Below are 57,671 nucleotides of genomic sequence, written 5' to 3' on the forward strand. Positions count from 1 at the left end.
ACATTCTACTTGAGTTGGATTTTTTTCATGTGTTCCAACTTGAATCATTGATAATGTACAATATTTTTCATTTGTATTGTTATACTTGCATTGTTCAACTGTACATTTTATGCTTGGGTTCTTATCCATTAAAATCACCACCTTACAAAGTTATTATTAGCTTTATAAGTTATACTATTCATTAAATAAAACAATTTTAAGGTGATGAGTTTAATTTATTTTAGCAATTCTTAAAATTTCTTCTTAAATCTCTAAATTAAAAATTCTTTGCTATTTCTTTTGCTTCAGAAATTTCATCTGTAACAATCTTTTCTACATCAATTCCAATTACATCTAAGTTTTCAGCGGCAACACTCTTAATATCCTTAACACCAAAGAATGTTAAAATAGCTCTTAAATATCTTTCTCCCATTTCAAGTTCCTTAGTTATTGGATTTGAATAATCTCCACCTCTACCTGAAACTATTAAAGCCTTACTTGCTTTACATAATCCTACTGGACCTTGAGCTGTATATTTAAAAGTTATTCCTGTTACACTTACATAGTCAAAGTAAGCTTTAACTATTGCTGGTGTTCCTAAGTTCCACATAGGTGTTGCAATAACGATCTTATCTGTTTCAGCTATTTGATAAGCATATTTTAAAATTGGATGTTTCTTGCTTTCTTCTGTTTTTTCTCCAAATACAGCTTGTAAATCTTCTGGTCTTAAGAAATCAATTCCTTCTTTATATAAATCCAAAACTGTTACTTCATCATTTGGATTATTTTTCTTATATTCTTCTATAAAATTGTCTGATATTCTAAATGTTCTTGATTGCCCTTCTGGTTTAATGTTTGCTTTTATATATAATACTTTATTCATTTTATCCTCCCATTAGTAATTACCATTGGTAATATACTTGTTTTTTGCTATAATATAAATAGTAATTTATATATAATTTTTTTTCAAGTAGACACTTTTTTTATACATAGTATCTAAATTGATACTGCTTCTCAATTTAATAGTATAACTTATATATTTATTATGATTGATTTTTGTTAAATTTATGTTATAGATAAGGAGAAGTTATATGGAGAAATTTTCAATAAACCATAATGATTGTTATATAAACGAATCAAATAATTCTCATGAGATATGTCCAATGATTTTAGTACATAAGTTAATCTCTGGCAAATGGAAAATACTAATACTATGGTATTTATGCAAAGAACCACTTAGATTTAGTGATTTAAAAAGAAAGCTTCCTAATGTTACTCAAAAAATGCTTACAAATCAACTTAGAAGCCTAGAGGAAGATAATTTAATTTATAGAAAAGTTTATCCTGTAGTTCCACCCAAAGTTGAATACGGATTGACTGAAGTTGGAGAAAAAATAATACCTGTACTTCAGGCTATGCATAATTATGGAGAAGAATATCTTGATAAAATGGACGGAGAAATTAAAATATGAAAAAATGAAGGATCGAAAGAATGAAAAAATTGTGAAAATAATTCATGAAAACTAAATTAAAGTGAAATAGTGAAATAATGAAAAGTGAAATAATTATGGGAAAAACCCTTAAAGAATTTTGGAAGTTATATTGTGCTTTGCACAAATTAATTTTCTAGTTTTTCGCAGAAAAACATCCTTACCTTTTCACTATTAACTTTTCACCTCCTAATCTTTTTATTAATAAATATTAGTGTATAAAGATAAATAGAGCATGTGAATAAGCATATAGCTTATGGATCATACTCTATTTATCTTTTCCCTATATTTAATTGTCTCCAAAGACTTTTTTCTTTAACATTAATCCAGCTTTAGTAACTGCTACACCACCTTGAGCAGTTTCTCTTAAGGCAGCTGGTAAACTTCTCCCTACTTTATACATAGCAGATAATGCATCATCAAAAGGTATTTTTGACTCTACACCTGCCATAACTAAATCTGCTGTGCATAAAGCACTTATAGCTCCAGAAGAATTTCTTTTAGCACATGGAATTTCTACTAATCCAGCAACTGGATCGCAAACTAATCCTAATATATTTTTAAATACTATAGCTGCTGCATCTAGTGACATTTTAGGAGTTCCACCCATCATTTCTACAACTGCTGCTGATGCCATTGCTGCTGCTGATCCACATTCAGCTTGACACCCACCTTCTGCACCTGCAAAAGTTGCATTTCTACCAATAATCATTCCAACTGCTGCTGATGCAAATAAGGCTCTCATTAATTCTTCATCATTTTTTCCTAGCTTTTCCCCTGCTGTTAAAATAACAGCAGGTAGAATTCCGCAAGACCCAGCTGTAGGGCATGCAACTATTTTTCCCATTGATGCATTTACTTCTGATGATGATAATGCCATAGCCATTGCTAAAACCATAGTATCCCCTGTTAAAGAGTTTTCTTTTTTTAAATATTGTTGCATTTTATATGCATCTCCACCAATTAAACCACTAACTGAAAATACTTCTTTTTCTCTTGCTTCAGTCGCACCGTTTCTCATTGCATCTAAAGTCTTTTTCATTTTTAGAAATACCTCTTCTCTTGAGATATCTTTATCTTCCATTTCTCTTATAATTGCATATTCACTTAATGAAATTGAATTTTCTTCGCATATATGTACAAGTTCTTCTCCAGATTTTGCTATATCCAAACTATTCACCCTCCTCAACTTTATTAATAAGGATTACCTTTTCTATTCCTTCAACCTTTTTAATTTTCTCTATTAATTCATTTGAAATTTTACTATCAACTTCAAATGTCATAGTTGCATTTTTACCTCTTTGACTTCTACCTAAGTTTAAAAATGCAATGTTGACTTTATTATCATATAAAATATTTGTAACCTTTGCTACGGTTCCCGGTATATCTCTATGAGAAGTTATTATAGTTGCATAGGCACCTGTAAACTTAACTTTATTCCCGTTTATCTCAACTATTTCTATATTTCCGCCACCTACTGAACTGCCTATAACATCACTCTCTTTACCATTTTTACATTTCATTAAGAATCTAACAGTATTAGGATGATAATCACCTAAATCTTCATCCTTAAATGTTATTTTTATTCCCTTTTCCTTTGCAATTTCAAGCGAATCTCTAAGTCTTTCATCTGACGGATCCATCCCCATTATTCCTGCAACTAAAGCTCTATCAGTCCCATGCCCTTTATAGGTTTTTCCAAAAGATCCATGTAATAAAAATGTGACTTCTATAACATCATCACCTGCAATTGCACGAGCAACTTTACCTAATCTTGCTGCTCCTGCAGTATGTGAGGAAGATGGTCCTACCATAATAGGCCCTAATATATCAAAAACACCCATGCCACTCATGCTTATTTCTCCTTTAGTATTAAATTAAATTTTGCTATACATATTATATAGTGGAATTAAGTAAAAATCTATATAAGATACAATAAGATTTAATACTCAAATAAAATATCTAAATAAATTATAGTATATGAAGAAATTTAGTATTTTACTAATTTATATAAAACTTAAATATAAATATCTTACTTTTTAATTAAATAAGTATATTATATGTTTAATATACTTATTTAATCATATAAATTACTAGATTAAAATATATTAACCAAAAAGTTTAACTAAACTTAAATCATATATTTTTATTAAATATGGAGTATCTTTAAAAGAAATGCTATGCTTATTTTCATTTTTCTTAAACTCAATAGTAGTTATACCATCATAATATCTTTTTAATTCAATTTTATCTATTTCATGTCTTTTATACTTTAATGAATTCCTTCTATTTATAATTTCTAATTCATCCTTATCAATATTGAATACAGTATTACTAAATATAGAAATTCTTTTAATATATATTACTCCTATAATATATATCGATAATATTATTATACTAATTCTAATATCTTTTATCATATTTGACATAGGTATAAAAATAATATAATAAGGAAAAATTTCTCTCGTAGCTCTAGTAATAGTATAATCAAATAATATATTTTCCTTATTTAACTCTTTTCTTAAATCTTCAAGCTTATTTCTTTCACTCCATAAAAGAGAACCCAAACTTAATGAATAAATTCTTCCGCTATAAGCCAATATTCCTAAATATCCGTCATCATAAAAAACACTTCTAATATCTGATTTTTTTATTTTTACCCGTCTAAAAAAACTTTTATAAATAAACTCATCATTAGTTAATTGTATAATAACTTTGTTATAGTCATTTTTTAATACCATAAAAACCCCATATAATAATTAAAGAATGAAAAAATTAAGATTGTTTTGCTTTGCAAAATAATCTTAAAATTCTGCGCTGCACTTTATCTTTCAAAATCCTTTAAGGATTTTTTCTTCAATTCTTTCATTTTTTCATTCTTCTTCTTTTCTAGTATTTATAAAATACACTACCACCTATGAATTCTCTTAATATACTATTCATTGGTACATAATCTTTATCTATTTCTTTAAAGAAACCTAAAAATGATTTTAATCTGCTTGCTTCTAAGTAAACTGAACTATCTGGACTAATTTTATCTAATTCTTCTAGTGCATATCTTTTCAATACACATAATTCATATACTAAAGTTGAATTAAACATTACATCAGCTTCTTCTTGGAAAACAAAAATATTTCTTTCTTCTCCTCTTCTAATAGATGGCCACATTTTTAAAGTTTCTTCTGCTCCATAACCCCTTGATAAATAATCCCTAACTATTCTTCTTACTCGTCTTATATCAGTAGTTGCTATTCTGTTATGATTATCTAAATTTAATTGAGTTAGTGCAGATATATATATTTTAAATTTTTGTTTATCTAAAATTGATGATGTAAGAATTGGATTTAATCCATGAATTCCTTCAATTAATAATATCCCATTACTTGGGAGAGTTAGTTTATGCCCAACCCATTCTCTTTCACCTTTTTTAAAATTAAAGCTTGGAATTTCTACTTCTTCTCCTTTTAATAAACCGCTTAAATTAGAATTAAATAATTCCAAGTCTAAAGAATAAACACTTTCAAAATCATATTCTCCATTTTCATCCTTTGGTGTGTGTTCCCTATCTACAAAATAATCATCTAATGAAATGGGAATTGGTACATGACCATTTACCCTAAGCTGAACTGATAATCTATTGGCAAAAGTAGTTTTACCCGAAGAGCTAGGCCCTGCTATTAATACAACTTTAGTTTCTTTTCTTTCATTTATCATATCAGCTATTTGAGCTATCTTCTTTTCGTGAAGAGCTTCTGAAACCATAACCAGATCTCTAAATTCCTTATTCTTAACTTTATCATTTAATGATCCAACTTCGCCAACTCCTAGAATATTAAGCCATCTTTCTGTTTCCATAAAAATTTGAGACAACTTCCTATTTTCCTTAAAATTAGATACAACATTTAAATCATCTTTTTTTGGATATCTTAATACAAATCCAGGATCATAATATATTAAATCAAAAGCCTTAATTACACCTGTTGAATATGCCATTTGCCCATAAAAATAATCATATCTTCCATCTAATTCATATAGATTTACATTTTTAAAAGATACCTGATTTAATAAAGAAACCTTATCATCCATTCCATACTCTTTAAATATTTCAATAGCTTTTTCTATTTTTACTTTTATCTTATTTATAGGTAAGTCCTTTTCAATAATCTCCTTCATTCTTAACTTTATCTTATCTATATCTTCAGCACTTAAAGCTTCTTCCTTATGAAGCTCACCAAATACTCCTTCTCCAATACTATGTTCAATTGTTATAACTGAATTATCAAAAAGGTCTAAAGTAGCCTTTATAAAAATGAATTGTAATGTTCTAGTATAAATTTTATATCCTATTGGACTATCAAACATTATTAGTTCAATTTCCCCATTGCTATCTATATCTTTAAATAATTCATGATACTTTCTATTTAATCTGCATAATGCTACATCAGTTGAATTTATATTTAGTGAAGTGTCTATAAATTCCTTGTAAGTAATACCCTCTTGCACATCATATTCTTTGCCCTGGTATTTTATTTTAAAAACGCTCATATTTACATCCTCCAGCTAAGTTTTGTCAATATTTCCTAAATATCCTTATTTAATATTATATACTGAATATTCAAAAAATCTATAAAAATATCTCTTATACTATTTTCTTTATTTATTCTAATTTAATACTCCCTTTGACTAATATAAGAATAAATTTATCCATCTATACAAATAATATCTCATACGAGGTGGTTTTATGTTTATTGTACTAATAAGAACAATTTTTCTTTATGCTTTAGTTATATTTGTAATTAGATTAATGGGAAAAAGACAAATTGGAGAATTACAACCTTATGAATTTGTAATTACTATAATGATTTCAGATTTAGCTGCATTACCAATGCAAGATACAAGATTACCGTTAATATTAGGTGTCATACCTATTCTAACTTTATTATTTATTAAAACAGTACTATCATTAATTCAACTAAAAAGTCAAAAGGCAAGAAAAATTTTAGAAGGTGAACCTTGTATATTAATAAATAGAGGAAAAATAAATTTTAAAACTCTAAAAAGACAGCAAATTAATTTAGATGAGCTTATGGAAGAAATAAGGCTTGCTGGATATTTTGACTTAAGTGAAATTGAATTTGGTATATTAGAAAATAATGGACAAATGTCATTTTTAACTTCTACTAAATCTAGTGATGGAAGCTCAGATTCTCAAAATACTAGTTCATCAAAACCAAGGCTACCTATTATTTATGTTTTAGATGGCAGAATAAATAGAAATGCATTAACTTCTGGTAATAAAACTGATGAATGGGTTCAAAATGAATTAAAGAAACATAAAGTTAATTCAATTAAAGATGTATTAATTGCAATGACAGACACTAAAGGTAAATTTATTTACCAACTTCATAATGATAAGGAGGATAATTAATGAAAAACAGCATTATTTCTGTACTCCTTTTTATAGCTTTAATTACAGGACTATTTTTTCTTGATAATAAATTTGTATCCCTTTGTGACGATATAATGATAAAATGTGAAGAAATAGAAGAGCTTTTAGATGAAAATGAAGAATATTTAGCATATGAAAGTTCAGTGGAACTATTAGGATTGATAAAAGAAAAAGCTGATATTCCTGCAATATATCTAAATCATGTTGATTATGATTCATTAATGAATGAATCATTAAAGTTAACTCTTTATATAAAAGGTGATGATAGAGCTGAATCATTAGCAACTCTTCATGTCGTTAGATATGCTGCTGAACATCTAAAAGATTTGCAAAAACCTAATCTTAGAAATTTATTTTAAATTTAATTTTATTTTGGTTTAATCTTAATTATAAATATTATAAAGCTTATTAGAAATATGGAAAACTTGACCATAGCGAAAATAATTTTGCTATGGTCTTTTTAATTTTAATAAAAACTTTCATGATTTCTTTTATAAAAATGCATAATTAGCTCATAACAACTAATATTATTCAATATTTATACAGAATTTATGAATAAATATTGAAATTTATCCTTGCATAATTATACCAATAACCGTATAATTATAAACATAGTTTTTATGAATCAAATAAATATACTATTGCTCGATATAAATAAATTTTATCTATATCAATAAATAAGGGGGCTTTTAATATATGAAAAAAATCAATAAAGTTGTACTAGCCTATTCAGGAGGATTAGATACTTCAATAATTATTTCTTGGCTTAAAGAAACTTATAACTGCGAAGTTATTGCTGTTGTTGGTAATGTTGGACAAAAAGATGAGCTTGTAGGATTAGAAGAAAAAGCACTTAAAACTGGGGCATCAAAGTGCTATATAGAAGATTTAACTAATGAATTTGTTAATGACTATATCTTCCCTACTATTCAAGCTAATGCTGTTTATGAAGGAAAATATCTTCTTGGTACATCTTTTGCAAGACCAATAATAGGTAAAAGATTAGTTGAAATAGCTTTAGCTGAAGGAGCTGATGCTATTTGTCATGGATGTACTGGTAAAGGAAATGATCAAGTAAGATTTGAGCTTGCTGTTAAAGCTTTTGCACCAGATATGGAAATAATAGCTCCATGGAGAATTTGGAATATCAAATCTAGAGAAGAAGAAATTAAATACGCTTCAGATAAAGAAATACCAATATCAATAAGTTATGAAACTAATTATAGTAAAGATAAAAACTTATGGCATCTAAGTCATGAAGGGCTTGATTTAGAAGATCCAAATAATGAGCCAAACTATGATAAAATTTTAGAGCTTTCAAATACATTAGAAAAATCACCTGACAAGGCAACTTATATAACTTTAAAATTTGAAAAAGGTATTCCAGTTGAATTAAATGGTGAAAAGCTAGATGGAGTCAATTTAATAGAAAAGCTTAATAAGCTAGGTGGAGAAAATGCAATTGGAATAATTGATATGATTGAAAATAGATTAGTTGGAATGAAATCTAGAGGAGTCTATGAAACTCCTGCTGGGACTATTCTTTATAAAGCTCATAAAGATTTAGAAGAACTTTGTCTTGATAAAGAAACCTCTCACTATAAAGAAATAATAGCTTTAAAATTTGCAGAAATTGTATATAATGGCCAATGGTTCACTCCCCTTAGAGAAGCCTTATCATCATTTATAGAAAAAACTCAAGAAACTGTTACTGGTGAAGTAAAACTTAAATTATATAAAGGTAATATTGTAAATGCTGGAATGACTTCTCCTTATTCTTTATACAGCCAGGAATATGCAACCTTTGGAGAAGATGCTGTATATGATCAAAAGGATTCTGCTGGATTTATAAATTTATTTGGCTTGCCTATAACAGTTAAAGCAAAAATGAATGAAGCATTAAAGAAAGCTGGTAAATAAATATGAAACTTTGGGGCGGACGATTTGAAAATGGAGTTAATTCATTAGTTAATGATTTTAACTCATCAATACGAGTAGATTCAAGAATGTATAAAGAAGATATTTTAGGTAGCTTAGCTCATGTAAAAATGTTAGGACAGCAAAATATAATTCCTAAAGAAGATAGTATAAAAATAGTTTCTGGCCTAGAAACAATATTAAAAAGAATAGAAAATGGAGTTATAAAAATAGATGAATCTTCTGAAGATATTCATAGCTTTATAGAAGGAACTTTAACATACTATATTGGTGATGAAGGGAAAAAACTTCATACTGGAAGAAGCCGAAATGACCAGGTAACTCTTGATACAAAGCTATATTTAAAAAGTGTGTTAAAAGATTTAGGAAATGATATTGTATCTCTTCAAGAAGTTATATACAAAAAAGCTAATGATAATATAAATACCATAATGCCAGGCTATACTCATATGCAAAAGGCACAACCTATAACCTTTGCTCATCATTTATTAGCTTATTCTGAAATGTTTAAAAGAGATTTAGGTAGAATATTTGATTGCTATAAAAGATTGGATCAAATGCCTCTAGGGAGTGGTGCTCTTGCTACTTCAACTTATAAACTTGATAGGCATATGATAGCAAAAGACTTGGGGTTTGCTTCTCTTACTTCAAATAGCTTAGATTCAGTTTCAGATAGAGATTATGCAATAGAAGCGCTATCAACCTTATCTATGATAATGATGCATTTATCAAGATTTTCTGAAGAAATAATTCTTTGGGCAACAAATGAATTTAGCTTTATAGAATTATCTGATGGATATAGCACTGGTAGCAGCATAATGCCTCAAAAGAAAAATCCTGATGTTGCAGAATTAGTTAGAGGTAAAACAGGAAGAGTTTATGGCGATTTAATAACACTTCTTACAGTTATGAAGGGACTTCCCCTTGCTTATAACAAAGATATGCAAGAAGATAAAGAAGCATTATTTGATGCTTTAGATACAACAAGTATCTCACTAAAAACCTTCACTGGAATGTTAGATACTATGAAAATAAATAAAGATACCATGAAAAAAGGAGCTTCTCATGGATTTACAAATGCTACCGATGTTGCTGATTATCTAGTAAAAAAAGGATTGGCTTTTAGATCCGCTCATGAAATAGTTGGTGAAATAGTTCTTTATTGCATAAAGAAAAATATTGCTATAGACGATCTTTCATTAGATGAATTTAATAGCTTTTCGCCTATTTTTGAAGAAGATATATATTCTACAATAGATTTAGTAAATTGTGTTGAAGAAAGAAAAGTATTTGGTGGTCCAAGTTCCTCTTCAGTAAAAATTCAATTAGATTTGCTTTTAGAATCAATAAAAAATACTAAGGAGGATTTAAAATGCTTAAAGTAGGAATAATTGGGGCAACTGGATATGTTGGAGCTGAATTACTTAGACTTTTATTAAATCATCCTAAGGTTACTATTGAATCTATAAGTTCAGTTTCTTATGAAGGTGAAGAAATATCTTCTATATATAAAAACCTATATGGCGTAACAAATTTAATTTGTGAAAACCAAAATGAAGTTATAAATAAATGCGATGTTATATTTGCTGCACTTCCTCATGGTCTTAGTGAGGAAATTGCAGATTTAGTTTATAAGCAAGGTAAAGTTCTTATAGACCTTGGAGCAGACTTTAGATTAAACAGTGCAGAAGATTATAAAGATTGGTATGGAAAGGATTTTTTATACCAATATCTTCACAAAAAAAGTATTTATGCCCTTCCTGAGCATAATAGAGAAAAAATTAAAGAGCATAAAATAATAGCTAATCCTGGCTGCTACCCTACTTCAATTGAACTTGGCCTAATGCCACTACTAAAAAAGTCATTAATTAAATTAGATAATATAATATGCGATTCAAAATCAGGGGCAACAGGTGCTGGCAGAGGTCTTACACTAAAATCCCACTATCCAGAATTAAACGAAAACTTCTCTGCATATGGAATAGGAGCTCATAGACATACTCCAGAAATAGAACAATGTCTATCAGATATAGCTAAAGATACTGTAAATGTTACCTTTACCCCTCACCTAATTCCAATAAATAGAGGAATTTTATCTACTATATACTGTTATCCAAAAGAAAAAATAAATATTGAAGATATTCATAATTTATACTCTACCTTTTATAAAGAAGAACCTTTTATAAATATACTTTCACTTGGCGATACAGCATCTATAAAAGATGTTAAATACACAAACAACTGCAATATTTCACTACATTTAAACCATAGAGGTGATGGATTAATAATAGTCAGTACAATAGACAACATGATAAAAGGAGCTGCTGGACAAGCAATACAAAACATGAATATAGTTATGGGATTTGAAGAAACAGAAGGGCTTAGATTAATTGCTACAAACAATTAATTTTAAAGTGAAAAAGTGAAAGAGTTAAAAGTGAAAAAGTTTTAGGAAATAATTCATCTTCGGTGAATTAATGAGTCTTTTGATGATTTTACTATACTTATTAAAATCATTTTTATTTCTAGACACTCTTTAATATAATTTTCATATTCTATTTCTTCTATAATATCTGATTTTGACAATAATTTGAGCCAATATTCTGTTTCATTAGCTTCTTTTAGTGCAATACTCATTTTATTAATGAAGTCTTTTCTGCTTTGTGCATATTGAGCTTCTGTAATATTAGCACCAATGGATGTAGCTGATCTTACTAATTGATTAGATAAAGTAAATTCATTTTTGCTTCTTAATTTCATATATAACTTTATTATCTTTAATCCAAAATTAAAACTTTTATCCAATACTACACTTTTACTCAACCTAATCACCTCACTATAATTATTGTCATAAATTTCAGCAATATAATCATCTATCGCTTTATTTTTAGATTTTTTAGTGCTTATACAAGATTTTCAAGAAAATAGTCCTATAATTCAGCTTTGCTGGATTATTCCATTAACTCTTTCACTTTTTAACTCTTAAATTTTCCAATTACAAAAAGGGGGTTTTAAAATTGCAATTAATTACTACTAAAGGCATCACTGCTCCTCAAGGTTTCCTTGCATCTGGAATTCATTGTGGCCTTAAGAAAAATAATTTAAAACTAGATTTAGCACTTATTTATTCAACTGTCCCAGCTACAGCTGCTGGAGTATATACAAAAAATAAAGTTAAAGGAGCTCCTATTTATATAACTAAGGATCATTTATCTAATAAAAAAGCTCAAGCAATAATAATAAATAGTGGAAATGCTAATACATGCAATGGAGATGATGGATTAGTAAAAGCTAAAAGAATGACTGAAATTCAAGCAAGGGCTCTTAAACTTAAAACAGGTGATGTTCTAGTTGCATCAACAGGTGTTATAGGAATTCCATTAAATATAGATGCTATAAAAAATGGAATTCCTATGCTTACAGATAGATTATCAAAGGATGGCTTTAATGATGCTGCTACTGCAATAATGACAACTGATACTTATAAAAAACAGCTATCATTAGAATTTACGATTGATAACAAAAAAATAACTATTGGAGCTATGGCAAAAGGTTCTGGAATGATAGAACCTAATATGGGAACTATGCTATCTTTTTTGACCACAGATTTAAATATTTCTGGAGAGCTACTTCATGAAGCTTTAAAGGAAAGTACAAAAATAAGCTATAACAGAGTAAGTGTAGATGGGGATACAAGTACCAATGATATGATGTTGATACTAGCTAATGGATTAGCTAACAACAAGACAATTAAAGAAAAAGATTCTAATTATTATTTATTTCTCAAAGCACTAAACAAAGTTAATATAGCTCTTGCTAAAATGATTGCCAAAGATGGTGAAGGTGCAAGTAAGCTTATTGAATGTATAGTTCATAATTGTAAATCAGCAAAAGATGCAGAAATCTTATCTAAAGGAGTTATAAACTCTCCTCTTGTAAAAACAGCAATGTTTTGTAGTGATGCTAATTGGGGAAGAATCTTATGCTCTCTTGGTTATTCAGGGGTTAATATAGATCCAAACAAAATAGATTTAACATTTGAAAGCTCTGTAGATAAAATTGATGTTTGCAAAAGTGGTATGGGACTTTCCTTTGATGAAGTCAAAGCAAAAGAAATACTATTGCAAGATGAAATTACTATCCATATTAACATGAATGATGGCAACTTCTCCTCTACTGCTTGGGGATGCGATTTAAGCTATGATTATGTAAAAATTAATGGCGACTATAGAAGTTAACTGGAGGTATAAAAGTTTTGAATTATTTTGAACATGCAAAAGTATTAACTCAAGCACTTCCATATATACAATCATTATCAGGTAAAATAGTATTAATAAAATATGGTGGAAACGCTATGACTAGTGCTGAGCTAAGGAAAAGCGTTGCAACTGACATAGTCTTATTACAATGTGTAGGAATAAAACCTGTTATAGTTCATGGAGGTGGACCTCATATATCAGAGTTTATAAATAAAATAGGTGAAGAAAGTAGATTTATAGATGGTCTCCGTTATACGGATGAGAAAACTATAGAAATAGTTCAAATGGTTCTAGGCGGTAAAGTAAATAAAGACATAGTAAGCTTAATAGAAAGTGCTGGTGGAAAAGCCCTTGGCTTATGTGGCATAGATGCTTCTTTTATAAAAGCAAAAAAATTAGAAAGCTCAATTGATCTCGGGTTTGTAGGTGAAATAACATCTATAGATACAACTTTATTAACTACTTTATTATCATCAGGATACATTCCTGTTATAGGATCAGTTGCAACAAATGAAGATTGTACTCAAACTTACAATATTAATGCAGATATCTGTTCATCTAAATTAGCTTCAGCACTAAAAGCTGAAAAATTAATGCTACTTACAAACGTTCCTGGATTAATGATAAATCCAAATGATGAAGCTACATTAATCTCTTCACTAAGACTACATGAAATAAAAAAAATACAAATGGATGGAATAATAAAAAGTGGTATGATTCCTAAAATTGATTGTTGTGTAGAAGCCATAAGAATGGGAGTAAAAGAAGCACATATAATAGATGGCACTCTCCCCCACTCAATACTTCTAGAACTACTTTCAAAAGAAGGAATAGGAACGATGATATATTAAAAGTGAAAGAATTTATGAAATAACTTGACTATGTAAAATTATAAAATTAAATATGTTATAAAAATACTAGTATTTTTATCTCCTCTAATTTCTTCATTATTAATTCTTTAATTTTTCTCATTACTATTAAGGGGGTTTTTATATGTCTAATAATTTATCTTTAATGTCAACTTACTCTTACTTGCCTGTGAATTTAATTAAGGGCAATGGCTGTATTCTTTATGATGATAACGACAATGAATATATAGATTTTACAAGTGGCATTGGTGTTAACAGCCTTGGTTATTGTAATCCAGAATGGACTACTGCTATTTCTAATACTGCATGTAATTTGCAACATATATCTAACATTTTTCTTAATGAAAATACTTTGAAATTAGCTGATAAAATAACTAATCTTTCAGGTATGAGTAAAGTTTTCTTTTGTAACTCTGGTGCTGAGGCTAATGAAGGTGCTATAAAACTAGCTAGAAAATATAGTTTTGATAAGTATGGAGCTAATAGAAATAAAATTCTTACATTAAGGCAATCTTTTCACGGCAGAACTTTAGCAACTTTAACAGCAACTGGACAAGATAAATTTCACAACTACTTTTTCCCTTTTCCTGATGGATTTGATTATTTTAAGGCAAATGATATAGATGATTTCATTGATAAATTATCTAATGATGTTTGTGCTGTTATGATGGAAGCAATTCAAGGTGAAGGTGGAGTTTATCCTTTAAACTCTGAATTTGTAAAAGAAGTTTATAAAACATGTAAAGAAAGAGATATTCTTTTAATATTTGATGAAGTTCAATGTGGAATAGGAAGAACTGGGAAACTATTTGGTTATCAACACTTTGATATAAATCCAGATATAGTTACTATGGCTAAGGGGTTAGGTGCTGGTTTACCTATAGGAGGCTTTTTATGCAATGAAAATTTATCAAATGTTTTTAAACCTGGTGATCATGGTACAACATTTGGTGGAAATCCAGTATCTTGCTCTGGAGCATTAGTTGTTTTGGATACCATTTGTACCAACTCTAAATTAAATGAAATCACAGAAAATGGAAAATATCTAATATCTTTACTTAAAAATATAAATTCAAATTTAATTAAAGAAGTTAGAGGTAAAGGACTAATGGTAGGATTAGAACTAAAAATACCATCTTCAGAAATACAACAAAAAGCATTGGAAAAAGGACTTTTAGTCTTGACAGCTGGACAAAATGTAGTTAGATTACTACCACCATTGATAATATCCAAAGAAGAAATAAAAAAAGGAATAGATATAATTAATGAAATAATAAGTAATGCATAATATCAATTGATAATTTAGGTATAAACTCTTCGAGTTTAGAAAATATATAATTAATTCAGCTTTGCTGAATTATTTCAATAATTATCCATTATTAATTGTAAATTATCCATTGTATAAATAGGGGGTTTTTATGAATAAAGATTTATTGAAAATGGATGACTTATCTAAAGATGAAATTCTTGATATTTTAAATCTTGGGGATCAATTGAAATATGAATTAAAGCATGGTATTAAGCATCATCATCTTGAAGGAAAAACTCTTGGTATGATATTTGAAAAATCATCTACCAGAACAAGGGTTTCTTTTGAAGCTGGTATGTATCAACTTGGCGGATACCCATTATTTTTAAGCTCAAGTGATTTACAAATAGGCCGTGGTGAGCCTATTCAAGATACATCTAGAGTATTGTCTAGATATCTAAATGGCATAATGATAAGAACATTTGCTCAAGATGAAGTAAATAGCCTTGCTGAATCTTCTAGTATTCCAATAATAAACGGCCTTACTGATGACGAACATCCTTGCCAAGTTTTAGCTGACTTAATGACTATTAGAGAAAAGAAAAATACTTTTGATGGCTTAAAAGTAACTTATATAGGTGATGGTAATAATATGGCCCAATCACTTATAGTTGGTTGCTTAACCGTTGGAATGAATATTTCTTTAGCCATTCCTCAAAATTATATGGTTAAAGACTATTATATAAAAAAAGGACAAGAACTTTCTAAAAATAATAATTTAAATTTTATTATAGTTAATAATCTTGAAGATGCTATTAAAGATGCTGATGTAGTTATAACTGATGTATGGGCTAGTATGGGAAAAGAAATTGAAGTTAATGAAAGACTAGCTGACTTTTCTACTTATCAAGTAAACTCTAAAATTATGTCTCTTGCTAAAGATGATGCTATAGTTCTTCACTGCTTACCTGCTCATAGAGAAGAAGAAATAACTGAAGAAATACTAGAAAAGCATGCAGATACAATTTTTGAAGAAGCTGAAAATAGACTGCATGTCCAAAAAGCTATTTTAGTTAAATTAATGAAATAAACTATAAATTTAAAAGTCTAAGTAACCTTTTACATGGCCTTAGACTTTTACTTTTCTAATCTCATTCTAAATTAACTTTTATTCAATTAGAATTTAATAGTAATTATTTTTTGTAAAATGTATTATTAATTAAAATGTATTATTAATTAAAATATATTATAATAAATTCTCACTATATACCATTTATTCCATGATATCTCCATAAAACTTGCCAATATTCAATATTTATTGTAGGATATACACTATCATAAGAATATTATATGAGCAATACCATATAATTTAATGTAGCCTTTGCTTAGTTTTAATTGGAGGTGTATATTTTTGACAAAAAAAGCTTTATTATCTGTTGGTATGATTTTGTTATTACTTTTCAATAATAGCAATATAGTATTTGCAGAACCAAACTCTTCGGACACCCAAGCTATCCAGGAGAATAAAGTTAAATATGAACAACTAGATGATGAAACTATGGAATTAGATGCTGAAATTGGTAAGTTAAATATAGAAATAGAAAATTTAAATAATCAATTGGCTAAAAATAATTCTGAAATAGAAGATACTGAAAATGAAATAATTACTATTAACCACAAAATTGAAGAAGCAAAGCTAGAAATTGAAGAAACACAAAAAACCATAAATGGACGTGTTCGTTCCATGTATAAAAGTAATATGGCTACAGATATGATTGTTTACTTAGTAACTTCTGAAAATATTTTTGATATGCTTGATAGAGTACAAGCTATGGGTAGAATAATTTCAGTTGATAAACAAATGATTATTGAAATAAATGAAAAGAAAGAAACTCTTGATAAAAATGCAAAAGAAATTGAAAAAAAACAATCTGACCTAAAAAAGCTTAAAAAATCAATTGAAAGTAGCTTAGGTGAAGTAAACAATAAAAAAGAAGAACAACAAAAACTTTTAGATAATTTAAATTCTAGAAAAGATGAAATAATGAGTATAATTGAAGCTAATGAAGAGAAGTTAATTTCTCATCCATTATCAATTATAAACTCAGATTCTGCATCAATTTCTGAAGTTCAGGACGCAGTTAACACATTACAATATATGTTACCTCAACTTAATAGTGATTATGTTATAGGATTAGCAAATGATGCAATTGCTTTAGGTAATGAAAAAATTGCTTTAAGTGAAACTCCACCGCCAACTTCCAATTCTCTGGGGGATGTCAGCAATAGTAATAGTAATAATTTAGCAACTTACTCTATGACTGCTACAGCTTATACTGGAAATGGATTTACTGCAACAGGTCTTAAACCAGTGCGTGACCCTAATGGACTAAGTACAATTGCAGTTGATCCAAGTGTAATACCTCTAGGATCAAAGGTCCATATTGAAGGCTATGGATATGCAATAGCTTCTGATACAGGTGGTGCTATTAAAGGTAACAAAATAGACTTATATATGAATTCTGAAGCAGAGTGCCTTTCATTTGGAAGAAGAACAGTTACTGTTACTATTATTGCTTACCCTGGACAGTGGTAATTAAAATTTATAAAAATATTTACACATAAATATTAAAAGGATATATATTTCTTAAAGTTACTCAATTTAATAAGCAAAGATATTTTTAATAGCTTTGTTTATTAAATAGTACTTTTTTAAATATATATCCTTTATTTTATATATAAGTTGATTTAATTAAAAGCAACTAATATTTGAAACTTCCAATGTCTCCTTAGCAATCATTAACTCTTCATTTGTTGGAATAACATATACTTTTACCTTAGAATTATAACTTGAAATTTCTGATATTTTTCCTCTTATATTGTTTCTATTATTATCAATTTCTACTCCTAAGAACTCTAATCCTTCTAAACACGCCTTCCTAGTTTTTATAGAATTTTCTCCAATTCCTGCTGTAAAAATTATTGCATCTACTCCACCCATTTGAGCAGCATATGCAGCTATTTGCCCTCGTATTCTATAATGGAAGATATCTAATGCAAGTTGTGCTCTTTTATTTCCTTCTGAAGCTGCTTTTTCTATATCTCTAAAATCAGAACTTACTCCAGATATACCTAGAACTCCAGATTTTTTATTTAATGACTCATTTGCCTCCTCTACTGTATATCCACACTCCTCTATCAAAAAAGTAGATATAGATGGATCAATATTTCCTGATCTTGTTCCCATAGCTATACCTGCAAGAGGAGTGAAACCCATGGAAGTATCTATTGATTTTCCATTTTTAATAGCGGTTATACTTGCTCCATTTCCTAAATGGCAGCTTACTATTTTTAATTCTTTTATATCTCTACATAATATTTCACTCAATTTCTGTGATACATACTTATGTGATGTTCCATGAAATCCATATTTTCTAATTTTATATTTTTCATAGAGATCATATTCTATTGGATAAATATATGCAACTTCAGGCATTGTTTGATGAAACGCTGTATCAAAAACAGCTACCATAGGAGTATCCTTCATCAAAACCCTGCATGCTCTTATTCCAATTATATTGGGAGGATTATGAATAGGAGCTAATTTTATATATTCCTCTAAATGGTTTAAAACTTCTTCATCTATAACTACTGATTCCGAATATTTTTCTCCTCCATGAACCACTCTATGCCCTACCGCAAATATTTCATTTAAATTCTTAATTACTCCAATATCATCATCTACTAAAGTATTTAATACTATATTTATAGCGTCCTTATGATTTTCAATTTTAGCTTTTATATTTTGTTTATAGCCTCTGCTATCTTCGTGTGCTAATGTTGAAGCATCTAACCCAATTCTTTCAACTAATCCTTTGCATATTACTTTTATATAATCCATTTCAATTAATTGATATTTTAATGATGAGCTTCCACAATTAATAATGAGTATTTTCATATTTTCACTTCACCTCTATTATGATGCAGCCTATGACTGTACAGCCGTTAAAACTACTACATTAACTATATCTTCTACTGAACATCCTCTTGATAAATCATTTATAGGTTTATCAAAGCCTTGGCAAATTGGACCTATAGCTTCAGCATTAGCAAACCTTTGTACAAGTTTATATCCAATATTTCCTGATTGCAAATCTGGAAATATTAGAACATTTGCTTTCCCAGCAACATTACTATTTGGAGCTTTTTGATTTGCAACGCTCTCTACTATTGCAGCATCTAATTGCAATTCTCCATCTATTAATATATCTGGTCTTAATTCCTTAACTAATTCTGTTGCTTTCCTTACCTTTTCTACAGTTTCATGATCTGCTGAACCCATAGTTGAGAAACTTAGCATTGCAACCCTAGGCTCAATCTTACAAACATTTTTAGCAGTATCGGCTGTTGCTATTGCTATTGCCGCTAATTGCTTATAATCAGGATTTGGGTTTACTGCACAATCAGAAAATAATAACATTCCACTTTCTCCGTAAATTGAATTCGGAACTCCCATTATAAAAGAACTTGATACTACAGATACATCTTTAGCTGTCTTAATTATTTGAAGGCCTGGTCTTAGCAAATCTCCTGTTGTATGTATAGCTCCTGATACCATTCCATCTGCATCATTGCACTTTACCATCATAGTTCCAAAATATAATGGATCTTTTACTATTCTTTTTGCTTTTTCTATAGTTACACCCTTATTCTTTCTTAAGTCATAAAATTTATTTATATACCCTTCAAGCTTATCTGAGATTTCAGGATCAACTATATCTACCCCGCTTATATTAACATTTAAGTCTTTTGCTTTATTTAAAATGACCTCAGCATTACCAACTAATATAGGATAGGCTAAACTTAATTCCTTAATTTTACTAGCTGCTGCTATAGTTCTCTCCTCTTCCCCCTCTGGTAGCACAATTTTTTTAATATCTTTTTTTGCTATCTCAAATAATTTATCTAATAGTTCCATTTTCCTTCCCCCCGATAACAAATAATCACATTATTTAGGTGGCATTACTAATGCTTTTCCTTTTATTACGACCTCTCCTCTTTGATTAGTACAAATAGTCTCCAATGTAATTCTATTTTTTTCTTCTAATCTTTCTATTACTTCTACAACTGCTGTTATAGTATCACCAAATCTAACTGGTGCAGTAAACTTTAATTCTTGTGATAAATATATTGTACCTGGTCCAGGTAAGCTCATTCCTAAAACAGTAGATATATAACCAGCAGATAGCATACCATGAGCTATTCTTCCTTTAAACATAGTATCCTTACAATATTCTTCATTAAAATGTGCTGGATTTAAATCTCCACTCACTCCACCAAATAAGACAACATCAGCCTCACTTACTGTCCTACTATAACTTGCCTTCTCTCCTAATCTTATCTCTTTTATATTTTTACCCTTCATAACCCTATATATCTCCTTATTATTCTCTTTCAACTAATATAGCAATTCCCATTCCTCCACCTATACAAAGAGTTGCTAGCCCTTTCTTTGAATCTCTTTTTTTCATCTCATGCAGTAATGTAACAACTATTCTAGCTCCTGAGCATCCAATAGGATGTCCTAAAGCAATTGCTCCACCATTTACATTTACCTTATTTATATCTAATCCTAAATCTCTAACAACTGAAATAGCTTGTGCTGCAAAAGCTTCATTAGCTTCTATTAATTCTAAGTCTTCTACAGTCCAATTTGCTTTCTTCAATGCATTTCTAGTAGCTGGTACAGGTCCATATCCCATTATTGATGGATCAACTCCTGTTGAACCATATCCTTTTATAGTTGCTAGCGGCTTTACTCCTAATTCATCTGCCTTTTCTTTGCTCATCACTACAATCATGGCAGCTCCATCATTAATTCCAGATGCATTTCCTGCAGTTACTGTTCCATCTTTTTTAAATGCTGCTTTTAAGCTACTTAATTTCTCTAAATTAACACCTGATTTTATATACTCATCTCTAGAAAATATAATTGACTCCCCTTTTCTTTGAGGAATCTCAACCTTAACTATCTCCTCATCGAACTTCCCTAACCTTTGAGCATCTTCTGCTTTATTCTGACTACTAACGGCAAATTTATCTTGTTCATCCCTTGATATATTCCATTTCTCTGCTATATTTTCTGCTGTAATTCCCATATGGTATTTATTAAAAGCATCTGTTAATCCATCTTCTATCATTGTATCTATAAACCTTCCATCGCCCATTCTTTGTCCAAATCTAGCTGATGGAACTATATAAGGAGCATTACTCATGCTTTCAGTTCCTCCACATAAAATAACATCAGCATCGCCTAACATTATTTCTTGAGTTGCTAGAGTAATTGCTCTTAGCCCTGATCCACAAAGCTTATTTAATGTCATACTTGGTACTTCTACTGGAATTCCTGACTTTACTGATATCTGCCTAGAAATATTTTGACCAAGTCCACTTCCTAGAACATTTCCTATTAATACTTCATTTATTTCTTCTGGTTTTATTCCTGCTCTCTTAATAGCTTCTTTTGCAGCTATTACACCTAAATCCACAGCAGTTAACTTAGATAAACTCCCTCCAAAACTTCCAATAGGAGTTCTAACTGCTGATACTATAACTACATCTCTCATTACTTATCCTCCTACTATAATCTAATTCCACCATTAACTGATAAATTGTGTCCTGTTACATATGAAGACTCATCACTAGCTAAGAATAAAACAGCATTAGCTATTTCTTCTGGTTCACCTAATCTTCCAAGCATTGTTTTAGACTTGATATTTTCTAATACCTTCTCTGGTACTGTCTTCATCATATCTGTATTTATATATCCTGGAGCCACTGAATTTACTCTAACATTAGCACCTTTTCTTGCAAATTCCTTAGCCCATGTTTTTGTCATACCTATCACTCCAGCTTTAGTTGCTGCATAATTAGTTTGTCCGACATTTCCATACTCTCCTACAACTGAAGCTATATTAATAATTGATCCTTTTCCATTTTCCATCATGTGTGGTCCTACAAGCTGTGCGATATTAAATAATCCTTTTAAATTAACATCTATAACTAAATCCCACATTTCTTCAGTCATCTTTTGTATTAATGCATCTCTTGTTATTCCTGCATTATTTACTAAGATATCTATTCTTTCAAATTCCTTAATTATAATATCAAAGAATAACTTTATACCACTTCTATCAGTAACATTTACCTCATATCCATAAATATTTTTATTCTCATAAGGTAACTTATTCATATCTACAGCAATCACTTTAGCTCCCTCTCTAGCTAAACTTTCAGCAATAGATCTTCCTATTCCTTGTGATGCTCCAGTAACTATAGCAACTTTATTTTCTAATCTTAACATTTTAACTCCTCCCAGTTTTATTGTAAGTACTTACTTACAAACAGTGTTTAAAAAAATTAATCTCTCCTCCAGGAATAAGATTAATTTATTTTTAATTTTAAATTTTATATAATGAAATGAATTGTTTAGTATGCTCTTTAACTAAATCTTCCCATGATATTTCTGTAACTGTATTATCACTAAGTAATTCCACTGTAAATAATCCTAAAAGACTATTTATAAGTGTAACAGACATCATTTCTGGATTACCCTTTACTATTTTTTCATCGTTCAATCTTATAAAGTATTCTTTTAGAATACTTATTAACTTTCTTGAAAGCTTAAGTTTAATAAAGTCCTTCTCATTATCTGCAAGCTTCATTTGAACTTTATAAAGTTTTGTATTTTGAATAAATAAATTATAAATTCTATTTGAAATTAACATCATACTATCTTCAAAATTTAATCCATCGGTATCATTTAATATATAATCCACATGAGAATCAATTACATAATGCTCTGTAGTCACTTGAAATAAATTACTCTTAGACCCAAAATGCCTAAATATAGTCAGCTCATTGACTCCAGCTTCTTCCGCAATCTGCTTTGTCGTAGTAGGATAATATCCTTGTTCAGAAAATAATTTTAGTGCTACTTTCATTATCTTTTCACTTGTTTCATTATTGTATCTCATTATTGCTTCTCCTTTTTAGCAGTTTTAGAGTAAGTGGTTTCTTACATTTATTACTATTAATATTTTATACTACTTTTATTTCTTTCTCAATAGTTAAAAAGCCTTTTAATATAGCAATAAATTCAACTGGTTTCTCATACATAGATGCATGCCCACATTCTTTAATTAGTATATATTTAGAGTTAGATATATTTTTATGAATATATTCTTGATTCACAGTTGGCGTTATAAAATCATATTCACTACTTACAACTATTGTGTTGATATCTATTTTATCTAGAGTCTCTCTAACATCATATCCTTCAGCACTTTCTATAAGCCTTATCATTCCATTTAGAAAATCTTCTTTAAATACCCCATATAATAACTCTCTCCTCTTATTCATCCAATCTATATTTTTTGTATAAAATCCTGGAGAATATATTATTGGTATTGTTACATTGTAAAATGATTCTGCATCATTTGTTTCAGCTGCATTAATCCATCCTCTTCCTATATCTTTTAGCCATTGATTAGTATAACTTGTAGTATTAAATAATATTAGTTTATTTAATAAACTCTTATATTTTAATGCAAACTGTATCGCAACTTCTCCTCCATATGATATTCCAAACAAATTTATATTTTTTAATCCTAGTTCATCTATTACAGCTTTAACTACTTCAACTTGTATATCTTGTTTGTAACTTGTACTCATTTTTTCTGATTTTCCTTGATCAAGAAAATCTAAAAGTACAACTTTATTGCTTTTACTAAGCTCCGGTAAGAATGCTTTCCAGCTTGCATGTGACATCATTATCCCATTAAGAATTACAAGAGCCTCCCCTTCACCATGAATCTCATAATATATATTTTTATCATTATATTTTGCATATGGCATCTTTACATCCCACCTCAAACTTCGTAAATTAGTCCCATTTCTCGAGCTTTATTTAATAACTCTTCTTTAAACTTTGGATGAGCAATACTAATTAGCTTCTCAACCCTTTCACTAATGGTTGTCCCTCTAAGTTCTGCTACCCCATATTCAGTTACAACAATGTCAACATCATTTCTAGATAAACTTACAGCTGCACCTGGTTTCAAAAAAGGAACAATTTTAGATATCTCTTCTCTTTCACCAGTTTCCTTATTCTTTGCCATTGTTGTTGAATATAATGCAATAAAAGAGCGTCCATTTTTAGATCTTTGTGCCCCTATTGCTGTATCAGCCTGCCCACCAGTTCCACTAAATTGAATTGCACCTATTGACTCTGATGCACATTGTCCAGTTAAATCTATTTCAATTGTTGTATTTATAGATACTTGATTATCATTTAATCCTATTGTATATGGATCATTTGTCCAATATCCATCCATTATCATAACTGATGGATTATCATTTATGAAATCATATAATTCTTTAGTTCCTAATGCAAATGCTGCTATATGTTTACCTTTATAAATATTTTTATTTTTCCCATTTACAACACCTGCTTTTATTAGCTTCATCATGCCCGTAGTAAGCATTTCGGTATGAATTCCTAAGTCCTTTTTATACATTAATGATGCTGCTACAGCATTAGGTATTCCACCAATTCCCAATTGCAGACAGTCTCCATCATTAATTCTATCTGCTATAAACTTTCCTATTTTCAAGTCCTTCTCATTTGGTTCAACATCTAAAAGTTCTGGAACTTCATAATCTGTTTCTATCATATAGTCTATATCATTTACATTAATTTCTACATCCCCGAAAGTTCTTGGGTAATTCTTGTTTACCTCTAAAATTACTATATCAGCTTCTTCTATCATCCTTTTTTCATATACATTACTTAATGATAAAGAAACATAACCATGATTATCCGGCATTGTTGCAGTTCCTATAAAGACATTAGGCTTTTTATGAGATAATCTTTTTATTGCAGCTAAATGCAAGTGATTTGGTATAAATGATATATTACCATTTTTTTGAGCTTTCCTCATTGCATCTGTATAAAACCATCCATCCATTTTAAAGGATTTTTTATATTCTGGATTTATAAAATATTCTGCCATTTCTATAGGTAAACATGTTGTTATTGTAACATCTTTTACTTTATCACTTATTTTGTGTAAATTTCTTAAAATTTCTCTTGGCTCTGCTGCTGCAAGAGCTGAAACAATTATATCTCCAGTCTTTATCTTATTTAAAGCTTCTTCAACTGTTATATATCTATCTTTAATTACGTCTTTTGATTTAATTGCTTGTAACATATTAAACCCTCCTATAAGTTTTGCAAACTATCAGCCAGCTATCTTTGGCTGATAGTTTTAAAATTCTTATTATTTTCCTAATATATCATTTATGCTCTTAAATCCAATATATGAAGACCATCCTGTTGGGCTTTTTAAATCCATCTTTGCTAGAGACATTTCTTGTGTACCAAGTCTCTTACCCTCTGCGAAATCTATACTTCCTCCAAAAGGATTCTTTATAGGTTCCTTTTCCATAGCTTTTATATAGTTTTCCCAAGTTATTTCACCATCTACTCTTTCTAATCCTCTTACAAAGAAGTCTGCTGCTATCCATCCAGTCATTGCATATGCATTTGCTGAAAAATCTTCGCTTGAAGCTTGTTTAACCCATTTTTGGAAATCAGTCATAGCTGGAGATGTTACATCAACCCAAGCATTTCCATAAATCTCAAACTTATCAGCTACATCTGCTTTTATTGCATCAACCATAGTTTTATCAACGTTTACATAAGTAGTTATAGCAGGCTTAGTATTCCCTTGTTTTGCTAGTTCCTTAGCTATTTGTGGGAATGTTCCTTGAATACCAGCAATTATTATTGTATCTACATCTGCATTTTTAATTTTTGTTACTGCTGCTGAAACATCTTCTGCTCCTGGAGCAACTTGTTCACTTATAACTTCAACTCCACCTATATTTTTAGCTTCTGTTTCAACTCCTTTAACTAAATCCTTACCAGCATCATCATTAGTGTAAACTACTCCTATTTTATCTGCTTTAAATTCTCCCTTTGCCCAAGCTGTCATTATACGACCTTCCATTGGATATACAGGTTGTACTGGGAATATATTATCACCTTCACCCTTTACTGCATTTTCGTTATATAATATCCCTGTACCTGTTGCAAAGTAAACAGAAGGAATCCCGATTTCTTTAAGGTCATCTAAAGTTGCTCCTACAACCGGTGTTCCAAAATGTCCAACTATAGCAAATACTTTTTCATCATTTACTAACTTATCTAAAATAGCCTTACCTTTTTCTGGATTGAATTCATCATCTTGATGAACATACTCTATTTTTCTTCCCTTAACTCCGCCACCTTCATTTACCATTTTAAAGTAAGCTTCAATACCTGCTTTAAATGGGACTCCTACTGGAGCAAATGCACCTGAAGTCGCTATACTATTTCCTACCTTTATTGATGTTTCTGTAACACCTTGTGCTGCCTCTTCTTTTTTGCCACACCCAGTAAAAGCCATTGTTAATGTAAGTGAAGCTAAAAGTAATGCAATTTTTTTTCTCATAAAAATTCCCTCCACATATTTATTTGATTTTTGACTTATATTAAGGATTTCTCCCTAAAAACTTTATTCTCCTCCAAGATATGCTTCTAATAATCTCTTATCTTGAATTAATTCACTAGCCTTTCCGCACATACTTATCTCTCCAATTTCTAAGACATAAGCATAGTCTGCTAACTTTAAAGTTTGAAGTGCATTTTGCTCTATGATCAATACTGTTGTTCCTTCTGAGTTTATTTCTTTTACTATTTCAAATATATTTTTCACTATAAGAGGTGCTAAACCTAAAGATGGTTCATCCAAAAGCAATACCTTAGGACTTGCCATTAAAGCTCTCGCAATTGCAAGCATTTGCTGCTCTCCTCCACTTAATGTTCCTGCTAATTGTTTTTTTCTCTCTTGTAATATAGGAAAATATCTATACACTCTATCAAAATTTTTCGTTATTTCTTTCTTGCTTTTTATAGTAAAAGCTCCTATTCTCAAGTTTTCTTCAACTGTTATATCCGGAAAAATCTGTCTTCCCTCTGGAGATTGCACCATTCCTAGAGCTGTTATTTTTTCTGGCGATAAGTTAGTTGTATTTTTCCCATAAAACTCTATACTTCCATTTTCAGCACTTACAAGTCCTGATAAAGTCTTTAAAGTTGTAGTTTTACCTGCTCCATTTGCCCCAAGTAAAGCTACTATTTGCCCTTCTATTACTTCTATCTCTATACCCTTAAGTGCTTTTATACTTCCATAAGAAACAGTAAGATTATTTATTTTTAATGCTAAATTTTCCATCTTACTCATCCTTTCCTAAATAAGCTTCTTGTACATCTTTATTAGATTGTATTTCCTTTGGAGTTCCCTCTGCTAATTTTCTTCCGAAAGAAATTGCACATATACGATCACAAATATCCATAACTAGCCTCATATCATGCTCAACTAATAAAATATTACATTTATACTTATCTCTTATATCTCTAATTAATTTTGCTAATTCTAATGTCTCTGTATCATTTAATCCTGCTGCTGGTTCATCTAAAATTATTAATTTAGGGTTACTCATAAGGGTTCTACCAAGTTCTATCTTTTTTAATATCCCATAAGGCTGTCCACCAGCAAGTTCATATTCCTTGTTTTCTATCCCCAAAAATTCTAGAATTTTTTCTGCTTTTTTTATATTTTCTTTTTCTTCTGCTTTAGCTTTTCTAGTTCTAAATGAATTAGAAAACAATCCAGATTTATAGGAAATATGTGCACCTATAAGCAAATTTTCTAATAAACTTAAGTCTTGAATTAACTCAACATTTTGGAAGGTTCTAACTAATCCCAGCCTAATAATGTCATGAGTATTTTTCTCTACTAAATTTATATCTTCGTTACCTACTGACTTAAATATAACTTTCCCAGTATTAGGCTTATAAAATTGCGTTATGCAGTTAAATACTGTTGTTTTACCAGCTCCATTTGGACCAATTAATCCATATATCTCTCCTTCATTTATATGAAAGCTTAAATCATCTACTGCCTTTAATCCCCCGAAAGCTATGGACAAGTTTTCAACTTTAAGTGTTTGTGCCAAGCTCATTTACTTTCACCTTCTTCTTATTTATATATTTTTTTATATCCTCTCCTATATGGATTAATCCATTTGGATAGAACAGTATTACAAGGATTATTAGTATTCCAGTAAATATGTAGGCCAATCCATCTATAGAGCCTATTATAGGTAATTGCTTTAATATTAATTCAGGTACTCCAAATACTATTATTGAACCTATTATAGGCCCACTAATAGTTCTTACTCCTCCAATAACTATTACTGCTAATATTTGCAGTGATAATAGTAAGTTCCATGTAGCTGGGTATGAAAATCTTATAAAATGTACATATAATACCCCACCTAGAGATGCATATACTGTCGCTATTGCAAATGCTGTAAGCTTATATTTTAAAAGATTGATTCCCATTGCTTGTGCTGCTGCTTCACTAACTCTCATAGTTAAAAGAGCTCTACCTGTTGCTGAGTGTATAAAATTATCTGTTAGTATCATAACTATAACTAACAACACTACAATAAATATAAAGGTTGTGTCTCTATTTAAACTAAATCCAAATATTTCTGGATATCCAGCTGTTTTTCCTGAAAATCCCCCAGTTATATTATCAAACTCAATAAATATTTTCTTAAATATCTCTGAAACTGCTAAAGTTGCTATAGCTAGGTACATTCCCGATATCCTTAAAGATACAAGTCCTATTAAAAGCCCTATTACAACTGGTACTATTATTGATATTACTAGAGATATTATAAATGGAAAACCTAAATCATCAGTTAAATATGCTGATAGATATGCGCCAAGCCCCATGAAGCCAGCAGTTCCCAATGATATTAATCCTGAATATCCTAAAAGAACATTTAATCCTATAGCTACTATTGCATAAAATAATATTGTTCCAAATATAGTTATCGTTGAACTTTTTATAATTCCTATTTCCTGTAATAATGGTAATGATGCTAATAAAACACCAATCAAAATATATTTACTGTATCTCTTTTCAAATAGTCTCTTCATACTTTTGCTCACCCCTATACCTTTTTTATTATTTTCTTTCCTATTATTCCATTCGGTCTTAGCACTATGAATAATAGGATTAAAGTAAATAGTATAGGCTCACCCCAAGTTGATGAAACATAATATATTAGTACATTTCTTCCGAGTCCAATTATATAAGCACCTAATACAGGTCCATAAAAAGTTTGGAATCCGCCTAATACACAAGCTATTAGAGCATTAGTTTGAACATTATCCATCATAGAAACGTTTACTGTAATTGCTGGTGCAAGCATTAAAGCTGCTAGGGTTCCTAGTGCTGCTGCTATTGCCCACGCCCCCATTGTTACTAACGAAGTTGGAACTCCCATAAGTTTTGCTGTTTGTTCATTAGATGCTGTAACTCTTACTGCTAATCCCCATTTTGTATTTTGTAAGAAGTAAAATAGCACTGCCATTATAAATAACCCAACTATTATATTTAATAATGCATTATAAGATATGGAAGCGCCAAATATATCAATTGCTCCACTTTCTATGAATTTAGGAAAATTTAATGGTATTGACCCAAATATCATTGGTGCTACCCCTAGAAAAAGCATTATTATTCCAAAAGTTATAATTTGTTTTGATACTGCAGATGTTTTTTTTGCTCTTCTTATGATAACTACATCTACTAATACTCCTGATGCAAAAGCAGCTATCATACCTACTATTGCAGATGCCCATGCTGGCAATCCAAAATGTATGAAAGCAAATGTTGCAATAAAAGCATTAAACATTCCTATAGATCCTTGAGCAAAATTAGTGGTTTTACTTGTTCTAAAAATTATTATTATACCTAGAGCTGCTAATGCATATACACTTCCAGTTTCTAAACTGCTAAATAATATTTGAAAAAATGTGTCCATCCTTTAACACTCTCCCCACTTTATTACGTTTGCCGACCATACATAACCTATTCCTGCAGCTATCATTAAAACTACTGATCCATCTTTCACCTTTCCTTCTTTTAGCGCAAGCTTTAAAGAAAGTATTTGATCTACTTGTCCAATATGTCCATAATCTGATAAATAAATTGATTGATCTTCTCTTAATCCAAGCTCTTTTAACATTACATCATGCATTGACTTCTTAAAATGAAGAATTGCACAATAGTCTATATCCTCTCGAGTAAATCCTGATTTTTCTAGTGCTTTGTCAATACACTCATACCAATTTGGCATTGAAATAGCATTTAGTCCATCCTTCATATGCTTTGCATCCATTAATCTTAATGACTTATATCCTTCTTGAACATTATCCTTAGTAAACGGTTTTGCTATTCCTCCAATTTCTACCCCTGCATCTCTTGAGAATTCCCCATCAGCCTTTATATGTGATCCTAACACAAGATTTTTCCCTACATTTTTCTTTAATATTATGGCACCTCCACCAGCTGATAAGTTGTACATCATAGACATATTAGAATCAGCATAATCAACAAAATCGCCATTTCTATATCCACCAACAATCATGATAGTTTTTATATCTTCATCTGAAACCATCATATCTTTAGCTATTTTTACTGCTGAAACAGTAGTACAGCATCTATTTTGAACATCTATTCCCCAAGCATTAGTAGCACCTATTTTTCCTTGTATATAAAGTGCTGATGTTGTAAGTGGATATTCTTTCCATTCCTCTCCCATACATAAAATTACATCTATTTCTTTCGGAGACATATTGGCATCATTTAGTGCATCTAAAGCTGCCCTTACCCCCATTTCCTGAGTTCCATCATTTTCTCCTGGTATGGTTTTCTCAACTATACCTAATTTTTTAATCACAGCTTCTTCACTCCATATACCATTTGTAGCTTCTGAAATTTCCTTTGCCGTCATCTTTGTTTCTGGTACGTACAATCCTAATCCAACTATCCCTACATTAACCATATTAATCCTCCATTTCAACAACGCCTTAGTATGTAAGTATTTACTTTCATTTCCATTGTAAACCTTTCCTGTAAATGATGTCAATACACCTTTGATTAATTCATAATGAAATATTTTTTCATTAAAATTTTTAATAAGTCGTTAATTAATTTCTATATTTTTAATATACTGCTAAATATTATGATACTAAATTAATATTAAAATGACGAAATGAAATTACTATATTCATGTATCAGTAATTTCATTTCGTATAAATTAATTAACTTATATAAATTTTTCTTTTATCATTTTTTATATGAAGTCATATATCTCTTCAATTAATGTGTTCATGCAATCTATCATAGGTGAATGTCCGGAGTTGAGTACAACTATTCTTGAATTTCCAATAAATTTATTTGTATCTTCTGCCATACTCATAGGAACTACATAATCATGATTTCCTTGTAATATTAAAACTGGAGCTTTCACTAATTTACATTTGTCACTTCCATTATTAACTCCATTACTTTCATTTGTAATATTAAAATATACTAATGCATAATCAACATCCACTAAATTTCTTTGAGTTAACATATCGTCTAAATACTCTTCGTACAACTCATCATTAGGCTTATTATGAGTATAAATAGCCATATTCCAAAGCTTTCTATAAAATTCTTTATTTTTAGCTGCTAAAGCATTTAATACCGGCTTAACTTGTATAGGATCTTCAGCAATTTCATTTTTAGTTTTTAATAGCTCATCAGTAGGTTGTCCATTACTATCCTTTTTAAATATTGGGTAGCCTTTAACCCCTACAGATTCTAATAAAATTACTTTTTCAATTTTTTCTGGAATATTAGCTGCTAATTCCAAAGCAACTCCTCCCCCAGTTGACCATCCAATAGCTGAACAAATATCTACTTTGAGAATATCTAATAGTTCCTCTATGTCTTTAGCAAAATCATTTAGTGAATTTATTGGAGAGTTATAGCTTGATTGTCCGAATCCTCTCATATCTACAGCTAATATTTTATACTTCTCCTTAATTTTTTCTGTAAGTATGTCCCAATGTCTAGAAGATGTCATATTTCCATGAATAAGTAATAACGTCTTTTCACCTTCTCCTGACTCCCTATATGCTATCGTCTCTCCATTTAGCAAAGTTACTTTTTTTAACTTAAGAAAATTGACCATATAAATCCCTCCTAAAATACTAAAGTAATCGCTTACATTTATATCGTATTATATTCTAGTTTAACTTACAAGTTATAACTCAAAAATAAAAAAATATAATACTTAATCATTATTAATTTAAATGTTTAATATAAGTTAACTAATAAGCATATAGAAAGCATCAAAATATGCCTTATTAAGGAATAACTACCAAAACATAACGTTACTAATTTATTTTAGAGTGATAAGTTTATACAAAACTCTTGGCATAATTGCAGTATTCTCGAAAAAGAAATTTATAAATGAAAAAAATGAAAGAATTGAGGTTGTTTTACTGTGAAAACTTAGACTATAGTTGCCAAGCACTTTCTATTTAAAATCCTTAAAGGATTTTAACCTTAATTTTTTTCATTCTTTCATTTTTTTATTATTATATTTAACAATTTATTTCTCTAAGTAATTAATAACATGTTTTATTATCATATTGATGCTTCCATCACCATTTCTTTGTATCTCAAATCTAGTATTATCATGATAAGCCTCTTCATTTATATATAAATCTATATCTTTATCAATTTTTAATCTTACTCTTTTTAATTTTTTTTCAACCCATTGCTTATCTATGGCAACTTCTTCTTCCAAACCGTGACTTTTTACGAATGTTGAAAAATCATTTATAACTTGTGGATTCTCTTTAAATAGTTCATTGGAAAGCTCATCTATATTTATAGTATCCTCTTCTTTTAGTTTTGCTTTAACAGTAGTCCTTATTCTCTCTGCTTTATCTGCATCTTCTACTATGTTACTTCTAGTCCAATTTTCAGCTGCTTTTAGGAATGTCTTAGTCATATCTCTTTCACTACTAATTATTGAACATCCTAAGAAGTTGCTTATAAAGTAATTTGCTCCATATTCTTCTTCATCTTTACTTTTTTTCTGCTTATCTATAACCATTAAATCATATCTTTGATTTTCTCTTATAGGTTTAATAAAAGCTGCTTTTTGTATCCTTTGACTACTACCCGGAAGCCCTGCTGATTGTGGAACTATATCTATTCCTATTTTATTTTCTTTAAACCCAACTTGGTGAGTAAAATTCTTAACATAATCCATCTTAAGTATCCCAATCATTGGACCTTGATCTGTAATTAATGAAACTACTATTAAATCACATGAAGGTATATTTACATTAGCCTTCATTATTATAAATAATTGTCTTGCAAGTTCCTGTGATAGTCCAATTAAATTATTATCTATCCCATTTAAATAATCTTGAACTACTTCTTTTACTATATTTCTTTCTGGATTAAATACGGCATACTTTAACTCCTCATCTTTAAAACACTTTTCTATATGCTTATGAAGAAACTTATATGTATCTTCATTTAGTTCAAGTTTATATTCATTTAAGACTGGTTCCTCGCCATTAGAATCAACAATATGTATAACAGCCTCTTGTATATTTATATCATTTATATATTCCATTAGTACACCACCTATAATATTTCAAATAATTTTGCTATATAAGTTGTAATAATTTTGCAGATTATTAATTTAATATTTTTCTTCAAAATTAAATTGAATCTTCAATTAGATTTATTACTTCTTCTAAATTATTTAGCTTTTTAAATGCTAATTTTTCGATATCTTCACTAGGATTTTTTAAATCAGGTATAATAACTGGAGTCATTCTTGCCCTACTTGCAGCTATAGTTCCAGCTTCTGAATCTTCTAGTACCATACATTGATTTGCAGGTATATCTAGTTTTTCTGCAACCCTTAAAAACACTTCTGGATTTGGTTTAGATTTTTTAACTTCATCTCCACATAATATATAGTCATAGTAATCATATATACCTGCATCCTTTAAAAGTTTGTATGCTATCTCCCTATTTGAAGATGTAGCAACTGCTTTTTTTATATTTTTATCAGTTAAATATTTTAATAGCTCTTCGATACCTTTCTTTTTTTCTACTTCACCATTCATTATTTTAGATAAATAAATATTATTTCTTTCCATTATATAATTATCAACATTTATTTTATTTTCAAACTCATTATGTAAAGTATTTCTAACACTTTCATGATTAGTTCCCAGTAATTTATATAATAAATTTAAATCAAAATCTATATTAAATTCCTTTGCAGCTTCTTTCCATGACTCATAAGAAAGTCTTTCTGTATCAAATATTAATCCATCCATATCAAATATTACTAGTTTTAAATTTTCCATTACACTTTTCCTCCAGTCATTTCTTCATTATATATTCTATAATAAAATCTATCAATTTTTAACCTTTTATTTAACTTATATTTTTTATTAACTTATATCTATCTATAAAAAAAGGATTTATACCCTTTAAGCTTAATCTCAAAAAGAATATAAATCCCATTTTTTATATTTAATTTATCTTTTACTTATACTTGTGTTTTCTTTTTTTTAAATACAAATATACCTACTGCTATAATTAATATTCCGATAACGCCTAATACTATAGGTGAATTCCCCCCTGTACTTGGTAAATTAGAATTACCTTTTCCAGATTCGCTACCGTTATTTACATTACCATTATTGCTACCCCCGTTATTTGTATTATTACTATTTGTAGTTGTATCTTCTTGATTTTTATCATCCTCTTCGTTACCATTTCCAGCCCCATTTCCATTGTTTCCTGGGTGTGACCCCTTTAACTTAAGGCCTTCTATTGCATCACTTAAAGATTTTACAGCCTCATTTACAATACCTTGTTCTGTAACTGCTATATTGTTATTCCCCATAACATCATGAGCAGCACTTAAAGCTTTATTTAGAGTATCTAAACTTTCGCTAGTATACTTACTTTCATCTATAGCTTCTGCTTTCTTTATTAATGATTCAAGATCACTCTTATCTGCAGCTTCTATTAAAGCCTTTACTGCATTGCTTAATCTTTCTAAAGTATTGTTAACTTCTTCTTGAGTAGCTTCTTGATTTTCTTTTACTAACTTAGCTGCTTCTATTGCTGATAACAACTCTGATTTACTATTTTCAGTATATAAATTCAAGTTAATTTTTTCAGCTTCAATAATAGTCTTACATAATTCACCCTTATCTGCTTTTAATTCTAAATTCATCATTGAATTATATAATGCTTCATAAAGCTTATATACATCTATTTCAGCTGGTTCTTCTGTAGCTAAAATATCTTTAGCTGCCTTTAAAGCATTTTTGAATTCTTCTTGTCCCTTACTTAAGAATCTATCTAGATTAATAGCTTCAGCCATATTTACTAAATCAGATAAATTATCCTTATCTCCTACTGGAATACCTATTTTCTTATATTCAACTAAAATATCATTATATGCCTTTGCTATATCTTTAATACTTGCATCTTTATTTGCATATACAGCTTTTGCTGAGTCCAATGCTTTATTAAATGAAATTTTAATTTCTTCTTCTATATCTTCTAATATTCCTTCTTCAACTTTAGTATTAGCAGCTTCTATTGCCTTATTTAGATTAGTTTTATCTAATTTTACTAAACCTTCTTTAGCTGTTAATAATTCTTCTGCTGCTAAAGTTAACTCTTCTCTATTAGCTTCACTACCTTTTTCAGCTATCTTAATAGCATTTTCATAAACTTCATTAAACTTGCTCCAAGAACTAGTTTGATAATGTATATGTTCCCCTATATCTTGTCCTTCATCAACTATTTTCTTTGATTCATTAATAAGAGTCTTTAATGCTTCTAACTCTGTACTGTAATCTGGTAATTCTATCGGATTAGCTCCAATAGCTACTAGTCTTTCATTAAATTTAATTATTTCTTTTCTATTCTTTTCAACATCTAATCTTCTAACTGCTTCTTCAGCATAATCTAAATTTAAATCTGTTGGTCTTTCTTCAGCTCTTGTAATAGCTGTATCAATCTTTGAATAAACAGATTTTAATACTGATTCTCCTAAATAGCTTGTAGGATTATATAATTTTAAGTTTTCAGACACCATTTGTGCAATATTAGCATCTACTGCATCATCATTATTATGAATTATAGATTCATAAACAAGAGTTGGTATTGTACCAAGTGTTGCTGTAGTAAATTTATTTCCTACAAAAGTATTTGCATTTATAGTATTATCTATGACTGGTGAGTTAATTTTGTTAGTTAATAAAACAACTACTAAATTACTTTCTGGATCTATAACAGTTAAAGTACCTGTCCATCCTTGGTGTCCAAAGGTATTACTAGATGACTGTGTACCAAAGTACCATACTCTACCGTTATCTCCCTCTCTCCACCAACCTAATCCCCATGTTGGACTAGATGCTTTTCTCTTTGTAAACTCTTCTATAATATCTTTAGAGAAAAATTTATTTTCTCCATATCCACCATCATTCAACATGACTTGTGCTAACTTAGCTAAATCTTCTGCATTTGCAAATAGACCTGCATGTCCCGAAACTCCATCCATTGAATAATAAGCCTTTTCATCATGAACTTCACCTTGAAGTGTATAATCACGAATATTTTCAAAGCTTATAGCACCATCTCTTGTATTTCCATTAAGTTCTGTTGCTGCTATATTTTCTTTTGAAAATCCCTTTTCTAATGGATTATAAACTATGTTATTTAATCCTAATGGCTTATAAAATGTATTTTCAACATACTCATCTAAAGCCATTCCTGTAACTTTTTCTACAATCAATCCAAGTAACATATAATCTACATCAGAATAAACTGTCTTTGTTCCAGGTTCATATTGTAATGGAGTCTTTAAAATCATTTCTTTAGTCGTTGCCTTATCTTGTGAATACAAAGGATTATCCACATTTTGATCTGGCTTTTGAGTTTCTTGATTGAACTTATTATTATGATATTGTGGATCTGCTGGGAATCCAGCTTGATGCTCTAATATATGCTGTATTGTTAAATTAGCTTTTCCCTTTATTGGATCATTTTCTCCATCTATAAACTCTGGGAAAAATTTAGTTATCTTATCTGATATATTAATTGTTCCATCACTTACTAACTTTTGAATAGCATAATTAGTTGAATACATCTTTGTATTTGATGCTATATCATATAGTGTTTCTGTTGTAACCTTTGGTGAATCAGTTTTCGGTGTTCCATCTTGATTATAAGCATTTACTGTTCCATAAGCGCTGTTTTTTACCATGACACCGTCTTTAATAACTGCTAATTGAGCACTTGTAAATCCATTTTTAACGTCATTATTTATTAAAGTGTCAATTAAATCTAAGGTATTTTTATTCATACCAACAGATTCTGCACTTCCATCTATAACTTCAGGGTATGGTATTTTCACTGATATTCCTGACTCAACTTCAGTATTTTTAGGATCTATATTGGTAACTTGGATAGTATTTCTTCCATTTTTAGCAACCATTGAATAATCTACTTCGAATGTTGAGCCTGAATTACTACAAATTTCTGTAGTATCCATTTCAACTCCATTTATAAAGATTCTTGCTGATGTAACTCCTGGATTAGCTTTAATATATAGCTTTCCTTGATTTTCATATCCATTGAATGTATATAAGTTATTTACTATTAAAGTATCATCAACATATCCTAAGCAATCTGGGAAAGCAATATCTGCTTGCCATTCCGCACTTGGATCTCCACTTAACTTTGTGAAAGTAATTTTAGATAAATCTACTGAAGCTTCTTCACCTACTGAAATATTATTAATTCTTCTATTAAATTCATCTATAATGTCTTTATCTTGAACTAAAGTCTCAAGTTCCTTTACTGATTCCTTAGCATAGTCAACTGTAGATTTTACTTTGCGCTCTTCTGCTCTTGTAACCATTGTTTCAACAATAGAACAAGCTGATTTTAAAACTGCTTCTCCTTGGTAATTAGAAGGATTATAAAGTTTTAACTTTTCAGTTACCATAGTTGCAAGATTAGCATCTACTGCACTATCATTACCATGCTCAATAGAATCGTAAACAAGTGTTGGTATTGTACCAAGTGTTGCTGTAGTAAATTTATTTCCTACAAAAGTATTTGCATTTATAGTATTATCTATGACTGGTGAGTTAATTTTGTTAGTTAATAAAACAACTACTAAATTACTTTCTGGATCTATAACAGTTAAAGTACCTGTCCATCCTTGGTGTCCAAAGGTATTACTAGATGACTGTGTACCAAAGTACCATACTCTACCGTTATCTCCCTCTCTCCACCAACCTAATCCCCATGTTGGACTAGAAGCTTTTCTCTTTGTAAATTCCTCTACAGTATTTTTAGAGAAGAATTTATTATCTCCATATCCACCATCATTTAACATAACTTGTGCCAATTTAGCTAAGTCTGCTGCATTAGCAAATAAGCCTGCATGTCCAGAAACTCCATCCATTGAATAATAAGCCTTTTCATCATGAACTTCACCTTGAAGTGTATAATCACGAATATTTTCAAAGCTTATAGCACCATCTCTTGTATTTCCATTAAGTTCTGTTGCTGCTATATTTTCTTTTGAAAATCCCTTTTCTAATGGATTATAAACTATGTTATTTAATCCTAATGGCTTATAAAATGTATTTTCAACATACTCATCTAAAGCCATTCCTGTAACTTTTTCTACAATCAATCCAAGTAACATATAATCTACATCAGAATAAACTGTCTTTGTTCCAGGTTCATATTGTAATGGAGTCTTTAAAATCATTTCTTTAGTCGTTGCCTTATCTTGTGAATATAAAGGATTATCCACATTTTGATCTGGCTTTTGAGTTTCTTGATTGAACTTATTATTATGATATTGCGGATCTGCTGGGAATCCAGCTTGATGCTCTAATATATGCTGTATTGTTAAATTAGCTTTTCCCTTTATTGGATCATTTTCTCCATCTATAAACTCTGGGAAAAATTTAGTTATTTTATCTGATAAATTTATTGTTTCATCACTTACTAACTTTTGAATAGCATAGTTAGTTGAATACATTTTTGTATTTGATGCTATATCATATAGTGTTTCTGTTGTAACCTTTGGTGAATCAGTTTTTGGTGTTCCATCTTGATTATAAGCATTTACTGTTCCATAAGCGCTGTTTTTTACCATGACGCCGTCTTTAATAACTGCTAATTGAGCACTTGTAAATCCATTTTTAACGTCATTATTTATTAAAGTGTCAATTAAATCTAAAGTATTTTGATTCATTCCAACTACCTCAGCACTACCTTCTAGTACTACTGGATATGGTATTTTTATATTTATTTTACCAGTTTCAGGAACAAAATTTGTAACTTGTATTGTATTTCTATCATTTACTGTTAAGGATGATATATCTACTTCATATGTTGTTCCATTGTTACTACAAGCTGTACTAACATCTACCTCTTTGCCATTAACGAATACTCTAACACTCTCTAAACCATCAGTACATGTTATATATAATTTTCCTTGACCTTTATACCCTTTAAAAGTGTACATGTTGTTAACTATTAAAGTATCATCTACATAATTCAAGCAGTCAGGAAAAGTTATATTAGCTTGTAATCCTGATTCATTAATAGATCCGTTTGATATAGTAACATTTCCATAACCAATCTTACTTGCACTTGTTTTTATTGTAGGCGCAACTACCATAGATGACATAAATATTAATGCCATAGCAATACTACATAACCTCTTTTTAGATATCAAATTTACCACCTTACCTCTTTCATATAAAATTATTTTATCCTCTTAATTTTATTAAAGCTTATTATAAATTAAGCATTTTTAACATCTGATTCTTTAATTACAAAGTAAGTTATAATAAATCCTGCAATATAAGAAATAACTAAACCTATGAAAAAGTTAAGCATACTTTCTGGTTTCATTATAGGAATAGCTACTAGTCCAGATGGTCCCCAAGAGTTTGATAATACATGTGTTAACATTACATAAGCTCCCCCAAAACCAGCTCCTATACCTGCCGTAATAAATGGTTTAAACATAGGAAGAGTAACTCCATATATTAATGGCTCTCCAACTCCTAAGAATCCTGCTGGAAGTGCACCAGTTATTACTTTTTGTAATCTCATATTTTTAACTTTTCTTGCCATGAAATAAATAGCTATTGCCGCACCAACTTGTCCCGCTCCAGCCATTGCAAGTACTGGGAATAATGAAACTCCACCCATAGCCTCTAATTGAATTGCATAAATTGGAATTAATCCATGATGTAAACCAAGTAATACCATTGGTAAGAATAATGCTGCTAATACGAATCCACTAATAACACTTACAACTGGGTTTGAAGAATTAATGATCACGCTTAATGCAGAAACTAACCCATCAGATAAATACCCAGCTACTGGCATAATAATAAACACGAAAATTATTGCTGTTATAAGTAATGTTAGTAATGGAGTTAGTATTAAATCTAATACATCTGGTACTATATTACGAATTGATTTTTCTATTTTAGCAAGTATATATACCCCAATAATAACGCCTATGATACCGCCTTTTCCTGTTGTTAAAATAGAATTTAAAGGTACTGCTTCATCATATAAACCTAGCATAGTTGATAAAGCAACAATATTACCACTTATAGATATCGCTCCAATCATACCACCAAGAGCTTCTGTTGCACCAAATTGCTTGGCTGCGTTAATACCTGTATAAATCGCAAAGTATGATAAGAATCCTCCGCCAATTAATGAAAACATTAATTGTGTAGCTTGCCAGAATCCTTCTGTTGGAAGTGTCCCTTGTCCTTGTAATGTAGAAACTAAACTTCCTAACCCATTAAAGATACCAGCTGCAATAATTGCAGGTATTAAAGGAATAAAAATATTTGCAATTACATTGATTACCTTTTTAAATTTATTTTGCTTTTGATTATCTTTAATTGCTTGTTTATTATCTTGCCAATCTTCTGTTACAACTCCATCTCTTGGAAGTCCTAGCTCACTTATACAAATATCTGTAACCTTTTTTGCTTTACCAGGTCCTAAAACTACCTGTAAATAATTATTAGCTTCAACAACTCCTAATACACCTTCTGTATTTTTTAACTCTTTCATTTTAACTAATTCTATATCTTTTATTGTTAGTCTAAGCCTAGTCATACAATTTGCAGCCTTTATAACATTACCTTTTCCACCAACTAAATCAACAATTACCTTTGCTAATTCTAAATTTGTCATATAATTCCCTCTTTTCCTTAATTAATATTTTCTAGAGCAAATCTCACATGCCCTTCAGCCCTTTTTAATCTTTCTTCAGCTTCATCATACTTACAATTAAGAAGTATCATTACAACAGCAGTCTTGACCTTACCATTCGCTTCCTTTAAAGCTCTCCTTGCTGTATCTCTATCACAATCTGTTGCTTCAATGACTATGTTTTCTGCTCTTACTACTAACTTTTCATTAGTTTGCATTACATCTACCATAAGATTTTGATAAGCTTTTCCTACAGCTACCATACTCCCAGTAGATATCATATTTAAGACCATCTTTTGTGCAGTTCCAGCTTTTAACCTAGTTGATCCTGTAAGTACTTCAGGTCCAACTACAACTTCAATAGCTACATCTGAATACTTTGCCATTTCAGAGTCTTTATTGCAAACAACTATAGCTGTTTTACAGCCTATTTCTCTTGCATACTTTAGTCCATGGATTACATAAGGTGTTCTTCCACTAGCTGCTAGCCCAATTACTACATCTTTGTTAGTTAAATTGATGTTTTTTAAGTCATCAACTCCTAAAGTTTTACTATCTTCAGCACCTTCTACAGCTTTTATAAAAGCAGATTCACCTCCTGCTATTAATCCAACGACTAAATCGCTTGGTACTCCAAAGGTAGGGGGACACTCAACTGCATCTAATAAACCTAATCTTCCGCTTGTACCTGCACCCATATAAATTATTCTTCCACCTCCCTTCAAAGCTTTTGCACACATATCTATAACCTCTGAAATTTTAGGTAAAGTATCTCTAATTGACTTTATAACGTTTTCGTCCTCTTTATTCATTGTTATTGCGATTTCTATTGAAGTCATTCTATCTAAATTCATAGTATTTTTATTTCTAGTTTCTGTTGTTAGCTTAGTTAAATCTACCATAATAGTCCTCCTGATTTTATCTTAAAGTTAACGTTTACCTTAAGTTTAAATTAGGTTTTTGTATATGAGTTTTATTAAATTGCTTCATATTTGAATCATAATTTTTATTTACAAAAGCAATATATAATATGTCTATTATATTTAATTGGGCTATTCTAGATGAAATTGCCCCTTCTCTAAATACATGTTCTGTTGCAGCTACCAATAACTTATAATCTGCTATTTTAGCAATAGGAGATTCTTCTGATCGTGTAATTGCAATAATAGGAGCACCTATTTTCTTTACTATATTAGCACACTTAATCATTTCTTCTGTAAATCCAGAATAACTTATAATAATGGCTACATCATTTTTCTCCATATTTATAGATTGTAATAGTTGTGCATGAAAATCATCATTTATACAGCAACTTTTATTTATTCTTAAAAACTTCAAATAAGCATCCTTTGCAACTAATAAAGAAGCTCCAACTCCAAATAAGCAAATATTCCTTGATTTCTCTAAAATCTCTACACAATCTTCTAATTCCTTAATGTCAATTAACTTTTCTGTTTTCTCTAAAGATGAAACACTCTTCAGAGTAACTTTTTTTATAATTTTCTCTAAACTATCTTCTTTATGAATACTTTTTAATCTTTCTTCATCGGCTGATTTTCTAATTGCCAATTCATATAGTAATGAATGAAGTAAATCTTTATATCCTTTAAAGCCTATTTTTTTACAAAGCCTTATAATAGTAGATGGGGACGAAAAGGTTTTCTCAGATAATTGATATATATTACTTTCTACTACAGACTCCGGATTCCTCAGTAGATACTCTATTATTCCCTTTTCAGTTTCACTAGACTTATCGATGTAATCTTGTAATTTCACAACTACACTTTTCATAAAACAACCTCCATCTATACATTAATTCTACAATTTTTAATCTATCTTATCAATATATTACCATACTTTCGAAATTTTGTTTCATACTTTGGTAAATTTTATATTTTCGCATTATTTTAAATAAATATTTCAAATTATATATATAGAAAAATATGTAGAATAATTCATAGTTTTTATAAGTTGCAACTAATTTCTAATTTTTTTGTTTCAATTAAATTTATTTTGGGTTATAATACTATTGACAAGAATAAATATATAGAATATATGTTCTTGGTATATTTTAGCTTTACAGCTTATATTGTAATAAAATTTAAAGTTATGGAGGTTTATACCATGTTAGTTTCAGCAAAAGAAATGTTAAACAAGGCTAAAGCGGGTAAATACGCTGTAGGTCAATTCAATATCAACAACTTAGAATGGACTAAAGCTATTTTACAAACTGCTCAAGAAAATAATTCACCTGTTATATTAGGAGTTTCAGAGGGAGCTGCTAAATATATGTGTGGTTTCAAAACTATAGTTGGAATGGTAAATGGAATGATGGAAGAATTAAACATCACTGTTCCAGTTGCAATTCACTTAGATCACGGTAGCTATGATGGAGCTTTAAAAGCTATAGAAGCTGGATTCTCTTCAATAATGTTTGATGGATCTCACTATCCAATCGACGAAAACATAGCTAAAACAAAGGAAATGGTTAAATTAACTTCTGAAAAAGGACTTTCTTTAGAAGCAGAAGTTGGTTCAATCGGTGGAGAAGAAGATGGAGTTGTAGGTGCAGGAGAAATTGCTGATGCTGCTGAATGTAAAGCAATTGCTGACTTAGGTGTAACTATGTTAGCTGCTGGTATTGGTAACATTCACGGACAATATCCTGAAAACTGGAAGGGATTAAGCTTTGATGCTTTAGAAGCTATAAGCAATGTTACAAACAACGTGCCTCTAGTATTACACGGTGGTACTGGAATTCCAGAAGAAATGATCAAAAAAGCTATTTCTTTAGGAGTTGCTAAGATCAATGTTAACACTGAGTGTCAATTAGCATTTGCTGAAGGTACTAGAAAGTACATCGAAGCTGGAAAAGATCTTCAAGGAAAAGGCTTTGACCCAAGAAAGCTTTTAGCTCCAGGAGTTGAAGCTATAAAAGCTACAGTTAAAGAAAAAATGGAATTATTCGGATCAGTTAACCAAGCATAATTTCATTAAATATAAAGGTAGAAAGAATTTCTTTCTACCTTTTAATTTTGTCTAAAAATTTTAACTTAGTCTAAATTCTTAGGCAAATTTACTTCTTTATAAATTATTTTTATACTATTCCTATTATCCTAAAGCAACATCTAAAACCATCATAACTATAAATCCAAGTATCAATCCTAATGTTGTTAGCTTTTTATTTTCCATTGATGCTTCTGGTAATAATTCTGCCCCTACAACAGCAATCATGGCTCCTGCTGAAAATGATAATAAAAATGGTAATATGCTTCTAACTGATAAGGCAGCTATTACTCCTATTACCCCAGCTATTGGTTCTACTAGCCCCGAAGCTTGTCCGTATAAAAAACTTTTTGTTCTTGATATACCTTCTCTTCTTAATGGTAAAGATACAGCTGCTCCTTCTGGAAAGTTTTGCAGCCCTATTCCTAACGCTAAAGTCATTGCCGCTATTAATGATGTACCTGGTATTCCAACTGCAACTCCTCCAAATGCAACACCTACCGCTAATCCTTCTGGTATGTTATGAAGAGTTACTGCGAGAACTAAAAGTATACTTTTTTTGTATTTGCTTGTTTTAGGTTGATCTTCTTCTCCTTTATTGGTAATTACACCATAAGAATAGGTATCCATTAATTTATCTGCAAAAATTAAAAATAATCCCCCTAATAGAAATCCTATTGCCGGAATAACAAATCCACTATAACCAAGTTCATTACAAAGTTCTATTGCTGGATTTAATAAAGACCAAAAACTAGCAGCTATCATTACTCCAGCACCAAAACCTAACATTGTATTTAAAACTTTTTTATCTACTTTTTTAAAGAAAAAAACCAATGAAGCACCTAAAGCTGTAATAAACCAAGTAAATAAAGTTGCAAGCAATCCTTGAATAACTGGATTAAATTCACTAAACCAGTCCATATACATATCCTCCTTAGTATTTAGATTCCTTAATTATATCTTACTAAGAAGGTTTAATTTTTGTTACATATAAATACAAAATACTACATTTTTATTTTAAAGACCCTTCTCATCCTTTAATTTTATACCTTTTTCTTCTAATAGTTCATAAATTGTTTTTGATGTAGTATCTTCTTTTGTATAACCAATTAAATCTAATATTTCTTCTAATTTCTCTTCTGAAGTAGTTTCTATTTCTAAATATGGAAATGGACAAAAACTTTTATCATTTATATCTATTTCTACTAAGGAATCTTTTAATTTATAGCTTTCTCTATATTTTTTTATAGATTGTTTTAAACTTAATCCTAAAGATAGAAAGATTTTTTCTGCCGCTATTTTATCCTCAACTATTGTTTCATTTTCTTCCATAACTTTAAATGTTTCTTGACTGAGCATTTTTTTTGTAGTTATATATACAACTTCTTTATTTGACATTCTATCATCTGTTATTCTTATTCTTGCATATCCTTTGGCATTTAATAATCTATTATCTTCAAAATCATATATATTATTAGTTTGATATTCTTCTTTTACTTTTTCAGCTCCCAATGATTTAAGTTTTTCTCTTATTCCATCAACATCTATATCAATTATTCTAGTTTCTAATTCTTTCATATAAATACCCTCCTCTAAAAATTATATAAAATATTATATCATATTAAAAATAGAAACAAAGAACTTGTTTCACTCTTTAAATTACTATACCGTAGTTATTTGTTCAAAAATATCATATATCCATATTGTATATTTAGACAAATTTTCATAATAAGTATAAAATTTTATTATTAATGTCCGAAATATATCATATAAACATAATTTTGTATTAACTGTATAAAACTGTATAGAAAATAATTGCTCTGTATAGAATTTTTTATGAGAGGTTAGTTTAATGAATATCGGAAAAAAATTTATAAATGTAAGAGATTTAAAAATAGGTATGGTTATAGCCAGTGAGATATTATCTAATGGAACTGTTCTTATTGGCAAAGGAATAACACTTAATCAACAAATGTTAGATAAGCTAAATTCTATTTGTACTTTTGATATTGTTGAAATATATACTGATGAAAAAGATAACTCAAAAGAAAAGTTAGCTTTAAAAAAAGCTGAAAAAACGCTTAATAATATTTCTATAGATGTTAAGTTAATATTTGATAATGCTAAAACTCTTCAAACATCAAATACAAATGAAATAAATGAATATGCAAAAAAATTATCTCAAGAACTTAAACTTAGTAGCAGTGTTTTAAAAAATATCATTTTACATGGTAGTGATGAAGATTGTATATATAGACATTCTGTAAATGTAGCATCATTAAGCTATTTACTTGGAAAATGGCATGGATTAAACGATAATAAGCTCCACTCACTTATTTATGCCTCCTTACTACATGATTTTGGTAAAACAAAATTAGATGAAGATGTAATAAAAAAAGAAGAGCCTCTTTCTAAAGAAGATTTTGAAATAATAAAAACTCATCCTACTATTGCTTATAATGAAATAAAAAAAATTCCATTTATAAGCCAATCAGTACTTTATGCAATTTTAATGCATCATGAGAGGTGTGATGGCACAGGATATCCGCTTGGACTAAAAGGAAATCAAATTCATGATTTTGCTAAAATTATAGCAATAGCTGATACTTTTGATGCAATTAATTCAAATAGAACATATAAAAAAAGAAAAAGGCCACTAGAAGCTCTAAAGATTATAAAAGACGAAAGCTTAAATAAACTTGACTATAGTCTATGCTGTACATTCTTAGAAGGAATGGCAAACTTTTATATTGGACAAAACGTATTACTAAATAATAAAAGTAAATGTAAAATAATAAAAATGGATTTAAATAACATTTCATCTCCACTTTTATTAAGTGAAGACGAATTCATTGACTTAAGCAAAACTACTGGCCTATATATTGAACAGATACTTTAATAATAAGAGTTAATAATTAAGGTTTAAACATATACAATTATTTATATAATCTTCTGCAAACTGATAAAAAATAAATTAATGAAAAAAACTAAAGTAGGAGTTTTTTTCATTAATTTTTAATTTTACATAATAACTATATATTTTATATGGCTATCTTAACTTTTATAATTTTTCTCTTCTTTTACTTGACTTTATAAATAATTCTTTTAATCTTTTCTCATCACTTTCAACTAAAGCTGATTTTATATAATTTATCTCATTTATAAAATTATCTATTGATTCTATTAAATTATCTTTATTTCCAATAAACAATTCACTCCATAAATCTTCATTTATATTTGCAATTCTAGTTAAATCTCTATAGCTATCACCAATGAAACTTCCCGTATCTCTATCTTCTTCATCACTATTAATTAATGCAACTGCTATTGCATGAGGTAGCTGACTTGTAAAGCCTATCATTTTATCGTGAAATATAGGATCTATCCTTTTAATTCTTTTGAATCCCATATCATAAATAATATCTTCTAAGAGCTTTATATTTTCTTCTTTATTTTTATCAGTTACTGTTATTAAATAATTTGCCCCTCTAAAGACTTCCTTAGATGCATAATCAATACCCCTCTTTTCTCTACCGGCCATAGGATGTCCAAATATAAAATCTATACCTGGAGGTAATATATTTAATATATCATCTATAAAAAGCTTTTTTATCCCTGTAGTATCTGTAACTATTGCTCCTGATTTAAATAAATTTCTATTTTTCTCAATAAATCTTTTGATAAGCATAGGATAAATTGCAAGAATAATTAAATCAGCCGCTCCTACTATTTCACCAGCATCTACATACCCCTTCTTAATTATTCCTAATTCTTCTGCCTTGCTCAAAGTACTTAAATTATTATCAATTCCATAAACATCTTCATATCCTGCTGCTTTAAGCGCCATAGCAAAACTTCCACCAATAACACCAAGCCCTACTATTAAAATCTTCATAAAAACACCCCAATTTATAATTAAAAGAATGAACGAATTAATAATGAAAAAATTGTAAAAAACTATTCAGACCAACCCTGAATTACAAAATTCCATGGGAATTTTACCATTCATTCTTTCATTATTTCATTCTTTTATTATTTTTTCCCTTCCATTTCTGCTAATATCTTAACTTTGTTCATTAGCTTTTTAAATGCTTCTGGTTTTATTGACTGTTGTCCATCGCTTAATGCACATTGTGGATTGTTGTGGACTTCTATCATTAATCCATCTGCTCCTGCACTTATTGCCGCTTTAGCTAATGGCTCTACAAGATACCAGTATCCTGCTGCATGACTTGGATCTACTATAACTGGTAGATGTGATTTCTTTTTCACTACTGGAATTGCGCTTAAATCTAATGTATTTCTTGTATAAGTTTCAAATGTTCTTATACCTCTTTCACATAGGATTACATTTTCATTTCCAGCTGCCATTATATATTCAGCAGACATTAACCATTCTTCTATTGTTGCAGACAAACCTCTCTTTAATAAAATTGGCTTGTTTGTTCTGCCTAATTGTTTTAATAAATCAAAGTTTTGCATATTTCTAGCCCCAACTTGAATTACATCTACATCCCTAGCAAATATATCTATATAATCTGTTGACATTATTTCCGTTACTATTGGAAGTCCTGTCGCCTTCCTAGCCTTTTTTAGAAGTTCTAAACCCTCTAATTCTAAGCCTTGAAAACTATATGGAGAAGTCCTTGGCTTAAATGCTCCACCCCTTAAAAACGTTGCACCTGATTCCTTTACGCTCTTAGCTATTTCTATTATTTGCTCCTCGCTTTCAACAGAACAAGGTCCTGCCATAATAGCTAAGTTATTTCCTCCAATTAGACTACCCTTTACATCAATTACTGTATCCTCTGGCTTAAATAATCTATTGGCCTTTTTATAAGGCTCTTCAACTTTTAGAACTTTATCCACTCCAGCAAATCTAAGAAGCTTATCAGAATCTATAGCTCTAGTTTCACCAACTACGCCCAAGATACAAAAAGTTTCTCCTTGCGATAAATGAACTCCTAACCCTTTACTCTCCAAATCTCCCTTAACCTTCAATACTTCATCTTCACTACAATTCGGATTCATTACAATAATCATACTATCCCTCCATACTACTTTGATAATTTATAATTGACAATTGATAATTTATGAAGAAACTTCTACGAAGTTTCTAAAAATATATTGTTAATCCCTAAACTCCTTAGGAGTTTATTCATTAATTCTTTCATTTTTCCATTCATTAATTATTAATTGCTCATTATGTATTAAAAATCACTTTCCTTAAACTCTAAAATGAACTTATTCTTAATTATCCATTGTATACTGCATTATCGCTTCCATTGCCATTGCATAGCCCAATTCTTTAAAACCACATATTTGTCCTATACATGCTGGTGCTATTACTGATTTATGCCTAAATTCTTCTCTTGCATGTATATTTGATAAATGCACCTCAACAGTTTTTATATTTACTGCCTTTATTGCATCCATTATAGCATAGCTATAATGTGTATATGCCCCAGGATTTATTATTATACCATCATATTTTTCATAATACGCCTTATGAATTTCATTAATTATTTCACCTTCTATATTGCTTTGAAATAACTTAATATCAATATTTCTTTTTTGCCCCTCTTCTTTGATGTAATCACAAACATCTTGAAAGTCTTTAGTTCCATAAATACCTTTTTCTCTTACTCCTAACATATTCAAATTAGGACCATTTATAACTAGTACCTTCATCTAACCCCTCCTAAATATACTTATTGCTAAATTATTTTAATTATTTTATCTATAATTTCTTCAATAGTTGTATCATTAACTATTTTTATCTCACAATAATTGTTATATAAATTATATCTTTCAGAATATAGGTTGTAAAGTTTAGACTTACCATCTGATAATAGTGGTCTTGATGATGTATCAACATCTTTTAATATATCTTCTATGGGCCTGTCTATAAATATTATTATTCCTTTATCCTTAAAGAAATCTATATTCTTTTTTCTTTTAATAACACCACCGCCGCTAGAAATTATAATCTTACTCTTATTGCTTAATTCTTTACACGCTAGTGTTTCATAATCTCTAAAATATTCCTCACTTATATTGAATAACTCTTTTACTGTACTATTAGATATTTCTTCTATATATTTATCCATATCACAAAAATCATAGTTTATTTTATTTGCTAGTTCTTCACCTATAGTACTTTTTCCACATCCAGGCATTCCAATTAATAAAATTATATTCTTATCCATTTGTATTCTCCTATACCTAAATGAAATGTAACTTTAATTTTTCGTATATTTCTTTTATTATTTCTTCATCAATTGATACACCATTCCATATCTCTTGAGCCTTAGCTGCTTGACCTATAAGCATATACAATCCAGAAGTAGTTTTTTTAGATAATGAATTCCCTATATTTACAAACTTGGTTTCCATAGGATTGTATATTAAATCTACTAAGGCATCAAAATTTCTTATTATATCTTCTGTTACTGGTGACACATTAATATTAGGATGCATACCTACAGGAGTAGAATTAATTAAAATGTCTCCGCTAATATTTTTTAATTCTTCATAAGTTATTACATCTACATTTTGTAAATTAAATTCTTCTTTATTTGGTTTTCTGCTTACAATCTTAATATCTGATATATTATTATCTAATAAATAATGTACTACTGCTCTACAAGCCCCTCCATTGCCTAAAATAACTGCACTTTTCCCTTTTATACTTATATTATTAACTTTTAACATATATCCAAAGCCATAGTAATCCGTATTATGGCCATATAACTTTCCATTTTCTAAAGATATTGTATTTATTGCTCCTATTTTTTCAGCTTCCTCTGATATGCTATCAATATATTTCATTATATCTTTTTTGTAAGGTATAGTTACATTTGCTCCCTTTATCTTTAATAACTTTAAAGCTTCCGTAAAATCTTCTAGCCTATCTTTTTCTATTTCGAATAATTTATATGCCCCATCTTTATTAATAGCTTTTAGTAATTCACTATGAATTTCTGGTGATAAACTATGAGAAAGTTTTTCTCCTAACAATCCGTAAAACTCCATAATATTGCCCCCTATTCATATATTTAATTTATATTATGTCATATATCTAATTTTTTGATTATAAAGATTATATCATAATAAAAAAACATGTAACATAATAAGCTTTTTATAATTATCTAAAGAATAAAAATTTAAAGCAGTGAAAACTTACTATGTTTCCACTGCTTATAAACTATTGAATATATTCATTTTTTATAAATTGCCTTTTATTATCTAACTCAAACCCTTGTCTATTAAAAAATTTGAATTCTTCTTCATTATATTCTTTATTACTATTTACTATATAGGCTACTTCATTTTGTTTTGCATTTTTTTCAAGCTCTAAAATTAATTGATGTCCTACTCCTAATCCTCTATATTTTTCATCAACAATCATACTATTAATATCTAATTTTCTTTTATAATTTAGATCATCGCTAAGATCACTATTAACATACCCTATAACATCATCATTTAGTTGTGCCACCAATGTTATAGATCTTTTATCCTCTGCTATGGATTTTATGTTTGAATAATCTAGCTTTGAATTAAGCCTATGAATATCCTCATAATCATTTAATTTAATTTCCCTCACATCAAAACCCACCATAAAAATGCCTCCTATTTTGTAAACGTTTATAATAATGATAATTCCAAAAGAAAGGTTACCCTTTCCCTCTTTTTATTTTTCTGAAAATTCTAAATATTGTTTATATTATAATTATACACCTAAAATTTTCTAATTGCTACTATATTTTTTTATATTCTTTCAATTATAAAGTCATTTATAGATTTAACTCTATGATTTTAACTCTTTAAAATCATATGTTTATTCATTATATATTACTATAAATAATAAATTTATTATTTATATAAACATTTAAACTTTTATATTCCTAATAAATAAAAAGGATTACTATAAAAGTAACCCCTATATTAAAAGTAAGATTTATTATTTTTAATTTTAATTATATTAAATTATCATCCTTACTTAATATATTAAACATTAATTTATATATTATAAACTTGCTTTATAGCTTCCAATAATTTTGAAGTATCCACTATTCTTTTCTATAAGATTTAATGCATTTTTAACTTCCATATTTTCTATGCTTCCTTCAAAATCGACATAAAGTAGATACTTCCAAGATTCATGCTTATTAGGTCTTGATTCTATCTTAATCATATTTATATTATTTTCTGCAAAGTATCTTAGTAAATTATAAAGTGTACCAGCCTTATCTTCTAAAGAAAATACTACACTAATCTTATTACATTCATTATTATACTTTAACTCTTTTCCTATAATTATAAACTTAGTATGATTATCCTTTTTATCATTTATATTTTCTTGTAGAATGTCTAGTCCATAAATTTGTGCTGCTCTTTTACTTGCTATAGCAGCTTTTTTAGTATCTTTTAAATCTGAAATTAATTTAGCACTTATTGCTGTATTGTGATATGGAATTAATATTATATCTTGATATCTACTTAAAAATTTCTTACTTTGCTCAAATCCTTGAGGATGTGAATATATTTCTTGTATGCTCGTTATATCTGTTCCTTTTATTCCTATTAAATGCTGATCTATCTTAATACATTCTTCTCCAACAATATAAAATCCATAATTAACCAAAAGATCATATACTTCAGTTATTGCTCCTGTATATGAATTTTCAATAGGTAAAATTGCATATTGGATTTTATTATTTTTTAAAGCTTCAAATACATCTACAAACTCATCATAGTTTTTTGTATTATCACAAGTTTTAAAGTGTTTTAAAAGAGCTTCTTCACTAAAAGATCCTTTAACACCTTGATATCCAATTACAAAATCTGATCTTTCTTCAATTAAGTTATTTTGAATATTATTATTTTCTTGTATTATATTTGCTTGAAGAGATCTACTTAATTCCATTAAATTTTCAAAAAAGCTTCTTCCAATATCCCCATATGAACTATTATTAAGATTTTTTATATTTTTTTCTATAACCTCTTCTTCTCTTTTGCCATTAAAAATTGGCAGCTTATTTTTCTTTTTATATTCACCAACCTTAACTGCAACATCCATTCTTCTTTCAAATAAAGCTATTAATTCTTTATCTATAGAATCAATTTCTTTTCTATAGTCATCTAATTCACTCATTAATTATCTCCCCTTTATTAAGTCAAGTAAGCCTATTGCTGTTACAGCTTCTATAACAGGTACAGCTCTTTGAACTATACATGGGTCATGTCTTCCTTCAACTCTAAACTTTACATTTTCATTTGTTTTTATATCTATTGTACTTTGCTCTTTTATAATAGATGCTGTAGGCTTTATTGCAACTTTAAATAATATAGGCATTCCATTTGTAATTCCACCTAGTATTCCACCATTGTTATTAGTTGTTGTTTTCACCTTATCTCCATCATAATAATATTCATCATTACATTCTGACCCAAACATATTAGTCATTTCAAAGCCCTTACCAAACTCTATTCCTTTTACGGCTGGTACTGAAAACATTAAATGAGCTAATGTAGATTCTACTGAATCAAAAAACGGATTACCTATTCCAGGACTTATTCCAGTTACAGCACATTCTATACTACCACCAACTGAATCTCCCTCATACTTTGCTTGTAATATAGTATGCTTTATCTTTTCCCCTAAAGACTCATCAATTAATGGTAATTCCATTTTTCTTAATTTCAATATCTCATCTTTTAATATATTTGTACTATTAAAATCCTTATCTTTTATATCTTTTATTGAAGATATATGAGCACCTATATATATGCCTTCTTTTTCTAATATTTGCTTACATATAGCTCCTGCAAAAACTAAATTTGCAGTTATTCTTCCTGAAAAATGGCCTCCACCTCTATAGTCATTAAATCCAGAATATCTCATATATCCTGTATAATCAGCATGCCCAGGTCTCATATAGTCCTTCGTTTTACTATAATCTTTTGACCTAGTATCAGCATTTCTAATTATTGCACAAAGAGGTGTTCCAGTAGTTTTTCCTTCAAAATACCCACTTAATATTTCTGGAAGATCACTTTCTTTTCTAGCTGTTGACATTGCGTTTTTCCCTGGTGCTCTTCTATTCATTTCTAAAAGAACTTTATCCATATCAATTTCAAAACCAGATGGTAACCCATCTATATTAATTCCTATTGCATTACCATGTGATTCTCCAAATATAGAAACTTTTATATTATTGCCCCATACCCCACTCATCTATATTTCCTCCTAGCATTTTAAAATCTTCAAAAAATCCTGGATAAGATTTTGCTATGCAATCATAATCAGTTAATTCTATAGGATTTATGCATCTAGTCGATGCTATTGCTAAAGTCATGGCTATTCTATGATCCTTCCAGCTCCAAACCTCTGCTCCACCTTGAAGCTCATCTACACCATCTATAATAAGACCATCTTCTTTTTCTACTATTTTAGCTCCTAATTTATTAAGTTCAGTTGCTACAGCCTTTAACCTATCACATTCTTTAATTCTTAGCCTACCTGCATTAATTATTTCTGTCCTACCTTTTGCGAGTGCTGCAACTAAAGATATTACTGGAATTATATCTGGACATTGTGATGCATCTATTACAGTCGATACTAATTTATCTTCCACATTGCATTTAATATTATTTTTATCAACTATAAATTTTGCCCCCATTCTCTCTAATATATCTATTACTTCTTTATCTCCTTGAAGAGAATTCTTCTTTAAATCAGTAACAAAAACATCTGATTCAAGTGCATCTGCAGCAAGATAAAATGCTGCTTGTGAATAATCCCCTTCAACTCTGTAATTTCTAGATATATATTTTTGGTTACCTCTAATTATAAACTCTTTATAATCTCTATTTTCTATTTCTATTCCAAAGTTTTTCATACAATCTAAAGTTAAATCAATATATCCTTTTGACTCTATATTGGTACTTATATTTATTTTTGAATCGCCATCTAATAAAGGAAGAGAAAATAAAAGCCCTGTTATGAATTGTGAGCTTATATTACCTGGCAAGCTAAATTCTCCAGGCTTTAACATACCTTTTACTATCATATTCAACTCATTTTCAACATTATTATATTTAATTCCTTGTTCCTTAAATATATCAAAATATGTGTCTAAAGGTCTTTTACCTAAGTTTCCCTTACCGATAAACTTAGTCATTCCATCAAATAACAAAGATATAGGTATAATAAATCTCAATGTAGAACCTGATTCATTACAATCAATTAATCTTACTGAATTTTTAACTGTACCTTCTCTATATATCCCATTAATAATTATCTTATCTTCTTCTTTATCTATAACTGCACCTAGTGCAATCATTGCATCTATAGTTGCATTAATATCATCTGAATAATCTATATTTTCTATAATAGAAATACCACTTCCTAAAGAAGCACAAATAATAGCTCTATGAGACATACTTTTAGAAGGTGGAACCTTCACAGTTCCATTTAACTTAGATTTCGATAATCTTAAACTATTCATAAAACACCACCTTGTTTGTAATTGGAAGAATTAAAGAGTGAAAAAATGAAAAAATTAATGATATAATTCAACCAAGCTGAATTATTACAAAAATTTCTCACTATTAACTTTTCACTTTTGCCTCTTAACTCTTTTCACACTTTTCAACATTTACTAATTCATTCATAACTCGATCCGTCAAGTTATTTCGTTAACTTTTCATGCTTTCTTACTTTTCCTTTTCACTCTATTCTAATCTATTCGTAACTAGTCTTACCGAGTTATTTCATCTGTTTTTTCATTTTTTAATTTTTCTTGAATATTTTGCTTGTTGTTTTGTATATAAAGCTTTCTCCTATTTCTTTTAAGAAAATTAAGTTCAAGCTATTTCCCAGATTCTTCTTATCTAGCTTCATAGTTTCTAGTATCTCTTCAATATCTATCGTTAGTTCATATGGTAATTGATATTTTATTAATATATCTTTAATTATATCTACTGTACCATTCTTTGTTATTCCTAATTCTTCACTTAACTTAGTTATTTCATACATTCCAATTGCAACAGCTTCTCCATGCGTATATTTACTATATTTATAGTACTGCTCAATTGCATGACCTATTGTATGCCCAAAGTTTAAAAGCATTCTTTCCCCAGTATCCTTTTCATCTTTTTCCACAACATTTTTCTTAATTTTGCAACAATTGTGAATAATATATTCTATATTGTGCATAACTTCCTTTTTATTACTGTAATTAATAAGATTACCAAAGAATTCTTTATCTTTTATACAACCATACTTAATAACTTCTGCCATTCCATCATTAAATACCCTATCACTTAATGTATTTAAAACTTCTGGATCTATAATAACTTTCTTTGGATGATAAAAACTACCAATTAAGTTTTTTCCCTTATCTAAATCTACTCCAACTTTTCCACCTACACTACTATCTACTTGTGCTAATAAAGTTGTAGGACACTGTATAAATGGTACCCCTCTTAAATATGTAGAAGCAACAAAGCCACCTAGATCTCCTATAACTCCTCCACCTAAAGTTAAAATTAAATCACTTCTTGTAAACTTAAAATTTAACAGTTCATCATAAACTAATGGTAAAGTAAAAAAAGCCTTACTCTCTTCACCTGGATCAAGTACTATTTTTTTAGCATTATATCCGTTGTTAATTAAATTGTTTAATACTAAATCACCATAATACTTATCAACATTTTTATCAGTTAAAATAAAAACCTTATTCCCTTCAAAAAAGCCTTTTATCTCATCTGCTAATTTATTAATTATTCCTTTTTCTATAATAATATCATAGCTACTATGAATTAAATTTACAGATAACTTCATTAAAACACCACCTTGTTTGAAATGAGAAAAATGAAAGAATGAATAATGAAAAAATTATTGTAATAATTCAGCTTAGCTGAATTAAAAAATAAAAAATAGAAAGTCTTACTACTTAATCTATCGTTAATACCTTAATTCTTCCTTCACTTTTAAATTTTTTATTCTTTAAACATCTACTACTACACTCATGACTCAGTATTCCTTGTTATTTCATTAATTCTTTCACTT

At 29.2% G+C, this 57,671-nt stretch carries 53 protein-coding genes (1 of these 53 cut by a window edge); 13 read left to right on the forward strand and 40 right to left on the reverse strand.

What is annotated here, in order from left to right; genetic code table 11:
* A protein-coding gene (locus tag J2Z25_RS04805) for a DUF1540 domain-containing protein (RefSeq protein WP_209738779.1) crosses the window boundary here: on the reverse strand, nucleotides 1–129 show its 5' portion. It extends 30 nt beyond the left edge of the window; only the first 129 of its 159 coding nucleotides appear in the window; the start codon lies at nucleotides 127–129; its stop codon lies off the left edge, out of view.
* Between the two features lie 127 nt (nucleotides 130–256).
* Nucleotides 257–862 carry an FMN-dependent NADH-azoreductase gene (locus J2Z25_RS04810; protein WP_209738781.1) on the reverse strand — a complete coding sequence of 202 codons (606 nt, stop codon included), beginning with the start codon at nucleotides 860–862 and terminating at the stop codon, nucleotides 257–259.
* A 208-nt stretch (nucleotides 863–1,070) separates the two neighbouring features.
* On the opposite strand from J2Z25_RS04810, the gene J2Z25_RS04815 reads away from it, so the two are divergent.
* On the forward strand, nucleotides 1,071–1,451 hold the full coding sequence (locus J2Z25_RS04815) for a winged helix-turn-helix transcriptional regulator (protein ID WP_097034280.1): 381 nt from the start codon (nucleotides 1,071–1,073) through the stop codon (nucleotides 1,449–1,451).
* Between the two features lie 307 nt (nucleotides 1,452–1,758).
* On the opposite strand, the gene sdaAA is transcribed toward J2Z25_RS04815, so the two are convergent.
* The 4 genes from sdaAA to J2Z25_RS04835 form a co-directional block, all read right to left on the reverse strand.
* Entirely contained in the window at nucleotides 1,759–2,640 is an 882-nt protein-coding gene (sdaAA, locus tag J2Z25_RS04820) for an L-serine ammonia-lyase, iron-sulfur-dependent, subunit alpha (RefSeq protein ID WP_209738784.1), read from the reverse strand.
* A 1-nt stretch (nucleotide 2,641) separates the two neighbouring features.
* The gene (gene sdaAB / locus J2Z25_RS04825) at nucleotides 2,642–3,322 is read right to left on the reverse strand and encodes an L-serine ammonia-lyase, iron-sulfur-dependent subunit beta (protein ID WP_008680342.1); all 681 of its coding nucleotides are present in this window, start codon (nucleotides 3,320–3,322) and stop codon (nucleotides 2,642–2,644) included.
* A gap of 255 nt (nucleotides 3,323–3,577) precedes the next feature.
* Nucleotides 3,578–4,210 (reverse strand): hypothetical protein, encoded by a 633-nt coding sequence (locus J2Z25_RS04830; RefSeq protein ID WP_209738786.1) that lies wholly within the window; start codon nucleotides 4,208–4,210, stop codon nucleotides 3,578–3,580.
* A gap of 148 nt (nucleotides 4,211–4,358) precedes the next feature.
* Nucleotides 4,359–6,014, reverse strand: a complete 1,656-nt coding sequence (locus J2Z25_RS04835) for a nucleoside kinase (protein ID WP_209738788.1) — start codon at nucleotides 6,012–6,014, stop codon at nucleotides 4,359–4,361.
* Between the two features lie 196 nt (nucleotides 6,015–6,210).
* Here J2Z25_RS04835 and J2Z25_RS04840 point away from each other — a divergent pair, with 196 nt between their 5' ends.
* From J2Z25_RS04840 to argC, 5 genes are all read left to right on the forward strand, one after another.
* On the forward strand, nucleotides 6,211–6,897 hold the full coding sequence (locus J2Z25_RS04840; protein ID WP_099345923.1) for a DUF421 domain-containing protein: 687 nt from the start codon (nucleotides 6,211–6,213) through the stop codon (nucleotides 6,895–6,897).
* On the forward strand, nucleotides 6,897–7,277 hold the full coding sequence (locus J2Z25_RS04845; RefSeq protein WP_209738790.1) for a DUF4363 family protein: 381 nt from the start codon (nucleotides 6,897–6,899) through the stop codon (nucleotides 7,275–7,277). The genes J2Z25_RS04840 and J2Z25_RS04845 overlap by 1 nt, the downstream gene beginning before the upstream one ends.
* Nucleotides 7,278–7,614: 337 nt before the next feature.
* Nucleotides 7,615–8,838: an argininosuccinate synthase gene (locus tag J2Z25_RS04850; RefSeq protein WP_209738792.1), complete on the forward strand. Its 1,224-nt coding sequence runs from the start codon at nucleotides 7,615–7,617 to the stop codon at nucleotides 8,836–8,838.
* A 2-nt stretch (nucleotides 8,839–8,840) separates the two neighbouring features.
* Complete coding sequence (gene argH, locus J2Z25_RS04855; RefSeq protein WP_209738794.1) at nucleotides 8,841–10,241, forward strand: argininosuccinate lyase; 1,401 nt, start codon at nucleotides 8,841–8,843, stop codon at nucleotides 10,239–10,241.
* Entirely contained in the window at nucleotides 10,229–11,263 is a 1,035-nt protein-coding gene (gene argC / locus J2Z25_RS04860) for an N-acetyl-gamma-glutamyl-phosphate reductase (RefSeq protein WP_099345919.1), read from the forward strand. The genes argH and argC overlap by 13 nt, the downstream gene beginning before the upstream one ends.
* A 53-nt stretch (nucleotides 11,264–11,316) precedes the next feature.
* On the opposite strand, the gene J2Z25_RS04865 is transcribed toward argC, so the two are convergent.
* Nucleotides 11,317–11,679 (reverse strand): four helix bundle protein, encoded by a 363-nt coding sequence (locus tag J2Z25_RS04865; protein ID WP_195624205.1) that lies wholly within the window; start codon nucleotides 11,677–11,679, stop codon nucleotides 11,317–11,319.
* A gap of 194 nt (nucleotides 11,680–11,873) precedes the next feature.
* Between J2Z25_RS04865 and argJ the strand changes: the two genes are divergently transcribed.
* The 5 genes from argJ to J2Z25_RS04890 all read left to right on the forward strand — a co-directional run bounded on the left by argJ (nucleotide 11,874) and on the right by J2Z25_RS04890 (nucleotide 17,829).
* Nucleotides 11,874–13,094, forward strand: coding sequence for a bifunctional glutamate N-acetyltransferase/amino-acid acetyltransferase ArgJ (gene argJ / locus J2Z25_RS04870; protein ID WP_209738796.1), 1,221 nt, complete (start codon nucleotides 11,874–11,876; stop codon nucleotides 13,092–13,094).
* 17 nt (nucleotides 13,095–13,111) lie between these two features.
* Complete coding sequence (gene argB / locus J2Z25_RS04875) at nucleotides 13,112–13,966, forward strand: acetylglutamate kinase (RefSeq protein ID WP_209738799.1); 855 nt, start codon at nucleotides 13,112–13,114, stop codon at nucleotides 13,964–13,966.
* Nucleotides 13,967–14,108: 142 nt separating this feature from the next.
* Nucleotides 14,109–15,272: an aspartate aminotransferase family protein gene (locus tag J2Z25_RS04880; protein ID WP_209738801.1), complete on the forward strand. Its 1,164-nt coding sequence runs from the start codon at nucleotides 14,109–14,111 to the stop codon at nucleotides 15,270–15,272.
* Between the two features lie 130 nt (nucleotides 15,273–15,402).
* Nucleotides 15,403–16,323, forward strand: a complete 921-nt coding sequence (gene argF, locus J2Z25_RS04885) for an ornithine carbamoyltransferase (protein ID WP_209738804.1) — start codon at nucleotides 15,403–15,405, stop codon at nucleotides 16,321–16,323.
* A gap of 321 nt (nucleotides 16,324–16,644) precedes the next feature.
* A complete protein-coding gene (locus tag J2Z25_RS04890; protein WP_209738806.1) occupies nucleotides 16,645–17,829 on the forward strand; it encodes a 3D domain-containing protein in 1,185 nt (394 codons plus the stop codon).
* Nucleotides 17,830–17,985: 156 nt separating this feature from the next.
* On the opposite strand, the gene J2Z25_RS04895 is transcribed toward J2Z25_RS04890, so the two are convergent.
* The 21 genes from J2Z25_RS04895 to J2Z25_RS04995 form a co-directional block, all read right to left on the reverse strand.
* Nucleotides 17,986–19,191, reverse strand: a complete 1,206-nt coding sequence (locus J2Z25_RS04895) for an acetate/propionate family kinase (protein ID WP_209738807.1) — start codon at nucleotides 19,189–19,191, stop codon at nucleotides 17,986–17,988.
* A 30-nt stretch (nucleotides 19,192–19,221) separates the two neighbouring features.
* A complete protein-coding gene (gene pta, locus J2Z25_RS04900) occupies nucleotides 19,222–20,211 on the reverse strand; it encodes a phosphate acetyltransferase (protein ID WP_209738809.1) in 990 nt (329 codons plus the stop codon).
* A 30-nt stretch (nucleotides 20,212–20,241) separates the two neighbouring features.
* Complete coding sequence (locus J2Z25_RS04905; protein WP_209738811.1) at nucleotides 20,242–20,658, reverse strand: MaoC family dehydratase; 417 nt, start codon at nucleotides 20,656–20,658, stop codon at nucleotides 20,242–20,244.
* 19 nt (nucleotides 20,659–20,677) lie between these two features.
* Nucleotides 20,678–21,859 carry an acetyl-CoA C-acetyltransferase gene (locus tag J2Z25_RS04910; RefSeq protein WP_209738813.1) on the reverse strand — a complete coding sequence of 394 codons (1,182 nt, stop codon included), beginning with the start codon at nucleotides 21,857–21,859 and terminating at the stop codon, nucleotides 20,678–20,680.
* Between the two features lie 14 nt (nucleotides 21,860–21,873).
* Nucleotides 21,874–22,596, reverse strand: a complete 723-nt coding sequence (locus J2Z25_RS04915) for a beta-ketoacyl-ACP reductase (RefSeq protein WP_209738816.1) — start codon at nucleotides 22,594–22,596, stop codon at nucleotides 21,874–21,876.
* Nucleotides 22,597–22,693: 97 nt separating this feature from the next.
* Complete coding sequence (locus J2Z25_RS04920; protein ID WP_209738818.1) at nucleotides 22,694–23,269, reverse strand: TetR/AcrR family transcriptional regulator; 576 nt, start codon at nucleotides 23,267–23,269, stop codon at nucleotides 22,694–22,696.
* A gap of 64 nt (nucleotides 23,270–23,333) precedes the next feature.
* A complete protein-coding gene (locus J2Z25_RS04925; protein WP_209738820.1) occupies nucleotides 23,334–24,149 on the reverse strand; it encodes an alpha/beta fold hydrolase in 816 nt (271 codons plus the stop codon).
* 14 nt (nucleotides 24,150–24,163) lie between these two features.
* The gene (locus tag J2Z25_RS04930; RefSeq protein ID WP_209738822.1) at nucleotides 24,164–25,504 is read right to left on the reverse strand and encodes an acetyl-CoA hydrolase/transferase family protein; all 1,341 of its coding nucleotides are present in this window, start codon (nucleotides 25,502–25,504) and stop codon (nucleotides 24,164–24,166) included.
* Between the two features lie 69 nt (nucleotides 25,505–25,573).
* The gene (locus J2Z25_RS04935) at nucleotides 25,574–26,788 is read right to left on the reverse strand and encodes an ABC transporter substrate-binding protein (RefSeq protein WP_209738824.1); all 1,215 of its coding nucleotides are present in this window, start codon (nucleotides 26,786–26,788) and stop codon (nucleotides 25,574–25,576) included.
* A gap of 63 nt (nucleotides 26,789–26,851) precedes the next feature.
* Nucleotides 26,852–27,571, reverse strand: a complete 720-nt coding sequence (locus J2Z25_RS04940) for an ABC transporter ATP-binding protein (RefSeq protein ID WP_209738826.1) — start codon at nucleotides 27,569–27,571, stop codon at nucleotides 26,852–26,854.
* A 1-nt stretch (nucleotide 27,572) separates the two neighbouring features.
* Nucleotides 27,573–28,361, reverse strand: a complete 789-nt coding sequence (locus J2Z25_RS04945) for an ABC transporter ATP-binding protein (RefSeq protein WP_209738828.1) — start codon at nucleotides 28,359–28,361, stop codon at nucleotides 27,573–27,575.
* Entirely contained in the window at nucleotides 28,339–29,349 is a 1,011-nt protein-coding gene (locus J2Z25_RS04950) for a branched-chain amino acid ABC transporter permease (RefSeq protein ID WP_209738830.1), read from the reverse strand. Before J2Z25_RS04950 ends, J2Z25_RS04945 begins: the two co-directional genes overlap by 23 nt.
* 14 nt (nucleotides 29,350–29,363) lie before the next feature.
* Nucleotides 29,364–30,239: a branched-chain amino acid ABC transporter permease gene (locus J2Z25_RS04955; RefSeq protein ID WP_209738832.1), complete on the reverse strand. Its 876-nt coding sequence runs from the start codon at nucleotides 30,237–30,239 to the stop codon at nucleotides 29,364–29,366.
* A 3-nt stretch (nucleotides 30,240–30,242) separates the two neighbouring features.
* On the reverse strand, nucleotides 30,243–31,262 hold the full coding sequence (locus J2Z25_RS04960; protein ID WP_209738834.1) for a 3-oxoacyl-ACP synthase: 1,020 nt from the start codon (nucleotides 31,260–31,262) through the stop codon (nucleotides 30,243–30,245).
* Nucleotides 31,263–31,553: 291 nt separating this feature from the next.
* A complete protein-coding gene (phaZ, locus tag J2Z25_RS04965; protein ID WP_209738836.1) occupies nucleotides 31,554–32,438 on the reverse strand; it encodes an intracellular short-chain-length polyhydroxyalkanoate depolymerase in 885 nt (294 codons plus the stop codon).
* Nucleotides 32,439–32,861: 423 nt separating this feature from the next.
* On the reverse strand, nucleotides 32,862–33,902 hold the full coding sequence (locus tag J2Z25_RS04970; protein ID WP_209738838.1) for a nucleoid-associated protein: 1,041 nt from the start codon (nucleotides 33,900–33,902) through the stop codon (nucleotides 32,862–32,864).
* A gap of 88 nt (nucleotides 33,903–33,990) precedes the next feature.
* Nucleotides 33,991–34,650: an HAD family hydrolase gene (locus tag J2Z25_RS04975; RefSeq protein ID WP_209738841.1), complete on the reverse strand. Its 660-nt coding sequence runs from the start codon at nucleotides 34,648–34,650 to the stop codon at nucleotides 33,991–33,993.
* A 185-nt stretch (nucleotides 34,651–34,835) separates the two neighbouring features.
* Nucleotides 34,836–40,073, reverse strand: coding sequence for a penicillin binding protein PBP4B (gene pbp4b, locus J2Z25_RS04980; RefSeq protein ID WP_209738843.1), 5,238 nt, complete (start codon nucleotides 40,071–40,073; stop codon nucleotides 34,836–34,838).
* A gap of 68 nt (nucleotides 40,074–40,141) precedes the next feature.
* Entirely contained in the window at nucleotides 40,142–41,566 is a 1,425-nt protein-coding gene (locus J2Z25_RS04985; RefSeq protein ID WP_209738845.1) for a PTS transporter subunit EIIC, read from the reverse strand.
* Nucleotides 41,567–41,583: 17 nt separating this feature from the next.
* Nucleotides 41,584–42,486, reverse strand: a complete 903-nt coding sequence (murQ, locus tag J2Z25_RS04990; protein ID WP_209738856.1) for an N-acetylmuramic acid 6-phosphate etherase — start codon at nucleotides 42,484–42,486, stop codon at nucleotides 41,584–41,586.
* A 34-nt stretch (nucleotides 42,487–42,520) separates the two neighbouring features.
* On the reverse strand, nucleotides 42,521–43,375 hold the full coding sequence (locus tag J2Z25_RS04995) for a MurR/RpiR family transcriptional regulator (protein ID WP_142690794.1): 855 nt from the start codon (nucleotides 43,373–43,375) through the stop codon (nucleotides 42,521–42,523).
* 333 nt (nucleotides 43,376–43,708) lie between these two features.
* Between J2Z25_RS04995 and fba the strand changes: the two genes are divergently transcribed.
* Complete coding sequence (fba, locus tag J2Z25_RS05000) at nucleotides 43,709–44,572, forward strand: class II fructose-1,6-bisphosphate aldolase (RefSeq protein WP_008680378.1); 864 nt, start codon at nucleotides 43,709–43,711, stop codon at nucleotides 44,570–44,572.
* Between the two features lie 123 nt (nucleotides 44,573–44,695).
* Here the strand turns inward: fba and J2Z25_RS05005 are convergent, their stop codons facing one another.
* On the reverse strand, nucleotides 44,696–45,511 hold the full coding sequence (locus tag J2Z25_RS05005) for a ZIP family metal transporter (RefSeq protein ID WP_008680380.1): 816 nt from the start codon (nucleotides 45,509–45,511) through the stop codon (nucleotides 44,696–44,698).
* A gap of 96 nt (nucleotides 45,512–45,607) precedes the next feature.
* Nucleotides 45,608–46,168 (reverse strand): class IV adenylate cyclase, encoded by a 561-nt coding sequence (locus J2Z25_RS05010; RefSeq protein ID WP_209738858.1) that lies wholly within the window; start codon nucleotides 46,166–46,168, stop codon nucleotides 45,608–45,610.
* Between the two features lie 274 nt (nucleotides 46,169–46,442).
* Here J2Z25_RS05010 and J2Z25_RS05015 point away from each other — a divergent pair, with 274 nt between their 5' ends.
* Nucleotides 46,443–47,489, forward strand: a complete 1,047-nt coding sequence (locus J2Z25_RS05015) for an HD-GYP domain-containing protein (RefSeq protein WP_209738860.1) — start codon at nucleotides 46,443–46,445, stop codon at nucleotides 47,487–47,489.
* Between the two features lie 162 nt (nucleotides 47,490–47,651).
* Here J2Z25_RS05015 and J2Z25_RS05020 read toward each other — a convergent pair whose 3' ends face one another.
* The 10 genes from J2Z25_RS05020 to aroB form a co-directional block, all read right to left on the reverse strand.
* Nucleotides 47,652–48,485: a prephenate dehydrogenase gene (locus J2Z25_RS05020; protein ID WP_209738862.1), complete on the reverse strand. Its 834-nt coding sequence runs from the start codon at nucleotides 48,483–48,485 to the stop codon at nucleotides 47,652–47,654.
* Between the two features lie 137 nt (nucleotides 48,486–48,622).
* Nucleotides 48,623–49,633 carry a 3-deoxy-7-phosphoheptulonate synthase gene (aroF, locus tag J2Z25_RS05025; RefSeq protein WP_097034358.1) on the reverse strand — a complete coding sequence of 337 codons (1,011 nt, stop codon included), beginning with the start codon at nucleotides 49,631–49,633 and terminating at the stop codon, nucleotides 48,623–48,625.
* A 207-nt stretch (nucleotides 49,634–49,840) separates the two neighbouring features.
* Nucleotides 49,841–50,281, reverse strand: coding sequence for a type II 3-dehydroquinate dehydratase (gene aroQ / locus J2Z25_RS05030; protein ID WP_008680391.1), 441 nt, complete (start codon nucleotides 50,279–50,281; stop codon nucleotides 49,841–49,843).
* Nucleotides 50,282–50,307: 26 nt separating this feature from the next.
* Nucleotides 50,308–50,799 carry a shikimate kinase gene (locus J2Z25_RS05035; protein ID WP_209738864.1) on the reverse strand — a complete coding sequence of 164 codons (492 nt, stop codon included), beginning with the start codon at nucleotides 50,797–50,799 and terminating at the stop codon, nucleotides 50,308–50,310.
* 16 nt (nucleotides 50,800–50,815) lie between these two features.
* Nucleotides 50,816–51,625 (reverse strand): shikimate dehydrogenase, encoded by an 810-nt coding sequence (gene aroE / locus J2Z25_RS05040; protein WP_097034356.1) that lies wholly within the window; start codon nucleotides 51,623–51,625, stop codon nucleotides 50,816–50,818.
* Nucleotides 51,626–51,797: 172 nt separating this feature from the next.
* Nucleotides 51,798–52,214: a GNAT family N-acetyltransferase gene (locus tag J2Z25_RS05045; RefSeq protein ID WP_142690798.1), complete on the reverse strand. Its 417-nt coding sequence runs from the start codon at nucleotides 52,212–52,214 to the stop codon at nucleotides 51,798–51,800.
* A gap of 408 nt (nucleotides 52,215–52,622) precedes the next feature.
* Entirely contained in the window at nucleotides 52,623–53,750 is a 1,128-nt protein-coding gene (pheA, locus tag J2Z25_RS05050; protein WP_209738873.1) for a prephenate dehydratase, read from the reverse strand.
* A 3-nt stretch (nucleotides 53,751–53,753) separates the two neighbouring features.
* Nucleotides 53,754–54,833 carry a chorismate synthase gene (gene aroC / locus J2Z25_RS05055; RefSeq protein ID WP_209738875.1) on the reverse strand — a complete coding sequence of 360 codons (1,080 nt, stop codon included), beginning with the start codon at nucleotides 54,831–54,833 and terminating at the stop codon, nucleotides 53,754–53,756.
* Nucleotides 54,811–56,106 (reverse strand): 3-phosphoshikimate 1-carboxyvinyltransferase, encoded by a 1,296-nt coding sequence (gene aroA, locus J2Z25_RS05060; protein ID WP_209738877.1) that lies wholly within the window; start codon nucleotides 56,104–56,106, stop codon nucleotides 54,811–54,813. Before aroA ends, aroC begins: the two co-directional genes overlap by 23 nt.
* A gap of 284 nt (nucleotides 56,107–56,390) precedes the next feature.
* Nucleotides 56,391–57,443 carry a 3-dehydroquinate synthase gene (gene aroB, locus J2Z25_RS05065; RefSeq protein WP_097034353.1) on the reverse strand — a complete coding sequence of 351 codons (1,053 nt, stop codon included), beginning with the start codon at nucleotides 57,441–57,443 and terminating at the stop codon, nucleotides 56,391–56,393.
* Nucleotides 57,444–57,671: the final 228 nt, after the last annotated feature.

It is taken from the genome of Clostridium tertium, from assembly GCF_017873245.1.
Lineage (GTDB): Bacteria > Bacillota > Clostridia > Clostridiales > Clostridiaceae > Clostridium > Clostridium tertium.

Excerpts from the sequence above, each read along its gene's own strand:
- argC (WP_099345919.1), top strand. The coding sequence starts at position 10,229 with ATGCTTAAAGTAGGAATAATTGGGGCAACTGGATATGTTGGAGCTGAA.
- aroQ (WP_008680391.1), bottom strand. The coding sequence starts at position 50,281 with ATGAAGGTACTAGTTATAAATGGTCCTAATTTGAATATGTTAGGAGTA.
- J2Z25_RS04915 (WP_209738816.1), bottom strand. The coding sequence starts at position 22,596 with ATGTTAAGATTAGAAAATAAAGTTGCTATAGTTACTGGAGCATCACAA.
- phaZ (WP_209738836.1), bottom strand. The coding sequence starts at position 32,438 with ATGGTCAATTTTCTTAAGTTAAAAAAAGTAACTTTGCTAAATGGAGAG.
- J2Z25_RS04995 (WP_142690794.1), bottom strand. The coding sequence starts at position 43,375 with ATGAAAAGTGTAGTTGTGAAATTACAAGATTACATCGATAAGTCTAGT.
- J2Z25_RS04935 (WP_209738824.1), bottom strand. The coding sequence starts at position 26,788 with ATGAGAAAAAAAATTGCATTACTTTTAGCTTCACTTACATTAACAATG.
- J2Z25_RS04910 (WP_209738813.1), bottom strand. The coding sequence starts at position 21,859 with ATGAGAGATGTAGTTATAGTATCAGCAGTTAGAACTCCTATTGGAAGT.
- J2Z25_RS04840 (WP_099345923.1), top strand. The coding sequence starts at position 6,211 with ATGTTTATTGTACTAATAAGAACAATTTTTCTTTATGCTTTAGTTATA.
- J2Z25_RS04850 (WP_209738792.1), top strand. The coding sequence starts at position 7,615 with ATGAAAAAAATCAATAAAGTTGTACTAGCCTATTCAGGAGGATTAGAT.
- J2Z25_RS04880 (WP_209738801.1), top strand. The coding sequence starts at position 14,109 with ATGTCTAATAATTTATCTTTAATGTCAACTTACTCTTACTTGCCTGTG.
- J2Z25_RS05005 (WP_008680380.1), bottom strand. The coding sequence starts at position 45,511 with ATGGACTGGTTTAGTGAATTTAATCCAGTTATTCAAGGATTGCTTGCA.
- J2Z25_RS04975 (WP_209738841.1), bottom strand. The coding sequence starts at position 34,650 with ATGGAAAATTTAAAACTAGTAATATTTGATATGGATGGATTAATATTT.
- pta (WP_209738809.1), bottom strand. The coding sequence starts at position 20,211 with ATGGAACTATTAGATAAATTATTTGAGATAGCAAAAAAAGATATTAAA.
- J2Z25_RS04960 (WP_209738834.1), bottom strand. The coding sequence starts at position 31,262 with ATGGTTAATGTAGGGATAGTTGGATTAGGATTGTACGTACCAGAAACA.
- J2Z25_RS05010 (WP_209738858.1), bottom strand. The coding sequence starts at position 46,168 with ATGAAAGAATTAGAAACTAGAATAATTGATATAGATGTTGATGGAATA.
- argF (WP_209738804.1), top strand. The coding sequence starts at position 15,403 with ATGAATAAAGATTTATTGAAAATGGATGACTTATCTAAAGATGAAATT.
- aroC (WP_209738875.1), bottom strand. The coding sequence starts at position 54,833 with ATGAGTGGGGTATGGGGCAATAATATAAAAGTTTCTATATTTGGAGAA.
- J2Z25_RS04815 (WP_097034280.1), top strand. The coding sequence starts at position 1,071 with ATGGAGAAATTTTCAATAAACCATAATGATTGTTATATAAACGAATCA.
- aroE (WP_097034356.1), bottom strand. The coding sequence starts at position 51,625 with ATGGAGTTTTACGGATTGTTAGGAGAAAAACTTTCTCATAGTTTATCA.
- J2Z25_RS05045 (WP_142690798.1), bottom strand. The coding sequence starts at position 52,214 with ATGGTGGGTTTTGATGTGAGGGAAATTAAATTAAATGATTATGAGGAT.
- J2Z25_RS04970 (WP_209738838.1), bottom strand. The coding sequence starts at position 33,902 with ATGGAATATATAAATGATATAAATATACAAGAGGCTGTTATACATATT.
- sdaAB (WP_008680342.1), bottom strand. The coding sequence starts at position 3,322 with ATGAGTGGCATGGGTGTTTTTGATATATTAGGGCCTATTATGGTAGGA.
- J2Z25_RS04835 (WP_209738788.1), bottom strand. The coding sequence starts at position 6,014 with ATGAGCGTTTTTAAAATAAAATACCAGGGCAAAGAATATGATGTGCAA.
- J2Z25_RS04895 (WP_209738807.1), bottom strand. The coding sequence starts at position 19,191 with ATGAAAATACTCATTATTAATTGTGGAAGCTCATCATTAAAATATCAA.
- aroB (WP_097034353.1), bottom strand. The coding sequence starts at position 57,443 with ATGAAGTTATCTGTAAATTTAATTCATAGTAGCTATGATATTATTATA.
- pheA (WP_209738873.1), bottom strand. The coding sequence starts at position 53,750 with ATGAGTGAATTAGATGACTATAGAAAAGAAATTGATTCTATAGATAAA.
- J2Z25_RS04940 (WP_209738826.1), bottom strand. The coding sequence starts at position 27,571 with ATGGAAAATTTAGCATTAAAAATAAATAATCTTACTGTTTCTTATGGA.
- J2Z25_RS04950 (WP_209738830.1), bottom strand. The coding sequence starts at position 29,349 with ATGAAGAGACTATTTGAAAAGAGATACAGTAAATATATTTTGATTGGT.
- J2Z25_RS05020 (WP_209738862.1), bottom strand. The coding sequence starts at position 48,485 with ATGAAGATTTTAATAGTAGGGCTTGGTGTTATTGGTGGAAGTTTTGCT.
- J2Z25_RS04920 (WP_209738818.1), bottom strand. The coding sequence starts at position 23,269 with ATGAGATACAATAATGAAACAAGTGAAAAGATAATGAAAGTAGCACTA.
- J2Z25_RS04955 (WP_209738832.1), bottom strand. The coding sequence starts at position 30,239 with ATGGACACATTTTTTCAAATATTATTTAGCAGTTTAGAAACTGGAAGT.
- murQ (WP_209738856.1), bottom strand. The coding sequence starts at position 42,486 with ATGGTAGATTTAACTAAGCTAACAACAGAAACTAGAAATAAAAATACT.
- argH (WP_209738794.1), top strand. The coding sequence starts at position 8,841 with ATGAAACTTTGGGGCGGACGATTTGAAAATGGAGTTAATTCATTAGTT.
- J2Z25_RS04985 (WP_209738845.1), bottom strand. The coding sequence starts at position 41,566 with ATGACAAATTTAGAATTAGCAAAGGTAATTGTTGATTTAGTTGGTGGA.
- J2Z25_RS04905 (WP_209738811.1), bottom strand. The coding sequence starts at position 20,658 with ATGAAGGGTAAAAATATAAAAGAGATAAGATTAGGAGAGAAGGCAAGT.
- J2Z25_RS04930 (WP_209738822.1), bottom strand. The coding sequence starts at position 25,504 with ATGTTACAAGCAATTAAATCAAAAGACGTAATTAAAGATAGATATATA.
- J2Z25_RS04925 (WP_209738820.1), bottom strand. The coding sequence starts at position 24,149 with ATGCCATATGCAAAATATAATGATAAAAATATATATTATGAGATTCAT.
- aroF (WP_097034358.1), bottom strand. The coding sequence starts at position 49,633 with ATGATTATTGTAATGAATCCGAATTGTAGTGAAGATGAAGTATTGAAG.
- J2Z25_RS04845 (WP_209738790.1), top strand. The coding sequence starts at position 6,897 with ATGAAAAACAGCATTATTTCTGTACTCCTTTTTATAGCTTTAATTACA.
- J2Z25_RS05015 (WP_209738860.1), top strand. The coding sequence starts at position 46,443 with ATGAATATCGGAAAAAAATTTATAAATGTAAGAGATTTAAAAATAGGT.
- J2Z25_RS04945 (WP_209738828.1), bottom strand. The coding sequence starts at position 28,361 with ATGAGCTTGGCACAAACACTTAAAGTTGAAAACTTGTCCATAGCTTTC.
- J2Z25_RS04810 (WP_209738781.1), bottom strand. The coding sequence starts at position 862 with ATGAATAAAGTATTATATATAAAAGCAAACATTAAACCAGAAGGGCAA.
- aroA (WP_209738877.1), bottom strand. The coding sequence starts at position 56,106 with ATGAATAGTTTAAGATTATCGAAATCTAAGTTAAATGGAACTGTGAAG.
- fba (WP_008680378.1), top strand. The coding sequence starts at position 43,709 with ATGTTAGTTTCAGCAAAAGAAATGTTAAACAAGGCTAAAGCGGGTAAA.
- J2Z25_RS05035 (WP_209738864.1), bottom strand. The coding sequence starts at position 50,799 with ATGGATAAGAATATAATTTTATTAATTGGAATGCCTGGATGTGGAAAA.
- J2Z25_RS04830 (WP_209738786.1), bottom strand. The coding sequence starts at position 4,210 with ATGGTATTAAAAAATGACTATAACAAAGTTATTATACAATTAACTAAT.